52 protein-coding genes and 1 tRNA gene (1 of these 53 running past the window's edge) are annotated in these 56891 nt (G+C 63.5%); 23 read left to right on the forward strand and 30 right to left on the reverse strand.

Translation table 11 applies throughout. From position 1 onward, the window contains the following. The 10 genes from LB554_RS10260 to ssuD form a co-directional block, all read right to left on the reverse strand. Nucleotides 1-185, reverse strand: partial view of a hypothetical protein gene (locus tag LB554_RS10260; RefSeq protein ID WP_318013199.1) — the beginning only. The gene continues 301 nt to the left of window position 1, outside the view; 185 of the gene's 486 nt are visible here — the first part of the coding sequence; the start codon lies at nt 183-185; the stop codon falls past the left edge of the window. Between the two features lie 167 nt (nt 186-352). After that, on the reverse strand, nt 353-1600 hold the full coding sequence (locus LB554_RS10265; RefSeq protein ID WP_224584356.1) for an SfnB family sulfur acquisition oxidoreductase: 1248 nt from the start codon (nt 1598-1600) through the stop codon (nt 353-355). 24 nt (nt 1601-1624) lie between these two features. Beyond that, on the reverse strand, nt 1625-2416 hold the full coding sequence (locus LB554_RS10270; RefSeq protein WP_140821618.1) for an ABC transporter ATP-binding protein: 792 nt from the start codon (nt 2414-2416) through the stop codon (nt 1625-1627). A gap of 67 nt (nt 2417-2483) precedes the next feature. Next, on the reverse strand, nt 2484-3821 hold the full coding sequence (locus tag LB554_RS10275) for an ABC transporter substrate-binding protein (RefSeq protein WP_140714313.1): 1338 nt from the start codon (nt 3819-3821) through the stop codon (nt 2484-2486). Nucleotides 3822-3899: 78 nt separating this feature from the next. Continuing rightward, a complete protein-coding gene (locus tag LB554_RS10280; protein WP_224584357.1) occupies nt 3900-4940 on the reverse strand; it encodes a branched-chain amino acid ABC transporter permease in 1041 nt (346 codons plus the stop codon). Nucleotides 4941-4943: 3 nt separating this feature from the next. Continuing rightward, nucleotides 4944-5843 carry a branched-chain amino acid ABC transporter permease gene (locus LB554_RS10285; RefSeq protein WP_224584358.1) on the reverse strand — a complete coding sequence of 300 codons (900 nt, stop codon included), beginning with the start codon at nt 5841-5843 and terminating at the stop codon, nt 4944-4946. Next, entirely contained in the window at nt 5840-6766 is a 927-nt protein-coding gene (locus LB554_RS10290; protein ID WP_224584359.1) for an ABC transporter ATP-binding protein, read from the reverse strand. The genes LB554_RS10285 and LB554_RS10290 overlap by 4 nt, the downstream gene beginning before the upstream one ends. 123 nt (nt 6767-6889) lie before the next feature. Further along, entirely contained in the window at nt 6890-7993 is a 1104-nt protein-coding gene (gene sfnG, locus LB554_RS10295) for a dimethylsulfone monooxygenase SfnG (protein ID WP_224584360.1), read from the reverse strand. A gap of 160 nt (nt 7994-8153) precedes the next feature. Next, complete coding sequence (locus LB554_RS10300) at nt 8154-9611, reverse strand: FAD/NAD(P)-binding protein (RefSeq protein ID WP_224584361.1); 1458 nt, start codon at nt 9609-9611, stop codon at nt 8154-8156. Then, complete coding sequence (gene ssuD, locus LB554_RS10305) at nt 9608-10780, reverse strand: FMNH2-dependent alkanesulfonate monooxygenase (protein ID WP_224584362.1); 1173 nt, start codon at nt 10778-10780, stop codon at nt 9608-9610. Before ssuD ends, LB554_RS10300 begins: the two co-directional genes overlap by 4 nt. Before the next feature lie 392 nt (nt 10781-11172). On the opposite strand from ssuD, the gene LB554_RS10310 reads away from it, so the two are divergent. From LB554_RS10310 to LB554_RS10325, 4 genes are all read left to right on the forward strand, one after another. Next, a complete protein-coding gene (locus LB554_RS10310) occupies nt 11173-11847 on the forward strand; it encodes a GntR family transcriptional regulator (protein ID WP_224584364.1) in 675 nt (224 codons plus the stop codon). Between the two features lie 190 nt (nt 11848-12037). Continuing rightward, nucleotides 12038-12739 (forward strand): Crp/Fnr family transcriptional regulator, encoded by a 702-nt coding sequence (locus LB554_RS10315; protein ID WP_224584368.1) that lies wholly within the window; start codon nt 12038-12040, stop codon nt 12737-12739. Between the two features lie 83 nt (nt 12740-12822). Then, entirely contained in the window at nt 12823-13068 is a 246-nt protein-coding gene (locus LB554_RS10320) for a hypothetical protein (RefSeq protein ID WP_015314254.1), read from the forward strand. A 9-nt stretch (nt 13069-13077) separates the two neighbouring features. Further along, nucleotides 13078-13305 (forward strand): hypothetical protein, encoded by a 228-nt coding sequence (locus LB554_RS10325; protein WP_224584370.1) that lies wholly within the window; start codon nt 13078-13080, stop codon nt 13303-13305. Nucleotides 13306-13388: 83 nt separating this feature from the next. Here LB554_RS10325 and LB554_RS10330 read toward each other — a convergent pair. Both LB554_RS10330 and LB554_RS10335 read right to left on the reverse strand, forming a co-directional pair. Then, nucleotides 13389-13464, reverse strand: a tRNA-Ala gene (locus LB554_RS10330). Between the two features lie 173 nt (nt 13465-13637). After that, nucleotides 13638-14027 carry a TIGR02300 family protein gene (locus LB554_RS10335; protein WP_015314256.1) on the reverse strand — a complete coding sequence of 130 codons (390 nt, stop codon included), beginning with the start codon at nt 14025-14027 and terminating at the stop codon, nt 13638-13640. Between the two features lie 206 nt (nt 14028-14233). Here LB554_RS10335 and aroA point away from each other — a divergent pair, with 206 nt between their 5' ends. The 4 genes from aroA to LB554_RS10355 all read left to right on the forward strand — a co-directional run bounded on the left by aroA (nt 14234) and on the right by LB554_RS10355 (nt 20418). After that, nucleotides 14234-15595: a 3-phosphoshikimate 1-carboxyvinyltransferase gene (gene aroA / locus LB554_RS10340; RefSeq protein WP_224584372.1), complete on the forward strand. Its 1362-nt coding sequence runs from the start codon at nt 14234-14236 to the stop codon at nt 15593-15595. A 268-nt stretch (nt 15596-15863) separates the two neighbouring features. Then, nucleotides 15864-16514: a (d)CMP kinase gene (cmk, locus tag LB554_RS10345; protein ID WP_140614979.1), complete on the forward strand. Its 651-nt coding sequence runs from the start codon at nt 15864-15866 to the stop codon at nt 16512-16514. A 206-nt stretch (nt 16515-16720) separates the two neighbouring features. Continuing rightward, on the forward strand, nt 16721-18418 hold the full coding sequence (rpsA, locus tag LB554_RS10350) for a 30S ribosomal protein S1 (protein WP_015314259.1): 1698 nt from the start codon (nt 16721-16723) through the stop codon (nt 18416-18418). A gap of 131 nt (nt 18419-18549) precedes the next feature. Continuing rightward, a complete protein-coding gene (locus LB554_RS10355) occupies nt 18550-20418 on the forward strand; it encodes a hypothetical protein (RefSeq protein ID WP_224584374.1) in 1869 nt (622 codons plus the stop codon). Here LB554_RS10355 and LB554_RS10360 read toward each other — a convergent pair. From LB554_RS10360 to LB554_RS10375, 4 genes are all read right to left on the reverse strand, one after another. Continuing rightward, complete coding sequence (locus LB554_RS10360; protein ID WP_140614983.1) at nt 20403-21110, reverse strand: SDR family NAD(P)-dependent oxidoreductase; 708 nt, start codon at nt 21108-21110, stop codon at nt 20403-20405. The genes LB554_RS10355 and LB554_RS10360 overlap by 16 nt on opposite strands. A gap of 232 nt (nt 21111-21342) precedes the next feature. Continuing rightward, complete coding sequence (locus LB554_RS10365; protein WP_224584376.1) at nt 21343-22923, reverse strand: 5-guanidino-2-oxopentanoate decarboxylase; 1581 nt, start codon at nt 22921-22923, stop codon at nt 21343-21345. A gap of 80 nt (nt 22924-23003) precedes the next feature. Then, nucleotides 23004-23675 carry a TetR family transcriptional regulator C-terminal domain-containing protein gene (locus LB554_RS10370; RefSeq protein WP_224584378.1) on the reverse strand — a complete coding sequence of 224 codons (672 nt, stop codon included), beginning with the start codon at nt 23673-23675 and terminating at the stop codon, nt 23004-23006. Continuing rightward, entirely contained in the window at nt 23645-24517 is an 873-nt protein-coding gene (locus LB554_RS10375) for a dimethylarginine dimethylaminohydrolase family protein (protein WP_224584380.1), read from the reverse strand. Before LB554_RS10375 ends, LB554_RS10370 begins: the two co-directional genes overlap by 31 nt. A gap of 213 nt (nt 24518-24730) precedes the next feature. Here LB554_RS10375 and LB554_RS10380 point away from each other — a divergent pair, with 213 nt between their 5' ends. From LB554_RS10380 to LB554_RS10400, 5 genes are all read left to right on the forward strand, one after another. Further along, the gene (locus tag LB554_RS10380; protein ID WP_318013200.1) at nt 24731-25546 is read left to right on the forward strand and encodes an ABC transporter ATP-binding protein; all 816 of its coding nucleotides are present in this window, start codon (nt 24731-24733) and stop codon (nt 25544-25546) included. Between the two features lie 55 nt (nt 25547-25601). Beyond that, on the forward strand, nt 25602-26399 hold the full coding sequence (locus tag LB554_RS10385; protein ID WP_135883722.1) for a transporter substrate-binding domain-containing protein: 798 nt from the start codon (nt 25602-25604) through the stop codon (nt 26397-26399). A 205-nt stretch (nt 26400-26604) separates the two neighbouring features. Continuing rightward, entirely contained in the window at nt 26605-27270 is a 666-nt protein-coding gene (locus tag LB554_RS10390) for an ABC transporter permease (RefSeq protein ID WP_041163582.1), read from the forward strand. Then, a complete protein-coding gene (locus tag LB554_RS10395) occupies nt 27270-28079 on the forward strand; it encodes an ABC transporter permease (RefSeq protein WP_015314268.1) in 810 nt (269 codons plus the stop codon). The genes LB554_RS10390 and LB554_RS10395 overlap by 1 nt, the downstream gene beginning before the upstream one ends. Nucleotides 28080-28186: 107 nt before the next feature. Next, nucleotides 28187-29188: an Ldh family oxidoreductase gene (locus LB554_RS10400; protein ID WP_224584382.1), complete on the forward strand. Its 1002-nt coding sequence runs from the start codon at nt 28187-28189 to the stop codon at nt 29186-29188. 25 nt (nt 29189-29213) lie between these two features. On the opposite strand, the gene LB554_RS10405 is transcribed toward LB554_RS10400, so the two are convergent. Further along, a complete protein-coding gene (locus LB554_RS10405) occupies nt 29214-29435 on the reverse strand; it encodes a hypothetical protein (protein ID WP_140821641.1) in 222 nt (73 codons plus the stop codon). Between LB554_RS10405 and LB554_RS10410 the strand changes: the two genes are divergently transcribed. Together LB554_RS10410 and LB554_RS10415 are read left to right on the forward strand one after the other, a co-directional pair. Further along, nucleotides 29434-29715, forward strand: a complete 282-nt coding sequence (locus LB554_RS10410; protein WP_015314270.1) for a hypothetical protein — start codon at nt 29434-29436, stop codon at nt 29713-29715. The two genes, LB554_RS10405 and LB554_RS10410, sit on opposite strands and share 2 nt — an antisense overlap. A 268-nt stretch (nt 29716-29983) precedes the next feature. Further along, nucleotides 29984-30961, forward strand: a complete 978-nt coding sequence (locus tag LB554_RS10415; RefSeq protein WP_224584383.1) for a complex I NDUFA9 subunit family protein — start codon at nt 29984-29986, stop codon at nt 30959-30961. Nucleotides 30962-30974: 13 nt separating this feature from the next. On the opposite strand, the gene LB554_RS10420 is transcribed toward LB554_RS10415, so the two are convergent. Further along, nucleotides 30975-32348, reverse strand: a complete 1374-nt coding sequence (locus tag LB554_RS10420; RefSeq protein ID WP_140660055.1) for a cytochrome P450 — start codon at nt 32346-32348, stop codon at nt 30975-30977. A gap of 211 nt (nt 32349-32559) precedes the next feature. On the opposite strand from LB554_RS10420, the gene LB554_RS10425 reads away from it, so the two are divergent. The 3 genes from LB554_RS10425 to LB554_RS10435 all read left to right on the forward strand — a co-directional run bounded on the left by LB554_RS10425 (nt 32560) and on the right by LB554_RS10435 (nt 37231). Beyond that, a complete protein-coding gene (locus tag LB554_RS10425; protein ID WP_224584386.1) occupies nt 32560-33129 on the forward strand; it encodes an NADPH-dependent FMN reductase in 570 nt (189 codons plus the stop codon). Between the two features lie 496 nt (nt 33130-33625). Beyond that, the gene (gyrB, locus tag LB554_RS10430) at nt 33626-36097 is read left to right on the forward strand and encodes a DNA topoisomerase (ATP-hydrolyzing) subunit B (RefSeq protein ID WP_015314274.1); all 2472 of its coding nucleotides are present in this window, start codon (nt 33626-33628) and stop codon (nt 36095-36097) included. 216 nt (nt 36098-36313) lie between these two features. Further along, on the forward strand, nt 36314-37231 hold the full coding sequence (locus LB554_RS10435) for a membrane protein (RefSeq protein ID WP_015314275.1): 918 nt from the start codon (nt 36314-36316) through the stop codon (nt 37229-37231). A 74-nt stretch (nt 37232-37305) separates the two neighbouring features. On the opposite strand, the gene LB554_RS10440 is transcribed toward LB554_RS10435, so the two are convergent. The 10 genes from LB554_RS10440 to LB554_RS10485 form a co-directional block, all read right to left on the reverse strand. After that, entirely contained in the window at nt 37306-38703 is a 1398-nt protein-coding gene (locus tag LB554_RS10440; protein WP_224584388.1) for an NAD(P)(+) transhydrogenase (Re/Si-specific) subunit beta, read from the reverse strand. Nucleotide 38704: 1 nt separating this feature from the next. Beyond that, complete coding sequence (locus LB554_RS10445; protein WP_015314277.1) at nt 38705-39130, reverse strand: NAD(P) transhydrogenase subunit alpha; 426 nt, start codon at nt 39128-39130, stop codon at nt 38705-38707. Further along, nucleotides 39130-40404, reverse strand: a complete 1275-nt coding sequence (locus LB554_RS10450; protein ID WP_140723378.1) for a Re/Si-specific NAD(P)(+) transhydrogenase subunit alpha — start codon at nt 40402-40404, stop codon at nt 39130-39132. The genes LB554_RS10445 and LB554_RS10450 overlap by 1 nt, the downstream gene beginning before the upstream one ends. Nucleotides 40405-40491: 87 nt before the next feature. Then, nucleotides 40492-40716: an aa3-type cytochrome c oxidase subunit IV gene (locus tag LB554_RS10455; protein WP_015314279.1), complete on the reverse strand. Its 225-nt coding sequence runs from the start codon at nt 40714-40716 to the stop codon at nt 40492-40494. 162 nt (nt 40717-40878) lie between these two features. Continuing rightward, entirely contained in the window at nt 40879-41028 is a 150-nt protein-coding gene (locus LB554_RS10460) for a DUF3096 domain-containing protein (RefSeq protein ID WP_015314280.1), read from the reverse strand. Between the two features lie 69 nt (nt 41029-41097). Next, nucleotides 41098-41787 carry an N-acyl amino acid synthase FeeM domain-containing protein gene (locus tag LB554_RS10465; protein ID WP_224584390.1) on the reverse strand — a complete coding sequence of 230 codons (690 nt, stop codon included), beginning with the start codon at nt 41785-41787 and terminating at the stop codon, nt 41098-41100. Nucleotides 41788-42252: 465 nt separating this feature from the next. Next, entirely contained in the window at nt 42253-44568 is a 2316-nt protein-coding gene (locus LB554_RS10470; protein WP_015314282.1) for a putative bifunctional diguanylate cyclase/phosphodiesterase, read from the reverse strand. Between the two features lie 138 nt (nt 44569-44706). Further along, on the reverse strand, nt 44707-48192 hold the full coding sequence (locus LB554_RS10475) for an indolepyruvate ferredoxin oxidoreductase family protein (protein ID WP_224584392.1): 3486 nt from the start codon (nt 48190-48192) through the stop codon (nt 44707-44709). Between the two features lie 216 nt (nt 48193-48408). After that, a complete protein-coding gene (locus LB554_RS10480) occupies nt 48409-48942 on the reverse strand; it encodes a hypothetical protein (protein WP_224584394.1) in 534 nt (177 codons plus the stop codon). Beyond that, entirely contained in the window at nt 48935-49543 is a 609-nt protein-coding gene (locus LB554_RS10485; protein WP_224584396.1) for a CGNR zinc finger domain-containing protein, read from the reverse strand. Before LB554_RS10485 ends, LB554_RS10480 begins: the two co-directional genes overlap by 8 nt. Nucleotides 49544-49685: 142 nt before the next feature. On the opposite strand from LB554_RS10485, the gene LB554_RS10490 reads away from it, so the two are divergent. The 4 genes from LB554_RS10490 (at nt 49686) to LB554_RS10505 (ending at nt 54185) form a co-directional block, all read left to right on the forward strand. Continuing rightward, the gene (locus LB554_RS10490) at nt 49686-50591 is read left to right on the forward strand and encodes a branched-chain amino acid ABC transporter permease (RefSeq protein WP_140660062.1); all 906 of its coding nucleotides are present in this window, start codon (nt 49686-49688) and stop codon (nt 50589-50591) included. Nucleotides 50592-50771: 180 nt separating this feature from the next. Next, a complete protein-coding gene (locus LB554_RS10495) occupies nt 50772-51356 on the forward strand; it encodes a TRAP transporter small permease subunit (protein WP_015314287.1) in 585 nt (194 codons plus the stop codon). After that, complete coding sequence (locus tag LB554_RS10500; RefSeq protein ID WP_224584446.1) at nt 51356-53143, forward strand: TRAP transporter large permease subunit; 1788 nt, start codon at nt 51356-51358, stop codon at nt 53141-53143. The genes LB554_RS10495 and LB554_RS10500 overlap by 1 nt, the downstream gene beginning before the upstream one ends. 13 nt (nt 53144-53156) lie before the next feature. Beyond that, entirely contained in the window at nt 53157-54185 is a 1029-nt protein-coding gene (locus LB554_RS10505) for a zinc-dependent alcohol dehydrogenase family protein (protein WP_224584398.1), read from the forward strand. Between the two features lie 104 nt (nt 54186-54289). On the opposite strand, the gene LB554_RS10510 is transcribed toward LB554_RS10505, so the two are convergent. Continuing rightward, nucleotides 54290-55399, reverse strand: a complete 1110-nt coding sequence (locus LB554_RS10510) for a TRAP transporter substrate-binding protein (RefSeq protein ID WP_224584399.1) — start codon at nt 55397-55399, stop codon at nt 54290-54292. A gap of 244 nt (nt 55400-55643) precedes the next feature. Between LB554_RS10510 and LB554_RS10515 the strand changes: the two genes are divergently transcribed. Beyond that, nucleotides 55644-56435, forward strand: a complete 792-nt coding sequence (locus tag LB554_RS10515; protein ID WP_224584400.1) for a gamma-glutamyl-gamma-aminobutyrate hydrolase family protein — start codon at nt 55644-55646, stop codon at nt 56433-56435. On the opposite strand, the gene LB554_RS10520 is transcribed toward LB554_RS10515, so the two are convergent. Then, entirely contained in the window at nt 56436-56840 is a 405-nt protein-coding gene (locus tag LB554_RS10520) for a hypothetical protein (protein WP_224584401.1), read from the reverse strand. Nucleotides 56841-56891: the final 51 nt, after the last annotated feature.

Genomic DNA, 56891 nt, shown 5'->3' on the forward strand with positions numbered 1-56891 from the left:
AACAGCGCGCTGAAGAAAAAAATAGCCGCAAGCGGAATGAACGTTCCGGCGTCGGCGATGCCGTCGAGACGCTTGACGCCGATCGCCCCATAGGGATAGCCGTGACGGGCCACCGCAAGGCTCAGCGCCATGAGCAAGGCGGTCAAGACGGAGACGAGTGCGAAGGTCGTGAGGGCTTTGCTCATGGGGTTCCTGTCCCGAACGAATCAGACAGGAACCGGTGTAACCGATGGTCGTAAATTGCGCGTAAGCTTTCACCCGCCGCCGGCATCCCGAAGGGGATAACCGTCAGGGCAAAGCCACTCGACGACGACCAGGTCGACCGCAGCGCGCGCCGTCCGCCTCCGGCAGATCAGCTCCAGGCGTGCAGCGGCGGATTCTCGCCGTTGAGGAAATATTTGCCAAGGATCGAGTATTTCCAGCGCACCGGATCGTGCAGCGTGTGCGTGCGGGCGTTGCGCCAATGGCGATCGAGATTGTGCTCGGCCAGCGTCGAGCGCGTGCCGGCCAGTTCGAACAGCTTGTTCGTTGCGGCGATGGCGATCTCGGTCGACAGGATTTTTGCTTCCGCGGTAACGATCTGGGCATGCGCGACGGTTTCGGCTGTCGGCTCGGCCACCGCCTTGTCGATGGCATGGCCGGCCTTTTCGAGCAGCGCCTGCGCCGCGTGCAGGCGCAGCGTGAGGTCGCCGACAGCCTGGATGGTATAGGGATCGTCCCAGGCATTGTCGAAGCCGCTGTCGATCCAGGCGCGGCTCCTGGTCCTGACAAAGTGAACCGTCTCGTCGATCGCCGCCTGGGCGATCCCGGTGTCCACCGCCACCTGGATGATCTGGAAGATGGCGCCGTCGGCGGTCGGCTTGTCGTAGCCCTTGTAGCCCGGCACCAGATACGTCTTCGGCACCTTGACGTTGTCGATGATGACGGTGCCGGAGAGCGTCGTGCGCTGGCCGAAGCTCGACCAGTCGTCGATAACGGTCAGGCCGGGCGCACCACGGTCGGCGATGGCATACCAGGCGCGACCTTCGTCATCGAGCGCCACGATCGACACCAGATGGGCAAGCAGCGCGCCGGACGAATAGAATTTGCGGCCGTTGACGACGACATGGTCGCCGGCGTCGGTGAAGCGGGTCTCGAAATCGGCGGCGCGCTTCGAACCGAACTCGGAAAAGGCGTTGCCGAACCGGGTGCCCTTCAGCGCCTCGGTGAACAGCAGCTTCTGCTGTCCCACATCCGACACGGTGCGGATGGCCGCGATGACGCCGAGATGGTTCTGCGCGACCTGGCCGATTGAGGAATCGGCCGCCGAGATGATCTCGATCACCTTGACCAGCGTCGCATAGGACAGTTCCGGCCCGCCGAATTCCTTCGGCACATTGATCGACCACAGGCCGCTTTGGGAGAAGGCGTCGAGCTCGGCAACCGGCCAGATACGCTCGCGGTCGCGCCTGGACGCCCCCTTGACGAATTCGGCGGCGAGCGCATGGGCGATGGCGATCGCCTCCGCATCGTCCCTGATGATGTGTGCTGGTGCCGAGGGCCTTGCGACCGGCGGTACGGCGGCGGAAGCATGGTCTGTCTTGACGGTCGAGACGGTCATTTCATTGCTCCTTCAAATTTCGGTTCAGGCAACGGCGTGGAGACGGGATGGCTTGGCGGCGGGCGACGGCTGCTGGCCGAGATAGAGCGCCCTGATATCCTCGCGCTGGCGAAGATCGGCGGCCGCGCCGGAAAGGACCGAGACGCCGTTTTCGAGCACGGTGGCGTGGTCGGCATAGCGAAGCGCGACCGCCGAGTTCTGCTCGGCGACCAGGATCGACAGACCGGTCTCGCGGTTGAGTTTTTTCAGCGTCTGAAAGATGTCTTGCACGATGAGCGGGGCAAGCCCCATCGAGGGCTCGTCGAGAACCAGCAGGCGCGGCCGCGACATCAGCGCGCGGCCGATGGCAGTCATCTGCTGTTCGCCACCGGAGGTGAGGCCGGACAATGTCCGGCGCTTTTCCCTGAGACGCGGAAAATAGGAATAAACCCGTTCGAGGTCCGCGTTGATTTCGGCTCGGCGGCCGCTGCGGCCGATGCCGCCGGCGACCAGGTTTTCCTCGACGGTGAGGCTCTTGAAACAGTGACGGCCTTCCAGCACCTGGACCAGCCCGGCGCGTACGAGATCGCCCGGCTTGCGGCGCGAGACATCCGAGCCATCATAGCGGATGGAGCCGGCGTTGACCTGGCCGCGCTCTGCCGGCAGCAGGTTGGAGACGGCCTTCAACGTCGTGGTCTTGCCGGCGCCGTTGGCACCGAGCAGCGCCAGAATCCCACCCCGCCTGATCTCGAAGCTGACGCCATGCAGCGCCGTGATGGCGTTGATATAGGTGGCGTGGACCGCGTCCACGGCCAGGATGATGTCGTCGTTCGGCATGGCTGTTTCCGTGCTTTGCGGATGGGCCGGGCGCCGCGGATGGTGTCCACGGCACCCGGCCCGGAGATCAGTTGGTGGTCACGGCGTTGGCATCGTCGGCGGTGCGCAGCTTGATGCCCTTCTCGGCGGCATAGGCCTCGGCCGACTTCTCGATGATCGGCCGCAGCAGCGCCCAATCCGGCGCGATCCAGTCGGAAACGACGTTCCACTTCTTGCCGTCCCACTGCTGGAAGGTCACGTAGCCCTCGCCCTCGTGGTTGTCCCAGCTGACATTGATCGAGTGGAACAGGTCCTTGGCCCCGAGCGCCTCGACCTTGGACGGGTCGAGCTTGAGGTGTTCGAAGCCCCAGCGGACTTCGTCGCCGGTCAGCGTGCGATGGCCGAACTTCTCCTGCGCGACGCGGATCGCCTCGACATTCAGGATGCCGTTGACGATGCCGAGATTGTGGTAGACAGAGCCGATGCGCGACTTGTCTTCGAGATTGCCCTTGCCGGCGCCGTAGACGGTCTTCACGATCTCCTGCACCACCGGATAGGTGTTGCCCGAGGCCTGGGTGGTGATGGCGGTGTAGCCCTTGGCGGCATCGCCGGCGGGGATGACGTCCTCTTCCGAATTCGACCAGACATTGCCGACGATGTGGTCGACGGGATAGCCGACCTTGACCGCCGTCTTCAGCGCCACCGGGTTCATTACGCCCCAGCCGCGCAGGACGACGAAAGCAGGCTTGGCGCGGCGGATGGTCAGCCATTGCGACTGTTGTTCGTTGCCGGGATGCGGCACCTCGATCTGCTGCACGGTGAAGCCATATTTCTGCGCCAGCAAATCATATATCGGGATGGTCTCCTTGCCGTAGGGCGAGCCGTGATAGAGCACGACGATCTTCTTGCCCTTGAGCTTGTCGATGCCGCCTTCCTTGGCGGCGATATAGTTCACGATGCCTGACGTCTCGCTGTAGGGGTTGAGCAGCAGCGGGAAGACGTAAGGGAAGACGCGCCCGTCGGTCGAGTCGGTGCGGCCATGGTTGACCGTAATCAGCGGCACCTTGTCGGCGGTGATACGGTCGATCATCGCATAGGCGATGCCCACTGAGAGCGGGTTCCAGGCAGCGGCACCCGCATGGCTCTTCTGCCGCTCGTAGCATTCGACGCCGCGCTCGACCTCATACTGGGTCTCACACTCGTCCCAGGTCAGCTTGACGCCGTTGACGCCGCCGTCGCGGATGTTGATGAGGTTGAGATAATCGATGAAGCCGCCGAAGAAGCCGGTGCCGCCGGCCGCGTAGGGTCCGACGCGATAGCTCTGCAGCGGGAAATATTGTTCGTCGGCATGAGCTGATGGCAAGGCCACCGACACGATCATCGCCGCGGACAAAGCCGCCGCCTTGATGGTGCTGAGGAAGGTCATGGCTAGGTACTCCCGGTATGGGCCGTCTTTGGTCCGGCCTCTGGTTCATCTTCGAATAGGATTCTGGAGTGCGAGGGCTCAGGTCGGTTGCCAAGCGAACAGGAGCCGTCTTCGGATCCTGTCCCACAGGGCCACCAGCCCGTCGGGTTCGAGGATCAGAAACAGGATGATGAGGACGCCGAGCACGATGCGCTGGCTCATGTCGAGCACGCCCGAATCGAAGACATCGCCAAGCAGGAAGCCGCCGAGGCGCGACAGTGCGAGCGGAAAGACCACGATCAGGGCGGCGCCGAAGAATGCGCCGCGGATCGAGGCGAGGCCGCCGATGATGATGATGAACATTATCTGGAACGAGCGGTCGAGATCGAAGCCATCCGGCTCGACGGTCCTGAGATAAGCGAACGCCCAGATGACACCGGCGACGCCGATGACGAAGGACGAGATGGCAAAGGCCAGAAGCTTGGTCTTCAAGACCGGGATGCCAATGATGCGGGCGGCGGTCTCGTTGTCGCGGATGGCGATGAAGTTTCGTCCCGTCTGCGACGATACCAGCCGATAGGCGAAGAAGGTCAGGATGACGACGATGGTCAGCGCAAAGAAATAGCGGCCGACGGGGCCATCGAGTGTGAAGCCTGAAAACGACAGCCTGGGCGCGTCGATGACGCCGGATGCAGAGTTGTTGGAAAACCAGCTGAACTTGGTCAGCGCCCATTGCACGAAGAACTGCGCGGCAAGCGTCGAAACCGCCAGATAAAAACCTTTCAGCCGCAGGCTCGGCAAGCCGAAGACGATGCCGATCGCGGCGGCCACGATGCCGGCGAGGAAAATGCTGCCGATCAGTGGCAGGCCTTCGACGCGCAGGTTGAAATTATAGGCGGCAAAGACGCCTGCCGCCATGAAAGCGGCGCTACCCAGCGAAACCTGGCCGGCATAGCCGGTCAGGATGTTGAGGCCGACACCGGCGAGGCTGAGTGCCAGGAACGGCAGCAGGATGGCCTCGAACAGGTAGCTCGAGCCGATCAGCGGCACGACGCCATAGGCGAAGGCGAGCAGGAGTACGGGGGCCACCCATTTCGGCAGCACAGTCACGGCGGAAAAGTCGCTTGCAATCGCGGCCATGGCTCAGACCCTTTCGACGAGCTTCTGGCCGAACAGGCCGGAAGGACGGATCAGGAGGAAGACAAGCGCGAGGACATAGGCGAACCAGCTCTCGATGCCGCCGCCGAAATAATCGCCGATATAGACCTCGGCGAGCTTCTCGCTGGCGCCGATCAGGAGCCCGCCGACAATGGCGCCAAGAATGGAATCGAAGCCGCCAAGCACCAGCACCGGCAGCGCCTTGAGCACCACCAGCGACAGCGAGAACTGCACCCCTAGGCGGGCGCCCCAGAGCAGCCCGGCGACCAGCGCGACCAGGCCGGCCGCCGCCCAGACGGTGGCCCAGATCAGTGGCAGACGCAGGCCAACCGCGAGTGCGGCGAACTGGTCGTCCGCGACGGCGCGGAAGGCGAGGCCGATGCGGGTGTAGCGGAAGAACAGCGACAGCAGGAGAACCATGCCGGCCGCGACCACCGCCGCAAAAATATCGAACTGACTGATCAGCACGCCGCCGACTTCCAGCGGCACATCCTCGATGCCGAGGTCAAGACCATGGACCTGCGTGCCCCAGATCAGTTGGGCGGCGCCCTCGATGATGTAGGACAGGCCAAGCGTCGCCATGAACAGGGTGATCGGCGGCTTGTTGGTTAGCGGCCTCAGCACCGTGCGCTCGATGGCGATGCCGATCGCCACCATGATGGCGAACGTTGCCACCAAGGCCAGTGCAAGCGGAACACCGCGTTCGACAAGGCTGACGAAGGTAAGGGCGGCGAACAGCAGCATCGCGCCTTGGGCGAAGTTGAGCACGCCCGAGGTCTTGTAGATCAGCACGAAGCCGATCGCGACCAGCGAATACATGACGCCGGAGAGCAGCCCGCCGACGAGCACCTCGATGAAGAACTGATAGTCGAAGTCGGCGATCATATGCCCGCCCCGTCCTCATTGTCTGAGGCGACGCCCAGATAGGCATCGATGACGCGTTGGTCGTTGCGGACCTCGTCGGGTGTGCCGTCGGCGATCTTGCGGCCATGGTCGAGAACGGCGACACGGTCGGACAGGCCCATGACGACGCCGACATCGTGTTCGATCAGGACGACGGTGGTGGCAAAGCGGTCACGCGCTGCGCGCACGAAAGCAGCCATTTCGCTTTTCTCACCTGATGTCATGCCGGCCATCGGTTCGTCGAGCAGCAGCAGGCGCGGCTCCGCGACCAGCGCCCGGGCGAGTTCGACCCGCTTCCGCAGCCCGTAGGGCAGCGTGCCGGCAAGACGATCGCGCACGGCGGTGAGGTCGAGAAATTCGAGAATCTGATCGGCGCGGCTGCGTATCTCACCTCGCTCGCCGCGCGATCGTCCGATGCCGAGCACCTGGCCGGCGAAGTTGGAACGGACCTTGTAGGCAAGGCCGGTGGCGACATTGTCGAGGACGCTCAGTCCCTTGAACAAAGCAAGGTTCTGGAAAGTCCGGGCGACGCCGAGATGCGCCAGCCGCTGCGTCGGCACCTGCGCATAGTCGATTCCGGCAAGCTGGACCTGGCCGCGATCCGGCCAGTAGACACCGCTGATGACATTGATCAGCGAGCTCTTGCCGGCGCCGTTCGGGCCGATAATGGCGCGGATTTCACCTGATCGAACAGACAGATCGATGTCGGCCAGCGCGACGACGCCGCCGAACGACAGGCCGATGGCCTGGAGTGAAAGCATCGGAGATGTGGCCACCGCAGTGCCTGTTACCGGTGCGGTATGACCTTCGGACGGCTGCAGCGCCGAGGGCAGGCCGCGCGCGAAAACTTCCGGCGCATAGACCGAGGCTTCCATCACGCCTATGGCATAGCTGGGCAACGGCATTCCAATCGTCCTCGATTTCGCCCGCAGGCGCACGAATTCTCGATGCCGCCCGAAAAGATCGAGCGCGCTTGAAAACCTTCATTCGGGTGCTGGCCGGATTACCCGGCAGCCTTGGAGAGATGACTATTCCGCTGCCAGCGAAGCCGCCTGCCCGGCATCCTCCAGCTCGCGAACGAGCGGGATGACATGCTTGCCGAAATACTCGACCTCTTCCTGGAAATGCAGGAAGCCGAGCAGGATGAGATCGGCGCCGGCGCTCTTCAAATCGACGATGCGCTCGGCAACCTGTCTCGGTGTGCCGATCAGGTTGGAGCGAAAACCGTCATTGTACTGGACGAGGTCGTCGAAGGAGGACTTCGCCCAATTGCCCTCGCCTTCCGGCGAGGCCTTGCCGGCGTTCTTGACCTCGTGGCCGAAGGCGTTGACCGCTTCCGGATTGGCCTTGGCGATGATCTCGGCAAGCACCGCCTTGGCCTCGTCCTCGGTCTCGCGGACAATGGCGAAGGCGTTGACGCCGACCTTGACGGAATGATTGCTGGCCTTTGCCTTGGTCTTGAGATCATCGACCTGTTTGGCGATTTCGGCCGGCGTGTTGCCGTTGGTGAAATACCAGTCGGAGACGCGTGATGCCATGTCGCGTGCCGCGCGCGACGAGCCGCCCTGGAAGATCTCGGGCAGCGGCCGCGGCGGCTTCGGTTTCAGCGAGTATTCGTTGAAGCGGTAGAAGTCGCCTCGGAAGGTGAAGCTGTCTTCAGTCCATATACCGCGCAGCGCACGGATGAATTCCTCGGAGCGACGGTAGCGCTCATCATGGTCGAGCCAATGCTCACCGATGGCGTGGAATTCGCCACGGAACCAGCCGGAGACGAGATTGATGGCGACACGGCCATTGGTCAGGTAGCTGATGGTGGCAATCTGCTTGGCCGCCAGTGCGGGATTCCAAGGGCCGGGCAGGATCGCGGCGATCACCTTCAGCGTCGTGGTGGCGGCCAGCAGGTCATGGCTGAATGCCACCGATTCATGCTGCTCGTCGGCGCCGTAGCCGGCGGTGAAACGGATCTGGCTCAGCGCGTAGTCGAAACCGGCCTTTTCGGCGATCTGTGCCAGCTTGCGGTTGTACTCGGCTGAATGGCTGGTGCGCTGCTCGATGTCGGAGATCACCAGGCCGCCCGAAACATTGGGCACCCAGTAGGCGAATTTGACCGCGTCGGTTCCTGCATGTGCCATGAATTGTCTCCCAGTCAGGCTGTTGATCGGTCCAGCCGCAGCCGGACGTCGCTATATTTATTATGTTTATGGAATTTATATACAAAGGAGGATTTTCCGTTTTTGGCGCACTTGCGGGACGGAAATACCAATTTTGCCCGGCCATGCCGGCTTGCGGTTGTCAGCCCGCGACCGCAACGCCCCCGGCATTGGGGCCAACCGCTCCGCCTGAAGAAGATGTGTCGAGCAGCCCCGCGATCTCGACCGCGACCCTTTGGGCATGGCGAGCAACCTCCGGCAGGCCCATGAGTTCGCCAAAGGTGCCTCGCGCCAGCGGACCGGCGACGAAAAGCCCGACAACCGCCTTGTCATCGCCACCGACGGCGCGACTATCGAAGCCGGTCTCGATACCGAGCCCGTATGCGTCCGCCCTGATCAGACTGGCCTCAGTCAGGGAACGCAGCGCCGGATTTGACTGGAGCGCCTGCCCATGGGCCGGCCCTGTCGTGTTGATGACCGCATCGAAGCTTGCCGTCTCGATGTGCGTCTGTCCGCGCCGTTGGAAGCTGACCGCGAGGCTGTCGCCCTCGTCGTTCGACGCGACAAGCCGGGCTGCAATGGTGTCGAATGTGCCGGCGGTCTGACGGCGGTCGAGCACGGAAGCCACCTGCGGTGCGATCCTGAAGCGATGCACGTCCCAAAACACGCGCAGCTGGCGGACCAGCCTTGCCCGCTCTGGCGGAGCGAGGGCGGACCACAGCACCGGCCCTTGCATGCGCAATTGGTCAAAAACCGACTGCCAGTTGAGGTTGGCGGCTCGCGCCGCGGCCAGCGTGGCGCGAATGTTCTTCAGCAGGCCAAGTGCGGATGTGGCCGGCGCCGACGCAAAGTCGCCGAAGGGCTCATGTCTGATATCCGGGTGGCCGCGCGAACGCAGTCCGCGGCGCGACAGCGCCAGGATGCGGCCGCGATGACCCCGGCGGTCAAGCTCGGCCACCATGTCGGCCGAGGTCAGTCCGGAGCCGACGATCAGGACCGACGCCTCCGGCCCGATCCCGGCGAGTGCCGACGGCGCGTAGGGATCGGCGATGAAGCCAGGTGCTTCAGCCAACAGGGCAAGTGCTGCCGGGATGGCCGGCAGAGGATGAGTCGCGGCGAGCACGACGATGTCGGCCGCGACAGGTCCGGCGCAGGTCTGTACGGTCCAGCCCGCGCCGTTGGCTCGAATTACCCGGGTGGCCTGTGCTTCGACATGACGAATAGCGCCCGAGTCGAGCCAAGGTGCGAGCTGCTCGGCGACATAGCGACCGAACACCCGCCGGCGCGGAAATACGTCGCCGTTCTTCCACAGCGCATCCGGGTCCCGCTCGATTTCGCCACTGCCCGCCAGCCAGCGCGCAAAATGCTGCTGGTCTTCGGGAACCATGCTCATCCGGACGGCCGGGACGTTGACGCGGTGCGACGGCTCATCGCTGGAATAGGCAAGACCGCCGCCGAGCGCGGAACGCGGTTCGATCACCGAGATCGACAGGCGCTCCGGCCCATGCGCCCGCGCAAGGTGCCAAGCGACCGCCGCGCCGGAAAAACCACCGCCGATTATGGCGACGCGCGATCGGCGGACCGGAGGCAGCGCGTTCACGAGGCGCTGGCGAGCGACTTCGGCCGATGGTCACCGGCAATGGTCTCGCCGAACGGCCCGGTATTGACCGACGACCCGGCCGACTTGACCGGATGATCGGTCGGCAGTTTCGGCAGCACCAGTTCGCCGAAGCGATAGGCTTCCTCCAGATGCGGATAGCCGGACAGGATGAAGGTGTCGATGCCGAGGCGACGGTATTCATCGATGCGCTCGGCAATCGTATCCGGGTCGCCGACCAGTGCCGTTCCCGCACCGCCGCGCACCAGGCCGACGCCGGCCCATAGATTGGGCGCGATCTCGAGCTTGTCACGGTTGCCGCCATGCAGCGCGCTCATGCGCGCTTGGCCGACCGAATCCATGCGGCCGAACACTTTCTGCGCCGAAGCGATCGTCGCGTCGTCGAGCCGACTGATCAGGCTGGCGGCGGCGGCCCAGGCCCGTTCAGTGGTTTCACGGGCGATGACATGCAGACGAATGCCGAAGGAGAGTTTGCGGCCGGCCTTGTCGGCCAGTTCGCGCACGGCATCGAGCTTGCGTCCGACGTCGGCCGGGGGTTCGCCCCAGGTCAGATATTTGTCGATTTCCTGCGCCGCGACTGCCGATCCAGCATCCGATGAGCCACCGAAATAGAGCGGCGGATAGGGCGCCTGCACCGGCGGGAACAGCAACCTTCCGTCCTCGATGCGGAAATGCTTGCCCTGGTGCTCGACCGTCTCACCGCTCAGCACCCGTTTGTAGATCCGGAGGAATTCCTGCGTCACCTCATAGCGCTCGGCATGCGAGAGAAAGATCCCATCGCCCTTGTTTTCCAGCGGATCGCCGCCGGTGACGACATTGATCAGCAGGCGGCCGTTGGAGATGCGGTCGAGCGTGGCTGTCATGCGCGCGGCAAGCGTCGGCGACTGCAAGCCGGGCCGCACGGCGACGAGGAAACGCAGCCGCTCTGTCAGGGGCGCCAGCGCCGAGGCAATCACCCAGGAATCCTCGCAGGCCCGGCCGGTCGGCAACAGCACGCCGTAATAGCCAAGTGTGTCGGCCGCTTTCGCCACTTGCGACAGATAGGGCAGATCGACGGCCCTGCCGCCCTCGGTCGTGCCGAGATAACGGCTGTCGCCATGCGTCGGCAGGAACCAGAGAACCTTGATGCGGTCGGGGACATCTTGGGTCATGCCTTGCCTCCTGTGGTTCGGTGGTAGCGGCCCGGCTCCGGCACGGTTGAGAGTAAACGCGGAAATGCTGGCATGGCGTGGTCCTGTGCAGGAAACAGATCGCCCATGCAGATTGCTTATTCTACAAAATCTGTAGAGTTAGTTTATTCTAAATCCGTGCACGCAATTGGAAATTCTTCCTCATGCCCGCCGCCTGCGAGCGGAGAGGGCCGGCTCGACCGCGTTGACGTTGTCCTTGCGCCGCCTTGGAAGGGTTGGCGGCCTCCTTCCAGGCGTCGAGTGACTTGGCCACCCCCTCCATTGTCGACAGGGACGCCTCCGCATTGGTGCATTCCAATTTACGTTCCAATATACTCCGATCATTTCTGGTGAACGAACGCTACGGATTTGCCATGGACCTTGACCCTTCCACCCTCAATCGGGCTTTGCCGTTGCGCGATCAGATCTATCAGAAGATCCGCAACCTGATTGTCGTCGGACAGATGAAGCCAGGGGAAGTGATCAACGAGGTGGCCATCGCCGAAGCGCTCGGCGTTTCGCGCACTCCGGTGCGGGAAGCGGTAAAGCGCATCAGCGACGAAGGCCTGGTCCATATCCTGGCGCAGACCGGCACCTATGTCGCGCCGATCAGCCGCGCCGACCTCGAGGAGGCCTACGTCATCCGACGGGCGCTGGAGATGGAGAGCGCCAGGCGCGCGGCCGTCAAGCTCACGCCGGCATCCGCCGAATTGCTGGAGGACAATATGGCGGCGCACAAGCTCGCCATCGCGCGCGGCCGATATGCCACCGCGATCCAACTCGACGATGTCTTTCATCGCACCATCGCCGAAATCTGCGGCCTGCCGATGATCTGGCGAGCGGTCGACATCTCCAAGGCGCAGATGGACCGCGGCCGCTATCTCGCCATTCCAAAGCCCGGCTATGGCGAACAGACGATCGAGCAGCACGAAACCATTCTCGATGCCTTGAAGCGGCACGATGCCGAAGGCGCCGCACAAGCGATGGAACACCACCTCGAAACCTCGTTCCGCAACACGCTCGAAGTCGCCGCGGACCTTCTCGGCTGAAGCCTTCTCGGCGTCTAGCAGCGCTGCGGCCCCCGGGACGCTTGACGTCAACGCTTAATTAGCTTTCCAAGCGGGCGCAGTCGTTTGCCAAGCCCGCGCATGAAGCGTAAGATCAGCCATCGGCCGCCGTTTGTCCGGATGCAGCCGACAGTAAGAGGGTACATGCTCTTGCCCGATAGGGAGAAGAGCCATGCCTCAATCCACCTTTCGCAACCATGTTCTGAAAACCCTCACGCCTGAGGATTTCGGGCTTTTACGGCCGTCGATGCATCACGTCGAACTGGCCATCAAAGCCCGGCTGGAGATCGCGCATCAGCCGATCGAGCATGTCTATTTTCCCGAAACCGGTATCGCGTCGGTGGTCGCCGCCATGACCGGAGGGCGGCAAAGCGAAGTCGGCATCATCGGCCGCGACGGCATGACCGGGGTAGCGGTCGTTCTCGGCCAGGACCGATCTCCCAATGAAACCTATATCCAGGTCGCCAGCAACGGCTGGTGCCTGCCGGTTGAACGTCTGCGCATTGCGATTGCCGAGAGCCAGACCCTTCGCCCGTCGCTGCTTCGCTACGCCCACGCATTCCTGATCCAGTCGTCGCGGACGGCGTTGGTCAACGGCCATTCCAAAATCGAGGAACGGCTCGCCCGCTGGTTGCTGATGGTCAACGATCGCGCTGAAGGAGATATCATCTACCTGACGCATGAATTTCTGGCGACCATGCTTGGCTCCAGGCGCCCGGGCGTTACCACCGCCCTCCAAATGCTCGAATATCGGGGGCTGGTTCATGCCAAGCGCGGCGAGATCACGATCGTCGACCGTACCGGAATGATAAAACTCACGGATGGTGCCTATGGCGAGGAGGAGCAACATCACTTCAGCGCAGGGGCTGGCTGATTGTCTGGAACCGGACATAGGCTTGAAGACCACCGAAGTCCTGCCGTAAACCATGTTGGTCAGGGTTCAGGGAGGAATTCTCGATGACCAACTCTTTTCACTCCATCACGGTTGAAAGAGCCGCCGAAGCCTACGTTCTTTCCAGGGGCAAGGCACGCTTTCTCTCCATTGCGCAGGCAATACGCGCCATCCGAACACTCATACCCGCATGCAGGGCTACCGACGGCGAGTTGGAGGAGTTGCTGGCGACCGCATCCCTCGTTCACGGCGTACCCGTGGCGTTCGACACAAACTCGGCCGATGGCGTAGCGCCGCAACTCCATTCGTAGGGGGCGGAGATGCCTGCGCTCGCGCAGACGCCTACCCTGTCGGACGTTCGCCAAGCGATTGTCCGCTGCTTGATCGACACCGTCGACAGGCCGTGCATTTCGATATCCGAGGTGAGCCAGGAGGTGAGGAGAATGTTCCCGCTTTGCGAACTCACGGATTGGGAACTTGGCGATCTCATTGCGCGAAGCGCGATCGACGCGGGATTTGCCGTCGAGTTCGGCGCTGACGCTCCGTGATCGCGCAAATCAGGCGTCGCAACGGTTGAACAGGTCGGAGATGTCCCGCCGAAACAAAGCGTTTCCTTGCCCTGGAAGGTAACTGGTGGAGCCAATCGGGATCGAACCGACGACCTCTTGAATGCCATTCAAGCGCTCTCCCAACTGAGCTATGGCCCCACTCCCGGCAGTCAGCCGGCGCCGTTTCCGGCGAGAGATCGGCGCGGGTTGGAAGACCGCGCCGTTAGTGCAGGCGGCTTCTAACCCCGCCATTCCCAGATATCAAGCCTTCATCGGCGGCTTTTTCTTCACAGGGCGTTAAAGCTGGCAAACGCTTACGTTCGAAGCCTTTGTCAGACTTCGTCGTCGTCGTCGCCGACGCCGATCATGTCGGAAACGTCGTCGTCTTCTTCCTCTTCGTCGGCAAGGAAGGTGTCATCCTCGTCGTCGCCGAGGTCGACGTCATCCTCGTCGTCACCGAGATCGGGAAGATCGTCGCTCTTGGCGTCGTCTTCCGCCTCTTCGAGCGAGACGACCTCGACGCCCTCTTCCTCCTCGGCGTCCACTTCCTTCTCGGCCACTTCCTCTTCCTCCTCGACGGCGGCGATCTTGCCTTCCTCGAAATAGGAGCGCGGATAGGTCTTGCCCGTATAGGGCGAGACGATCGGGTCTTTGTTCAGGTCGTAGAATTTCCGGCCCGTTTCCGGGTCGATGCGTTTTGTGCCAAGTTCGGTTTTTGCCACGGCAAGCCTCGTCGATAAAAGAGTGGTCCCCTTAACCACAGTTTGCAGCGCTGTCAAAGCGAAAAGCCGGCGTCACAAAACCAAGCACTGAAAGGCCTCGCGCCGAGTGACGAGCATGGGGATGACCATTTCGTCCCGCCGTGATACGAGACCGCCGCAACAAATGAAAAGCGCCGGCACGCCGGCAATCCGTCCAGGGAAATTCCATGTCTCACGCCGCCGCTGCCAAGCCGGCCACTGCCCGCAAGTCACCAGCCCTTTCCGGCACGGCCCGCGGGCCGGGCGACAAGTCGATCTCGCACCGCTCGTTCATGTTCGGCGGGCTCGCCTCCGGCGAAACCCGCATCACCGGCCTGCTCGAGGGCGAGGATGTGATGCGCACGGGCGCGGCCATGAAGGCGATGGGCGCGCATATCGAGAAACGCGGCGCCGAGTGGGTGATCCGCGGCACCGGCAACGGCGCGCTGCTGCAGCCGGAAGGTCCGCTCGATTTCGGCAATGCCGGCACCGGCTCACGGCTGACCATGGGGCTCGTCGGCACCTACGACATGGAGACGACCTTCATCGGTGATGCCTCGCTGTCGGGCCGGCCGATGGGTCGCGTGCTCGAACCGCTGCGCCAGATGGGCGTGCAGGTGCTCAAAGCCACGCCCGGCGACCGCATGCCGATCACGTTGCATGGGCCGAAGCACGCGGCCCCGATCACCTACCGCGTGCCGATGGCCTCGGCGCAGGTGAAGTCGGCGGTGCTGCTGGCCGGGTTGAACACGCCCGGCATCACCACCGTCATCGAACCTGTCATGACGCGCGACCACACGGAAAAGATGCTCAAGGGCTTTGGCGCCAACCTGTCGGTCGAGACCGACGAACGCGGCGTGCGCCACATCTTCATCGAAGGCCAGGGCAAGCTGACCGGCCAGACCATCGCCGTGCCGGGTGACCCGTCCTCGGCCGGCTTCCCGCTGGTGGCGGCGCTGATCGTGCCGGGTTCGGACATCACGATCGAAAACGTGCTGATGAACCCGACCCGCACCGGGTTGCTGCTGACGCTGCAGGAAATGGGCGGCCAGATCGACATCTTGAACCCGCGCAATGCCGGCGGCGAGGATGTCGCGGACCTGCGCGTTCGTTACTCCGAGCTGAAAGGCGTCGCCGTGCCGCCCGAGCGGGCGCCGTCGATGATCGACGAATACCCGGTGCTGGCCGTTGCCGCCAGCTTCGCCGAGGGCGAGACGCTGATGCAGGGGCTGGAGGAACTTCGGGTGAAGGAATCCGACCGGCTGTCGGCGGTCGCCAACGGGCTGAAGCTCAACGGCGTCGACTGCACCGAGGGCGAAGCTTCGCTTGCCGTGCGCGGCAAACCAGGCGGCAGGGGATTGGGCGGCCACCCCAACGGCCGGGATACGACGGTGCAGACCCATCTCGACCACCGCATCGCCATGAGCTTTCTGGTGATGGGCCTGGCGACGGAAAAGCCTGTCACCATCGATGACGCCGCCATGATCGCGACGAGCTTCCCCGAGTTCATGGATTTGATGACGGGGCTGGGCGCGGAGATCGAGCGATAGTGGCAATCGCAAACCTTGGGGATTGGCTGGCGACATCCCGTGCTTCGTCATCCTGGGGCGAAGCAAGGAGCGCAGCGACGCGGCGCAGACCCCAGGATCCATGCCATGACCTCAACGCCCCGCAACGTTGCAAAATTCTGATCCGCAGCGTTCTTTGGCTGACGTCACGGCATGGATCCCAGGGTCTTCGCTCCGCTTCGCGTTCGCTACGCCCTAGGATGACGAAGTCGCGGGGGCCTATTTCCATGCGTAAGGCGTCTGCCCGCCAATGACCCACCCCTTCACCATCGCCATCGACGGACCGGCCGGCGCGGGCAAAGGCACGCTCGCCCGCCGTCTCGCCGATCACTACCGCCTCAACCTGCTCGACACCGGCCTGACCTATCGCGCCGTCGCCCATGCGCTGCTGCGGCTGGGCCTACCGCTCGACAATGTCTCGGCGGCAGAAACCGCCGCCCGCCAGGTCGACCTGGCAAAGCTCGACCGCGCGGTGCTGTCGGCGCATGCGGTTGGCGAGGCCGCCTCGAAGGTCGCGGTTTTCCCTACCGTGCGGCGCATCCTGGTCGAAAAGCAGCGCGACTTCGCAAGGACGCCGCCGGGCGCGGTGCTGGACGGGCGCGACATCGGCACGGTCGTGTGCCCCGACGCCGACATAAAACTCTATGTGACGGCAAGTGCCGAGGTGCGCGCCAAGCGCCGGCTGGCTGAGATCGAAAGCATCGGCGGCACCGCCGATTTCGCCGAAATCCTTGCCGATATCCAGCGTCGCGACGAGCGCGACATGGGCCGGGCGGACTCGCCGCTGAAGCCGGCGGCCGACGCGCACTTGCTTGATACCAGCGAAATGGCTATAGAAGCCGCGTTTCTCGCGGCCATGTCCGTCATCGACGACGTGCTGGCCAAGAGAAACAAGGCCTGATCCGGGTTTCATGCTGCTTCCGGTTGCCGGAGGCGAAGAAAATACCCATATCGGGCACGAACCAGCCTGCCAGCATTCTTCATGCGCCGGAATTGCCGCTTGAAAAGCGGCCCAGGGCTTTTGCAGCCCGGAACGCCGGCAGGCCAACGCAACGCTAACCCACGGCGCCCGCCCCGCGAAAAATGCGGGGTACTCCAGGAGAAACAATGTCTGCTGCAAATCCCACTCGCGATGATTTCGCGAGCCTGCTCGAAGAATCATTTACCACCGGTCATTCCGGCGAAGGCCAAGTCGTCAAGGGCACGATTCTGGCGATCGAAAAAGACATGGCCATCATCGATGTCGGCCTCAAGGTCGAAGGCCGTGTGCCGCTGAAGGAATTCGGCGTAAAGGGCAAGGACTCGACGCTCAAGGTCGGCGACACCGTCGAAGTCATGGTCGAGCGCATCGAAAATGCGCTGGGCGAGGCCGTGCTGTCGCGCGACAAGGCACGCCGCGAGGAGAGCTGGGTCAAGCTCGAAGAGAAGTTCACCAAGGGTGAGCGCGTCGAAGGCGTCATATTCAACCAGGTCAAGGGCGGCTTCACCGTCGACCTCGACGGCGCCGTGGCCTTCCTGCCGCGCAGCCAGGTCGATATTCGCCCGATCCGCGACGTCTCCCCGTTGATGCACAACCCGCAGCCCTTCGAGATCCTCAAGATGGATCGCCGCCGCGGCAACATCGTCGTGTCGCGCCGTACCGTGCTTGAGGAGAGCCGCGCCGAACAGCGTTCGGAAATCGTGCAGAACCTCGAGGAAGGCCAGGTTGTCGAAGGCGTCGTCAAGAACATCACCGATTACGGTGCGTTCGTCGACCTCGGCGGCATCGACGGCCTGCTGCATGTCACCGACATGGCATGGCGCCGCGTCAACCATCCGACCGAAATCCTCAACATCGGTCAGACGGTCAAGGTGCAGATCATCCGCATCAACCAGGAAACCCACCGCATCTCGCTCGGCATGAAGCAGCTCGAGAGCGATCCGTGGTCCGAGATCGGCACCAAGTTCCCGATCGGCAAGAAGATCAAGGGCACCGTCACCAATATCACCGACTACGGCGCGTTCGTCGAGCTGGAGCCGGGCATCGAGGGCCTTATCCACGTTTCGGAAATGTCGTGGACCAAGAAGAACGTGCATCCCGGCAAGATCCTGTCGACAACGCAGGAAGTCGACGTGGTGGTGCTCGAAGTCGATCCGGCCAAGCGCCGCATCTCGCTCGGCCTCAAGCAGACGCTCGAGAACCCGTGGCAGGCTTTCGCCTCGAGCCATCCGGTCGGCAGCCAGGTCGAGGGCGAGGTCAAGAACAAGACCGAGTTCGGCCTGTTCATCGGCCTCGAAGGCGACGTGGACGGCATGGTGCACCTGTCCGACCTCGACTGGACCCGTCCGGGCGAGCAGGTCATCGAAGAGTACAATCGCGGCGACATGGTCAAGGCGCAGGTGCTCGACGTCGACATCGACAAGGAGCGCATCTCGCTCGGCATCAAGCAGCTGGCCAAGGACACGGTCGGCGAAGCCGCGACGTCAGGCGAACTGCGCAAGAACGCCGTCGTTACCTGCGAAGTCATCGGCGTCAAGGATGGCGGTCTGGAAGTGCGGCTGGTCGACAGCGGCATCGAGACCTTCATCAAGCGCTCCGACCTCAGCCGCGATCGCGACGAGCAGCGCCCCGAGCGCTTCACCGTCGGCCAGAAGGTCGACGCCCGCGTCATCGCCTTCGACAAGAAGACCCGCAAGCTGCAGGTCTCGATCAAGGCGCTGGAAATCGCCGAAGAGAAGGAAGCCGTCGCACAGTACGGCTCGACCGACTCCGGCGCTTCGCTGGGCGACATCCTGGGTGCCGCGCTGAAGAAGCAGGGCAACTAAGGATTCACCGCTTGCCGCACGATTTTCGTGCGGCTTGAACAAAGACCCCGCCGGAGCGATCCGGCGGGGTCTTTCTTTACGGCAAGATAAACTTCCTCGCGTATTTGGCAGTCGTCCCGGGGAAGCCTTCCATGAGCAATGACCACGACAGGGCCGCAGCGCAATCTTCGTGGCTGCCGCGTCTTTATATGAGCGCACCGGCCCTTTTCTGCTTCTGCGGCATGGTGACGGTGATGATCGTCCTCTGGTCCCTGGGCTTCCGGCTCAATGCCGATGCGGACGACCTTCTCAAAATACACGAGATCCGCACCTTGCTTGAGACCGGGAATACCTTCGACCGGACAATGCCCGGCATTGCCCAGCCCGAGCCCTACATCTCGCACTGGCCATGGATCGTGGACCTGCCCTATGCCGCTTTTGCGTGGCTGCTCGCGCCGTTCGCCGGCTTCGAGCCGGCGCTGATGGCAGCAAGCTTTGTCGTGCCGCTGCTCCTGTTTGTACCCGCGCTCTACTTCTACAACCGGCTGATTGTCGCGATGGGCTTTGCCTATCCGGCCATTGCATTGCCGTTGGCCTTGATCTTCGCCGCGCGCACCTTCTTCGAATACGCGCCGGGGCGGATCGACTATCACAATCTGCAGATATTGCTTCTGCTTGCCGCCCTGGTCCTGTTGCTGTCGCGGAATCGCCTTTCGCCCTTCGTCAACGGCTTGCTGACAGCCCTGGCAATCGCGATCAGCGCCGAGTTCGCACCGTTCTTCGCCCTGGTGATGGCCGTCTACGCCTTCGACTGGATCGCCGACCGCGACGAGAGTGCGACAGGGATCACCGGCTTTGGAGTGGCCCTGGCGATCGGCGCGATCGGCCTGTTCGCCGCTACCGTCGCGCCCTCGGCCTATGCCGCGGTCAAATGCGATACCTATTCCGCGCCGCATGTGCTGGCGCTGACCGCCGCCGGGCTCTCATTCGCCGTCGTACCTCGGCTTGTCGGCACGCGTGGCGGCTGGGCAATTCGGGCCTCGCTTCTGCTGGTGTTCGCCGCCATCAGCGTGGTGGCGCTGGTGAAACTGTTTCCGCAATGCCTGGACGGCCCTTACGCCTCGATGGACGCCTATGTCCGCGACAACATGCTCAACAGAATTCTTCAGGAATTGAGCCTGTTTCGGCGCCCCGATTTCGTTCTGTCGTCAGGCTTTCCCAGCATGTTGCTGCTGTTCGTCGGCGCGCTCGCGCCGGTCGTCATCTGCACCGGGTCGCATGGCCGCAGCCGGCCTCTGGTCATACTGGCTCTGTTTTCGCTGCTCGGATTGGTGCTGGCGATCGACTATCTCCGCTACTTCCGCTATCTCCCGATTTTCTCCGGCATCGGCCTGATCTTCGTGCTGGAGAGCCTGCTGCCGCAAGGTTCGGGGCTGCGGCGCTACTTGAAATCTCCCGTGCCGGCGCCATCGCGCAAATACGCATTGATCCTGCCCGGTCTGGTTTTGTCCGGGGCCATGGCGCTGTACCATATGGCGGTCAGACCCTCCCAAGCGGCGATACCCGCCGCCGAATTCGCCGACAGTTGCGACCTCGATCATTTCGGAGCGCAACGGGGTTGGCCGTCGGGCGCCATCGTCTTTTCGCCACCGCTCATCGGATCGCATTTCGTCGCGCTGGCCGACGGCCCCAAGGTGGTGACGATCCCAAACCACCCTTCGGCCAAGGGCATCGAACGGAGCTACCGCTTTCTCGACCCCATGACCGCCGACCCGCGTGCGATTCTCGACGCGTCGAAGGCGACACATGTCGCGATCTGTGCCTGGCGAGGCGCGCCGTCGCCAGGTCTCGAAGCCGCCTACCCTTTCGCGGCGGCCCTGATGGAAGGCAAGCCGCCGGCTTGGTTGAGGGAGTGTCCCACGGACGCTTCATCGCCGCTGCGTATCTACAGCTACCGCAACGCCGATGGATCCGACGCCGGCTGCCCGGCTTCGACGCTCTCCGCTCAGGCCCTGCCGTAGAGCGGCACCAGCGTTCCGCTCATTGCCTGATTGGCCGGCGAGGCGAGATAGGCGATTGCCTCGGCCGCTGCTTCGAGGCTGACCCATTTGGTGAAATCGGCATCCGGCATGTCGGCGCGGTTGGCCGGCGTGTCGAGCGTCGATGGGGCCACCGCGTTGACCAGGATGCCCTGGGCCTTCAATTCTTCCGCCATCGCCACCGTCATGGCCGCGACCGCCGCCTTGCTGGCCGTATAGGCGACCATGCCCGCGCCGCGGCGCGGGTCGAGCCCGGCGCGTGCCGTGACATTGACGATGCGGCCGGCAGTATCCGACGCCAGCATCGACCGGATGGCGGCGCGGCTGCACAGGAAGGCGGTGCGGGCGTTGGTGTCCATCATCTCGGCAAACGACGCCGATTCGATCTTCTCCACCGGCGCCATGGCAAAGCCGCCGGCCAGATGGATCGATCCCCACAACGCAGGGACCTGGCTGTAGAACGCCTCGACCTTGGCGGGGTCCGAGAGATCGACATTGTGCGCCAGTTTGACATTGTCGTGCGTGGTGAAGGGGAAGTGCTGAGGTGCCGCGGCATGCGCGTTCGGCACGTGGCAGATCGCGCCCTGCTCCAGCAGTCTGCCGACCACCGCCCCACCGAGCGCGCCGGTTCCGCCGGTCACAACGATGTGCCTGCCTTCAAGTGTTTCCGTCATCCTGGACCGCTCCTGTCATTTTTATGACTTTTGTCGTTGGTTTGCCGCGCCGACGCGAAGCGTCGCCCCTTTCAGTCGCTCACTCAACCGATATCTCGACATGGCAGCCGTCACGTCTTTGCATGCGTCAGGACATCGTCGAATAACGAAGCCGCCCGGAAGCGGCTCAAGTCTTGCAAAAACCAAGCCGGCGAATGGTTTGCTTCCAGTCGGAAAGGACAGCCCGGATGTTTCAGACGACCGTGACTTCGATGACGCGCGGCAGCCCCGTTGCCCGGGCGTGCTTGAGCGCCTGTGGCAAGGCGTCGATGTCGGCCAGCCTTTCGGCACCAATGCCATAGGCTTCGGCAAGCTTGCAGAAATCCGGCGGCGCCGGCGACACGCCGACAGGTTCCACGCCGACATCGAGCATCGAGGTCTCGATCTCGCGATAGCCTCTGTTGTTCCAGACCACGAAGATGACGGGCGCTTCAGAATCGAGCGCCACCGCTATCTCCGGCAAGGTGAACTGGAAGCCCCCGTCGCCGGTGAGGCAGACAACCGGCGCACCGGGCACGGCAAGTGCCGCACCGATCGCCGCCGGCGGACCGTAGCCAAGCGCACCGAAGCCGGTCGCGGCATTGAACCAGCCGCCGGCCCTGTCGTGGTCGTAATAGAGGTTGGCGGCGTAAATCGGCTGGGTCGAGTCGCCGACGATGATGGCACCGGGCAAAGCGTCACGGATCATTTCCACGGCACGCACCTGCGCCGCATAGGCCGGACTCAACTCGGCAAAAGCGGCCTTTCGCGCCGCCGCGGCGCGGCCATGGCCATCTCCGCCAGCGCTGTGGGCGGGATCGATCGCTGCAAGCAGCGCCTCGATCGCCTCGGCGCAATCGGCCTGGATGGCGACCGTCACCGGACGCCGCGCAAGCTGGTCGGCGCCGATGTCGATGCGGATCAGGTTCGAAGGCAGTATGAAGCCGCCGTCGCCATAGCCGTCATAGTCGGTCGGGCCGAATTCGGTACCGGCGGCGATTACCAGATCGGCCCCGGCTATCAACGCGCGAACCGCCTTGAGGCTTGGGCTCGCCGGCACGCAAAGCGGATGGCCATGCATGAGACCGCGCGCGTTGGTGGTCTCGACAACCGGCGCGTCCAGCCTTTCGGCAAGGCGCCGCAGCGCCGCATCGGCTTTCTTGGCGCCACCGCCTGCAAGGATGAGCGGGCGGCGCGCGGCGGCGATGAGTTCGGCAGCCCTGGCAATGGCGGCACGCTCTGGCGCCGGCGGCGCGGCATTGCTCAAGGCGGCCGACAATCCGTCCGCCGGCTTGACCATGATGTCGGTCGGGATCTCGATATGCACAGGGCCGGGCCGAGATGAGGAAAACTGGGCGAAAGCCCGCGCCAGCGCACCGGGCAATTCGCTGGCCCCGGTCACGCGTAACGACAACAGCGCTACCTTCTCCATCATGCCGCGCTGATCGGGCAATTCATGCAGGAAGCCGAGCCCCTTGCCGAGCGTGTCGGTGGCGTTGACGCCGGAGATCACCAGCATCGGCACAGAATCGGCGCGCGCCTGGCCCATGGCGGTGATGGTGTTGGTCAGCCCCGGCCCGGTGATGACGAAGGCGACGCCCGGCCTGCCGCCGGCGCGCGCATAGCCGTCGGCCATGAAGCCGGCGCCCTGTTCGTGGCGCGGCGTGATGTGGCGAATCTTCGAGCGCGCAAGACCGCGGTAGAGTTCGACCGTGTGGACGCCGGGAATGCCGAACACGGTGTCGACGCCATGCGCCTCGAGCAGCGAAATGAGCGCTTCGCCCACAGTGGTCATTGATTTTCTCCCCTATCTCTTTGTTTCTACGCAATTCCCATGGGGAGAGCGCTGCGCGCTTTTCCCGGGAAAACCGCTTCTCACTTTTCCAGGAATTGCTCCAGCGGCGCGAGGCCGAGCTCGGACTCGACAGCCTTGATGCCAATCGCCGCCAATTCGCCGGGCGAGAACATCTCGCCGGCCAGGCAGCCTTCGATCCAGAGCCCGTCGATGATCGCATTGACCGCGATGGCATGGTGGCGCAACTGGGTCGCGTCCGGCTTATGCTGTTCGGCGGCGAGCACGTCGGCCACGACTGCTTCCACCTCGTCGCGAAAGCCAAGGTAGCCTTCGCGGTGGGCACGGGCCAAGGCAGGATCCGCACTGGCGCGGCCGATGAAGGTTGCCCAGAGCGAAAATACCCGCGCGTCGATGATCGGCGCATTGAGATTGGCGGTGATGAAAGCCGCAAGACGCTGGCGCGGCGAGGCATCATCCATGACCAATGCCGCCTTCGCCTGCTCGGTCATGCGGTCGACCAGCGCCGTGTAGGCTTCCTGCAGCAATTCTTCCTTGCCCGGGAAATAATGCCGGATCAGCCCGGCGGTGACGCCGGCACGCAATGCGATGGTGCGCAGGCTAGCGCCTTGCAGGCCATATTCCGCCACGCTGTTCAGAGTCGCTTCGATCAGGTCCTGCCGCCGCCGCTCCTCGCCCTCGCGACGGAACTTACGGCGCTCATTCATTGGCGCAGGATCGGTCGCGTCAGGCATGTCGGCCCGCCTTCGCAGGCGATGCAGAGCGCGTCCGCCTCGAAGATTTCAACCGTGCATCCGGCGGCTTCCATGGCGGCCTTGGTCCTGGGAAAGCCCGCGACGGCAATGACGTTGAGCGGGCTGGTCGGCAGTACGTTAAGGCTGAGGCCGTTGGAGGCCGCGAACTCCTCGGCGTCGCCTTCGACCAGCCGGACGCCGCGCGCCTTCAGCGTCTGATAGAAAGGGGCCGGTAGAAGCGGTGAATAGACCAGCGCCAGGTCGTCGGCCAACGGGCTGATCACCGACATCAGATGCAGGCACGCCTCTTCGCCCTGCCACAGCGGCAGATCAAAGCCGTAGACGGAAATCCCCAGCGGCGACAGCAGGTTGGAAACCTGCTGGATGCCTTCCTGGTTGGAACGGACACCGCGCCCGATCGCCAGCGTGCGGGCATCCACCCATACACAGTCGCCACCTTCGACCTGGCCAGGAGCCTCGACGCGACCAAGGATCGGAATGCCCAGCCTTCTGTAGGTTTCTTCATGCAGCGAAGGCTCCCTGGCGCGCAGCGGCTTGCCCATGGACAGGATCAGCGCACCGCGGTCGGTCATCAGCGAAGGGTCGTGCGTGAACACCGAATCCGAAAGTCCGTCGGCCTTGTCCTCGATCCATTCGATCTCGGCGCCGGACGCCGCCACCAGTTCAGCCAGGGCTGCGTGCTGCGAGGCAGCTTTCGCCGGGTTGAATCCCGGACCATAGTGCCAGGCAGCTCGGTCGGCGTCGCGCATGGCGTTGGCGGCCGACCGCATCAGCACGCGCCGTAGCGGCGCCGCCATGGACTGAGATCCGAAAGCGCTCATCGATGCCCTTTTTAAGCTGAAAAAAACCGAGAAAATTTCATGAGAGGTTATTTATACACTTGCACAACAAGGCCGCAAGTGCCGTAATGAGCGGGATTGACGGGCTCGCTCTGTTGGGTCCATGCTTGAGGTCTGGAGCGAGGCAGTACAGCGTATGTTGATTAGCCGGATAGACGTTCGACGAACCGCCGGCGGCGATATGGAGGTCATTTGGTGAGCGCTGTGGCAGCTGCCAAAGTCCCATCCGGCGAGGCGCAGGACGGCGCCGCAGAAGCCATCCATGTCGAGAACCTGCACAAGAAATTCGGTCAACTGCATGTGCTGAAGGGCGTATCGCTGTCGGCGCGCGACGGCGAGGTCATCGCCATCATCGGCGGCTCGGGCTCAGGCAAATCGACGCTGCTGCGCTGCATCAACTGCCTGGAAAACCCGACCAGCGGCATCATCCGAGTCAATGGCGAGGAGATCAAGCTCAAGGCGGACAGCCATGGCCATACGATTCCGGCCGACCGCAGGCAGATCGAACGCATCCGCTCCAAGCTCGGCATGGTGTTCCAGAACTTCAACCTGTGGAGCCATATGACGCTGATCGAAAACGTCATCGAGGTTCCCGTTCATGTGCTGGGCGTCAAGCGCGACCAGGCTGTCGCCCAGGCCGAAAAGCTGCTGGCGCGCGTCGGTCTGGCCGAGAAGCGCGACGTCTATCCGGCCTATCTCTCCGGCGGCCAGCAGCAGCGCGCCGCGATCGCTCGCGCCTTGGCCATCAATCCGCGCGTCATGCTGTTCGACGAACCGACTTCGGCGCTCGATCCCGAACTGGTCGGCGAAGTGCTGAAGGTGATTGGCGATCTGGCGCGTGAAGGCCGCACCATGGTGCTGGTTACCCACGAAATGAAATTCGCCCGCGAGGTCGCGACCCACGTCGTCTACCTCTACAACGGGTTGGTCGAGGAGGAAGGCCCGCCGGAGCAGATCTTCGGCGCGCCCAAGTCCGAAAGGCTAAAGCAGTTCATCCGCAACATCGGCTAGGGACAGGCCGGGACGGAAGAAAACCGGGAACCAACAACAAACTGGGAGTTCTGAAATGAAGACTGTTCTGAAGACATTCGCCGCGGCGCTGCTGCTCGGCGTCGCCGCCATGGGCGTGGCCAAGGCCGATCCGGTCAAGATCGGCGTCGCCGCCGAACCCTACGCGCCCTTCACCTCGCCCGATGCTTCGGGCAAATGGGTCGGCTGGGAGATCGACTTCATCGACGCCGTCTGCGCCGAGGAGAAGCTCGACTGCGTCATCACCCCTGTCGCCTGGGACGGCATCATCCCGGCACTGACCACCAAGAAGATCGACCTCATCGTCTCGTCGATGTCGATCACCGACGAACGCAAGAAGACCATCGACTTCTCCGACAAATACTACAACACCCCGACCGCCATCATCGGCCCCAAGGACCAGAAGTTCGGCGCCACGCCCGACGATCTCAAGGGCAAGGTCCTCGGCGTCCAGGTGTCGACGGTGCATGCCGTCTACGCCAAGAAGCATTTCGGACCCACCGCATCCGAGATCAAGGAATATCAGACGCAGGACGAAGCCAACAACGACCTTGCCGCGGGCCGCCTCGACGCGGTGCAGGCCGATTCCATCGCGCTCAAGGAGTTCCTCAAGACCGACCAGGGCAAGGCCTGCTGCGATCTCAAGGGCATGGTGGCCCCTGACGACGAAGTGCTCGGACCGGGCGTCGGCGCCGGCGTGCGCAAGGAAGACACCGATCTGAAAGAGAAGATCAACGCCGGCATCAAGGCGATCCGCGCTAACGGCAAATATGACGAGATCTCGAAGAAATACTTCGATTTCGACATTTACGGCGGTGCCACGCAGTCGAACTGACGACCCTCGCATCGGCTGGAGGACAGGGTGCTGACGCCCTCGTCCTCCAGCCGGCCTGTCCACGCATGCTTGCCGCCGGCTGCTGGTGCCGGCGGACAGAGCCAGCAATCCGGGGGCGAAGCTGATCGAATCCTTTCTTCCGGCCTCCGCGGCCGGCATCGTCGAACTGCTCTCGCCGGCTCCCGTCGGCTGGGGCGGGACGCTCTTGCTCGGGCTCCTGCATTCGCTTGAGATCGCCGTCGGCGCCACCATCGTCGGCCTGCTGATTGGAACCTGCGGTGCCTATGGCAAGCTTTACGGCGGGCCCGTGGTGCGCGACCTGTTCGCGGTCTACACCACCGTGGTGCGCGCCGTGCCGGAACTGGTGCTGATCCTGCTGCTCTACTATGCCGGCACCGACCTGATAAACCAGGTGCTGACGGCGATGGGTTACCAGCGTGTCGACATCAGCGGGCTGGTGGCCGGCATCGCCGTGCTCGGCTTCGTCCAGGGCGCCTATTCGACGGAAGTCATCCGCGGCGCGATCCTCGCCATCCCGCAGGGCCAGATCGAAGCCGCCCGCGCCTTCGGCATGTCTCCCGGCCTTCTGTTGCGGCGCATCACGCTGCCGGCGATGCTGCCTTTCGCCATTCCGGGCCTCGCCAATCTGTGGTTGATCGCCACCAAGGACACCGCGCTGCTGGCCGTCGTCGGCTTCTTCGAACTGACGCTGGCGACACGACAGGCGGCGGGTGTCACCAAGGCATATCTGGTTTTCTTCCTCGCCGCCGGCGTGCTCTATCTCTGCGTGACGCTGGTTTCGAACCTCCTGCTTGGCCGCGCCGAGAAATGGGCGCGGCGCGGAATGCCTTCGATCAAGGAGGCACGCTGATGACCAGCGAAACGGTCATCATCGACACGGCGGCGCGCGCTTCGCTCTGGCTGCAGCCGCATCGCATCGTGCTGATCCTGATCGCGCTGGGACTGGTGGCGTCAGCCGCCTTCTTCATGCGCTGGGACTGGCTGCCGCAATATTGGGAAATGGGCCTGATGGGGATCTGGCGTGCCCTGTGGATCCTGGCCGTCACCTGTACGCTCGGCTTCATGATCGCCGTGCCCGTCGGGCTGGCGCAGGCGGCCGGCTCGATCTGGGTCGCGGCACCTGCGAAAGTCTTCTGCACCATCATCCGCGGCACGCCGCTGCTTCTGCAGCTATGGCTGCTCTATTACGGGCTGGGCTCGCTTTTCCCGCAATATCCATGGATCCGCGAATCCTGGATGTGGCCCTATCTCAGGCAGGCCTGGCCGTACGGCGTGCTGGCGCTGACCTTGTCCTTCGCCGGCTACGAGGGCGAAGTGATGCGCGGCGCCTTTGCCGGCGTGCCCAAGGGGCAGCTGGAAGCCGCCCGCGCCTTCGGCATGAGCCGATGGAAGATCTTCCGCCGCATCTGGCTGCCGCAAGCCTTCTACCGGGCGCTGCCGACGCTGACCGGCGAGACCGTGCTGCAGCTGAAATCGACGCCGCTGGTGGCAACCATCAGCGTGATCGACATCTTCGCCGTCTCGTCCAAGGTGCGGCAGGACACCTATCTCACCTACGAGCCCTTGCTGCTCCTGGCGTTGATCTATATGGCGATCACCGGCATTCTGGTCTTCGCCTTCAGCCGGATCGAGGCAAGAATCCCGGTCAAGATCGGTTAGGTTCAAGTGAGTGGTGGGTAGGGATTGGTAAGTAGGAAGTGGCTGCCGCGCACTCCACAACTCACCACTCACCAACCCCTACTCACTACTCACTAAGGGCAATCGCCATGCAACTCAGTCTCGACCAGGCAAAAGGGCTGTGCCGGATGGCGGCACTTGGCGCCGGCGCCAACGAGGAAGCAGCGCAATCGCTCACCGCCTCGATCATCGCGGCCGAGGCAGAGGGACTTGCAGCCGTCGGGCTCACACATTTCATCGACTATCTCGAAGCGCTCGAGGCCGGGCGCATCGACGGCAATGCCGATCCGGTGATCACCCGGCCGGCGTTGGCCATCTATCTCTCGGACGCGCGCGGCGGGCTGGCGCATACAGGCTTCGACCGCACCATCGACGACCTCGCCAAGGCGGCAAGACTGTTCGGCGTCGCCATCTTCTCGCAGAAGAACGCCTACACCTGCGGAGCGCTCGGCTACTTCACCGGCCGGCTGGCCGCGCAGGGGCTGGTGTCCTTCGCGGCAACCAACGGTCCGGCCGTCCTGGCCGGCTCAGGCTCGGTCAAGCCGGTCTATTGCACCAACCCGATGTCTTTCGCCGCCCCCGCCGCCGACGGCGCGCCGCTGGTCATCGACCAGTCGTCGAGCGCCACCGCCTTCGTCAACATCCGCAAGGCCGCCGAGGAAGGCAAGAAGATCCCCGAAGGCTGGGCGCTGGACGCCAGCGGCAACCCGACCACCGATCCGGCGGCGGCCATGAAGGGCGCCATGCTCGCCTTCGGCGGCCAGCGCGGCGCCAACATCGCGCTGATGGTCGAAGTGCTGGCGGCCGGCCTGTCGGGCGCCAACTGGTCACTCGACGCGCCATGGTTCAGCGGCGGCCCGGACAGCCCCGGGACCGGCCTGTTCGTGCTTGCCGTCGAGCCCAAGCTGCTCGACCCGGGCTTCGAGCAGCGCATGAAAGACCAGCTTGACCGGCTGCGGCGGCGCTTCGGCGTTCACGTGCCAGGCCGCGCCCGCGCCGAAGCGGCCGAAAAGGCGCAGGCGCGCGGCATCACCGCGCCCAAGGCAGTGATCCAGCGCATCTCCGAATTCGCCGAACGCTACTCGGCCTGATTTCTTCTCCTTTCTTTGCAGACGATTACTTGGCCGCCCCCGCCTGACGCGCGGTTGTGCGCGTTTTTTTTCGCGCGCGTCCTGAACCTTTTTGAGCGCCCGGGCGACCAACGTTTGTCCAGGGCAAGGTGAGCTTGCCCGATCCAGACCGGGGAACAGCAAAATCAAAATCGAAAGTCTGCTTCGCGTGAAAGGCATCGCCCTTCGCGTCCCGGAAACCCAACCTCAAATCAAAGGAAATCATCATGACCAACACCAAGACCACCATGCTGACCGCCGTCCTCCTGCTCGGTTCCTTCATGGGCGCCACGCAGGCTGCCAATTTGAAGGCCGCACCGGTCAAGCCGGCCAACCCGGGCGTCATTACCGCGCCGGGTGGCGGCGCCACCGAGGACCACTACTGCAAGAACGGCCATGCGAAATTCGCCAACTGCAGCGCCGATTTCGTCGCCGCCTGCAAGAAGGTTGGTGGCACCATGTCGGATGTTCAGGGCTGGGGTGGGCGTACTTGCTTCACGCCCTCCTGATACCGTCTCAGGTCAGGCCGCTCGTCGGCCCCTGACACCTCATGGATGTCATCCGGGAAACCCCGCTTCGGCGGGGTTTCCTGCTTCTGTCGCTCGCAGGGCCAAGACATGATCGATGCGCTTGTCGCAGGAATACCGGGCCTTGCTTTTTCTTGGAATCGCGCAAAAAACAAGGATGACGCGACGAGGCGTCACCCTTTGCCTTTGGCGCAAAACGGACTATGAAACGGCTCAGCCAAGCCATCTGGAACGCGCGCCGGAGCCCGCCATGACCGAAATCCTGCAGACCCCAAAGCTCGTCGTCGTCTTTGGCGGGTCAGGCTTTGTCGGCCGTCATGTCGTGCGGGCGCTAGCCAAGCGCGGCTATCGCATCAGGGTCGCCTGCCGACGGCCCGACCTTGCCGGCCATTTGCAGCCGCTCGGCAATGTCGGCCAGATCCAGCCGGTGCAGGCCAATGTGCGCGTGCGCTGGTCGGTCGACCGCGCCGTGCAAGGTGCCGACCATGTCGTCAATCTCGTCGCCATCCTGCATGAGAGCGGCCGGCAGAAATTCTCCGCCGTGCACGAATTCGGTGCTCGCGCCATCGCCGAGGCGGCGCGCTCCGTCGGCGCCGGGCTCACCCATATTTCGGCGCTCGGCGCCGATCCGGATTCCGAATCGGATTATGCGCGCACCAAGGCGCTCGGTGAAAAGGCCGTGCTGGACACGATCGCCGATGCCGTGATCTTGCGGCCGTCGATCAATTTCGGGCCGGAGGACAGCTTCTTCAACCGGTTCGCGAATATGGCGCGTTATTCGCCGATGCTGCCGCTGATCGGCGGCGGCCAGACCAAGTTCCAGCCGGTCTATGTCGGTGACGTGGCGGAGGCTGTCGCGCGTTCGGTCGACGGCAAGATCGATGGCGGCCAGGTTTACGAGCTCGGCGGCCCCAACGTGCTCACCTTCAAGGAGTGCATGCAGGAACTGCTCACGGTTATCGAGCGCAAGCGCCTGCTGGTGCCGGTGCCTTGGTGGATGGCAAACATCCAGGCCTCGATCCTCGGCCTGTTGCCCAATCCGCTGCTGACCAAGGACCAGGTGATGCAGTTGCGCGAGCACAACATCGTTTCGGACGAAGCCGCCAAGGCCAACCGGACACTGGCGGGACTCGGCATCCAGCCGCAATCGATCGCGACGATCCTGCCGAGCTACCTCTGGCGCTTCCGCGCCGCCGGCCAGTTCCAGCAGCGTAAGCCCGCGGTATAAGAAGCGTCGGCCCTCAGCGAGGGCGAGGCGTGACCCGCATCGGCAGACCGCCTTGCGGCTGCGTGGTCAATTTCTGCACCGGCCAGGGTTTTGTTTCAGCGGTCGCGTCGAAGCGGAAGCGTGACAAGAGGATGGCGAGCGCGATGATCGCCTCCTGCATGGCGAAGCTGGCGCCGATGCAGACGCGCGGGCCGGCGCCGAAGGGCAGATATTGGAAGCGGTCGATCTTTTCACGGTTTCCCGGATGGAAGCGTTCGGGCAGGAAGGCGTCTGGCCGGTCCCACAGCTTCCTGTGGCGGTGAACGACCCATGGCATCACCAGCACGGCGGCGTGCTTGGGGATATAAAGATCCTTCCACATTTCCGGAACGATCGGCTCGCGATTGATCGATGGCGCCGGCGGGTAGAGCCGAAGCGCCTCGTCGAAAGCGGCGCGTGTCAGCGGCATGGCGTCGAGCCACTTCGCCGGATCGGGCTCGCGCGCCAGCACCCGGTCGATCTCCTGTTCGACCCGGTCGCGCTCCCAGGGCGATTCGGCCAGGCAATAGAGCGTCCAGCCGAGCGCGCGCGCCGTGGTCTCGTGGCCGGCGCCGATGAAGGTGATGATGTTGTCCTCGACTTCCGGGCGCGTCAGTCCGTCGGGGCCTTCGGCCTTGAGCAGCAGCGTCAGGAAATCCTGCGGCACGGCATCGGGGTCGCGCCTGAACTTCTCTTCGCGCATCTTGACCGTGTCGGTCACGATCTTGCGGAAATAGGCCATGGTCTTGCGGCCGCGGATACGGGTCAGCCGCGGCAGCCAGTCGGGCGCGCGCAGCAGGTCGAGCGGATCCACGCGGCCCATGGTTTCGAACAGGCGGTCGATCTCGTTGGCGAAACTGCCGGGCTCGCCCGCGATCTCGCCGGAAAACAGCGTCTCGGCCAGGATGTCATAGGTGAGCAGCGTCATGTCATGGGCGATATCGGACGTGCCGCCGGCCTCGTAACGGGTGACGAACTCCAGCGTCCGTTTCAGCATCGGCTGGGCGAAGCCGAAAATGTGGCGTGGCGTGAACACCGGCGCCATTGCCTTGCGCGACCGCTTCCACACCTCGCCCTCGGCCGTCAGCAGGCCGTCGCGCAGGATCGGCCTCAGTATCTTCTGGCGCACCGTCGCCATCTTGTAGTTCTTGGCGTTGTCGACCAGCACATGGCGGATCAGGCCCGGATCATTGGCGATGACCAGCGGCCCACCAGCGCCCTTGGCAGAAATCCAGGGTTCGTTGTAGGTCGGCTCGCCCCAGAGTTCGAGCGGGTTGCGATAGACGATGCGGATCATTTCCAGCGTCGAAGGCGGCGACGTGCGCGGCTTCGGGGCGGGAGGAACGAATGGGGCGGGCTGCGTGTCCATGAAGTGCTCCGCTGTCCCCATCAATGTAGTGGCTGCCACCACCGGCGTCCATGTCACCGAACGGCAACCGGACCGATGACGGCGGGAACGCCAGGGCGGACGGTCTGTTCATCCGATCGTGACCGTTCCTTCAGGGATCCAACCTTGCCTGCTGGAACGCTCTGCCGTAGTGGCAGTCACCAACAGATACTGCCTGACAAAGGAGCCTGCCTTGAAGCACCAGTTGAACATCATCATCGGCAGCACGCGGCCCGGCCGCGCTGGCCCGGTTTTCGCCGAATGGCTGGAGACGTTCGTACGCGAACACGGAAAATTCGAGCCAGTGCTGACCGACATAGCCGCGTTCAACCTGCCGGTCCTGGATGAACCGCATCATCCAAGGCTCGGCAATTATCAGAACGACCACACCAAGGCCTGGTCGAAGGCGATGGATGCCGCTGACGCCTTCGTGTTCGTAGCGCCGGAATACAATTACTTCGCCGCACCCGCGATCATCAACGCGATCGACTATCTCGCCCGCGAATGGAAATACAAGCCCGCTGCGATCTTCAGCTATGGCGGTGTCTCCGGCGGCCTGCGCGCGGCGCAGGCGCTGAAGCCGCTGCTGACCTCGGTCGGGATCATGCCTATCCCGGAAGGTGTCGCGCTGGCGCTGTACCAGAAACTGCTCGACGAGAACGGCGCCTTCGATGCCAGCGAGCAAGTGCGGAGCGGGACCAAGACCATGCTGGACGAACTGTTGCGCTGGAGCGAGGCGTTGAAACCGATGCGCGCCGCCTGAGAGAGCCGCCTCAGCGCGGCTTGCTTGCGCCATAAAGAGGTGGAATGGTCGGCAAACGACTGAGCCGGGGGCGGTTCGACTGCGTTTGCTGTTTGCCATGCTGCTGATGCTTGCGACCACCGCTATCGCGGCGGCCGAGCGGCACGTGGCCATTGGTCATGGCCAATGACGACTACCGGCTGGTCCGGCCGCTTGCCAACCCCGCCCAAGGCGGCGAAGCGATGGAAGCGGCGCTGAGGAAACTTGGTTTCGCTGGAGCTCGACCAGACGGGCCGGCTGGCGCCCAGGGACAAATCCACGGTCAAATATTTGCGCGGCCTCCTGGCTAAATTCAACGCCCGAAAAAAATAGCCGGCTGCCGGCTCGGCATTCGCGCCGGAAATGCCTGCAAACCTTGGAAAAACCGCCTTTAGCGCCTATATCTACCCCATATCAGAAGCGCGATTCGGGGCCGATTTTTCGCGCTGTAAAAGCGGCATCTAGACAACAGGTTTTCATGAGCGACCAGACCGAGAACACAAACGGCGCTGAAGCCGAATACGGCGCCGATTCCATCAAGGTTTTGAAGGGGTTGGACGCCGTCCGCAAGCGGCCGGGCATGTATATCGGCGATACCGATGACGGCTCGGGCCTGCATCACATGGTCTACGAAGTGGTCGACAACGCCATCGACGAGGCGCTGGCCGGCCATGCCGACCTGGTTTCGGTGACGCTCAATCCCGACGGTTCGGTGACGGTTATCGACAATGGCCGTGGCATTCCAACCGACATTCACCCCAGCGAAGGCATTTCGGCGGCCGAAGTGATCATGACGCAGCTGCATGCCGGCGGAAAGTTCGACCAGAACTCCTACAAGGTGTCTGGCGGTCTGCATGGCGTCGGCGTCTCGGTGGTCAACGCGCTGTCGGCCTGGCTGAAGCTCAAGATCCGCCGCAACGGCCAGGTCTTCGAGATGAGCTTTACCCACGGCAATGCCGATGCGCCGCTGAAGGCGATCGGCAGCTACGAGCAGGACAAGCGCCCAGGCACCAATGAGGGCCGCAGCGGCACCGAGGTCACCTTCTTTCCGTCGTCCGAGACCTTTACCATGGTCGAATTCGATTTCGGCACGCTGGAGCACCGGCTGCGCGAACTCGCCTTCCTGAACTCCGGCGTGCGCATCGTTCTGACAGACGCCCGTCATGCCGACGTCGTGAAGCATGAACTGCACTATGATGGCGGCCTGGAAGAGTTCGTCAAATATCTCGACCGGGTCAAGAAACCGCTGATCGGGAAACCCATCTCCATCAGGGCCGAGCGTGACGGCATCACCGTGGAAGTGGCGATGTGGTGGAACGACAGTTACCACGAGAATGTGCTGGCCTTCACCAACAACATCCCGCAGCGCGATGGCGGCACCCATCTGGCCGGTTTTCGCGGCGCACTGACCCGCCAGATCACCGGCTATGGCGAATCTTCGGGGCTGACCAAGAAGGAAAAGGTCTCGCTGATCGGCGACGATTGCCGCGAGGGCCTGACGGCGGTGCTGTCGGTTAAGGTTCCCGATCCGAAATTCTCGTCGCAGACCAAGGACAAGCTGGTCTCGTCGGAGGTTCGTCCCGTGGTCGAGGGACTGGTCAACGAAGCGCTCGGCACGTGGCTCGAAGAGCATCCGACCGAGGGCAAGGTGGTCGTCGACAAGGTGATCCAGGCCGCGGCGGCGCGTGAAGCGGCGCGCAAGGCTCGTGACATCACCCGCAAGACCTCGCTCGGCGTCACCTCGCTGCCCGGCAAGCTGGCCGATTGCCAGGAACGCGATCCGGCGAAGTCCGAAATCTTCATCGTCGAGGGTGACTCGGCCGGCGGCTCCGCGAAGGGCGGCCGTTCGCGCCAAAACCAGGCAATCCTTCCCCTGCGCGGCAAGATCCTCAATGTCGAGCGGGCCCGCTTCGACCGCATGCTCTCGTCCGACATGATCGGCACGCTGATCACCGCGCTCGGCACCTCGATCGGCAAGGACGAATTCAACGCCGACAAGCTGCGCTACCACAAGATCATCCTGATGACCGACGCGGACGTCGACGGCGCCCATATTAGGACCTTGCTGCTCACTTTCTTCTTCCGGCAGATGCCGGAGCTGATCGAGCGCGGCCACCTCTACATCGCCCAGCCGCCGCTCTACAAGGTGACGCGCGGCAAGAGCTCGCAATACATCAAGAATGAGAGCGCCTTCGAAGAATTCCTGATCGATTCGGGGTTGGAGGAAGCGTCCCTTACGCTCGGCTCAGGGGAAGTGCGGACCGGACAGGATCTGCACGGCGCCGTCGCCGATGCGCTTGCCGTGCGCCAGCTCATCAACGGCTTGCACACGCGCTATAACCGCGACGTCGTCGAGCAGGCTGCGATTGCCGGCGGGCTCAATCCCGAAATCTTCGCCGATCTTGGCCGCGCCAACGCGATGGCGGAGCGGATCGCGCAACGCCTCGACATCATCGCCGAGGACACCGAGCGCGGCTGGACCGGCCGCATGTCGACCTCGAACGAGGGCATCGGCGGCTATGTCTTCGAACGCACCGTGCGCAGCGTCAAGGAATATGCCCATCTCGACATGGCGTTGATCAATTCCGCCGACGCACGCCAGCTCGATCGCTACGCGCAGCGCCTCAGCGAAGTCTACGGGACGCCGCCGGTGCTGCGCCGCAAGGAGGTGTCCGAGACAGTCTCGGGACCGCTGGCGCTGCTCAACGCGGTCTTTGCGACTGGCCGCAAGGGGCTGACCATGCAGCGCTACAAGGGTCTCGGCGAAATGAATGCCGAGCAGCTCTGGGAAACCACGCTCGACCCGAACGTGCGTTCGCTGCTGCAGGTCAAGGTCAACGATGCGACCGATGCCGACAGCCTGTTCTCGCGGCTGATGGGTGACGAGGTGGAGCCGCGGCGCGAGTTCATCCAGGACAACGCACTGTCGGTCGCCAACCTGGATATTTGAGGTTTCGCAAAGCCTTTTTGACAGATTGGCATAGCTCGTGCCCGCGCCAATAATGAGGATGCGCCGGAACAGAAGGCCTTCGAAGACATTGTGACAGTGTCCATCACAATTTCTTTCAGGAGGCTTTTCATGGGACGCGGCATTCTACTCTGGTTGCTCGGCATTCCGATTCCGATCATCATCCTCATCATGCTGTTCGTACGGTAGGGGGCGTCGATGCAGTCCACCCTATCGGCTGTCGACGTATCCGCTTCCACGGAATCGTCCTCCACCGCCGTCAGCTGGGGACCGATCATCGCCGGCGCTTTCGCGGCCTCGACGTTGACCTTCATCCTCATGTTGCTCGGCTCAGGCCTTGGGCTCAGCATGGTTTCACCATGGTCGGGCTCTGGCGCGTCGATCACCACCTTCGCGGTTTCCACCGCCGTCTGGCTGGTGATCGTACAGTGGCTGTCCGCCGGTGTAGGCGGCTACCTTGCGGGCCGGTTGCGGACCAAATGGGTCGGCATCCACACCGACGAAGTGTATTTCCGTGACACCGCGCACGGCTTTCTCGCCTGGGCGCTGGCCACCTTGCTGGTCGCCGGCGTGCTTGGCTCGGCACTTTCCGCCGCGATTGGTTCAGGTGTACAGGCCGCGTCCACCGTGGCCTCGGGAGCCGCCATGGGTGCGTCGGCCGGGGCCTCGGCGAATGCCAGCGGTGCATCGACCGACAATGCGACCTCCTATCTGGTGGATTCCCTGTTCCGCCCGGCCGATCCGGCCAAGCTGGCCACCGCCAATCCTGCCGACGAAGCCGCCGCGGCCGGGCAGGCCTCGCGGATCCTGATCGCCGGCGCCGTCGCCGGCGAGGTTTCGGCGGAAGACAAGACCTATCTTGCGCAATTGGTCGCCGCGCGCACCGGCCTTTCCGAGGCTGATGCCAAGACGCGTGTCGACACGGTGCTGGCGAAGGCGCAGGACGCAAAGGTCAAAGCGAAGCAGGCGGCCGACACCGCAAGGAAAGCAAGCGCCACCTTTGCGCTTCTCGGCGCCTTGTCGCTGGTCATCGGCGCCTTCATCGCCAGTGCGGCCGCAGCGCTCGGCGGCAGGCAGCGCGATGAAGAGGAAGCGGTGTTCCTGACCAACGGCTGAAGGCAGCATCACGCCAAAATTACAGAGCCCGGCATCGACCGGGCTCTTTCTATTCGACCCTCAAGACCGACCGGTCAGTGATCCATGGCCTTGACGATTTCCTCGGTCATCTTCTTGGCGTCGCCGAGCAGCATCATGGTGCCGTCCTTGTAGAACAGCGTGTTGTCGATGCCGGCATAGCCGGACCCGAGCGAGCGCTTGACGAACAGGCAGGTGCGGGCCCTGTCGACGTCGAGGATCGGCATGCCGTAGATGGGCGACGACTTGTCGTCGCGCGCGGACGGGTTGGTGACGTCGTTGGCGCCGATGACGTAGGCGACGTCGGCCTGGGCAAACTCCGAGTTGATGTCCTCGAGCTCGAACACTTCGTCGTACGGCACGTTGGCTTCGGCGAGCAGCACATTCATGTGGCCGGGCATGCGGCCCGCGACGGGGTGGATGGCATATTTGACGTCGACGCCGTTGGCCTTGAGCTTGTCGGCCATTTCACGCAGCGCATGCTGCGCCTGGGCGACCGCCATGCCGTAACCCGGCACGATGATGACCTTCTGCGCGTTCATCATGAGGTAGGCGGCATCGTCGGCCGAACCCTGCTTGACGGTGCGCTCGATGCCGTCATCGGCCGCAGCGGCGGTCTCGCCGCCGAAGCCGCCGAGGATGACCGAGATGAAGCTTCGGTTCATGCCCTTGCACATGATGTAGGACAGGATCGCGCCCGACGAGCCGACCAGCGCGCCGGTGATGATCAGCGCCAGATTGCCGAGCGTGAAGCCAAGGGCGGCGGCCGCCCAGCCGGAATAGGAATTCAGCATCGATACGACCACCGGCATGTCGGCGCCACCGATCGGGATGATCAGGAGCACGCCGAGCACTAGCGAGGCGGCAACGATCAGCCAGAACACCAGTTTCGATTCCGTGGTGACCAGCAGCACGATCAGCACGATCAGGGCCACGCCAAGGGCAGCGTTGATGACGTGACGGCCGCCGATCATGATCGGCTTGCCCGACATGCGGCCGTCGAGCTTCAGGAAGGCAATGACTGAGCCGGTGAAGGTGATGGCGCCGATGGCGACGCCAAGGCTCATCTCGACCAGCGCCTGGGCATGGATGTCGCCATCCGTGCCGATGCCGAAGCTTTCCGGCGCATAGATGGCCGCGGCCGCCACCATGACGGCGGCAAGGCCGACGAGCGAGTGGAAGGCGGCGACCAGTTGCGGCATCGAGGTCATGGCGATGCGGCGCGCGGTGACGGCGCCGACGCCACCGCCAATGGCGAGGCCAAGCACGATCAGGCCGAAGCGACCGGCGGACGGGGTTGCCAGCGCCAGCGTGGTGGCAATGGCGATGCCCATGCCGATCATGCCGTAGAGATTGCCCTGCCGGCTGGTGGTCGGATGCGAGAGGCCGCGCAACGCCATGATGAACAGGACGCCGGATACCAGATAGAGGAAGGAGGCGAGATTGACGGTCACGTCACTTGTCCTTCTTCTTGTACATGGCCAGCATGCGCTGGGTGACGAGAAAGCCGCCGAAGATGTTGACCGAGACCAGCATCAGCGCGACGAAACCGAAGCCGGCGGCGACGCCGGAGGCCGCGATGCCGACGGCGAGCAGCGCACCGACGACAATGACCGACGAGATGGCGTTGGTGACGGCCATCAGCGGCGTGTGCAGTGCCGGGGTCACCGACCAGACGACGTAATAGCCGACGAAGATCGCCAGGATGAAGATGGCGAAACGGAAGACGAAGGGATCGATGGCCCCGCCCGAGAGCGCATGCGCGGCATCACCGGCCGCCTCTGCACCGCCTGGGGCATTGGCCAGGTTCTGCACCGCGAGCCGAACGGCAGCGCTTGCCTGGTCGAGCTGATCCAAGGCTTTCTGCAAGGTCTGGTCCATCACGCGGTCCCTTTCGGCTTCGGCGAGGGTGACTTGGATGCGGCGGTCTTCCCGGGCGCGGCCTTCCTGGGCGCGGCCGTGGCATCGGCGACCATGGTCGTGGCCGGGATCGCGGCCGGCTCGACATAAGGCTGCTGGTCGGCCTTGGCGAAGGCCGGATGAACGACCTTGCCGCCGTCGGTCAGCATGGTTGCCTTGACCAGATCGTCGTCGCGATTAATGGCAAGCGTCTTGGTCGTCTTGTCGACGAGCGTCTCGACGAAGGCGAACAGGTTCCTAGCATAAAGCAGCGAGGCGGATGCCGCGATGCGACCTGGCACGTTGAGATGACCGACGATCTTCACATTGTTGACCGTGGTGACGATCTTGCCGGCCTCGGCGCCCTCGACATTGCCGCCACGCTCGACGGCGAGGTCGATGATCACCGAGCCCGGCTTCATCGAGGCGACCATCGCCGCCGACACCAGCTTCGGCGCCGGCCGGCCGGGGATCAGCGCCGTCGTGATGACGATGTCCTGCTTGGCGATGTGTTCGGCGGTCAGCGCCGCCTGCTTGGCCTGGTACTCCTTCGACATTTCCTTGGCGTAGCCGCCGGCCGTCTCGGCGGCCTTGAACTCCTCGTCCTCGACTGCGAGGAACTTCGCGCCGAGCGAGGCGACTTGTTCCTTGGCGGCGGGCCGAACGTCGGTGGCGGTGACGACGGCGCCGAGACGGCGCGCGGTGGCGATCGCCTGCAGGCCGGCAACGCCGACGCCCATGATGAAGACCTTGGCCGCCGGCACCGTGCCAGCCGCCGTCATCATCATCGGCAGCGCCCGGTCGTATTCGGCGGCTCCGTCGATCACCGCCTGGTAGCCGGCAAGATTGGCCTGGCTGGACAGGACGTCCATCGATTGCGCGCGGGTGATGCGCGGCATGAACTCCATCGAGAAGGCGGTGACGCCGGCTTTGGCCAAGGCCGCGACAGCCGCATCGTTGCCGTAGGGATCCATGATGGCGATCACCGCGGCGCCGGATTTGTAACTCTTCAGCTCGGCATCCGTTGGCCGGCGAACCTTCAGCACGACATCGGCATTGGCGACATCCGAGGCCTTGCCGATGACAGCACCCGTCTTGGCAAACTCTTCGTCGGGGATACGCGAGCGGGTGCCGGCTCCGGCTTCGACGATCACGTCGAAACCCAGGGCCGTCAGCCGCTTCACCGTATCGGGCGAAGCCGCGACACGCGGCTCGTTCGCGTCGAGCTCACGAGGGATGAAAACCGTCTGTCCCACCGCATGATCCTTTCGGCCGGAACCTGTCTGCGCGAAGTGTCGACCGGGATATCCGGCGACGTCAACCGCAAGAGCGTTTTGGAAGGTCTATCGCAGAATGAAGGCGCCGACTGCCAGAATAAGCACGAACAGGATCAGCGCAGAGAAGAAGCCGCCCGCGAAGAAGCCGAAAGCCATCGCCAGGAGAAGCGCGCCGCAGAAGAGCGAGCCATATTTGGCCAGCGCCAGGAAGCCCGCATAGGTGCGGTCATGCTCGGCATAGTCCATCTTCGCGCCCAGTTCTACAGGACCGCTCGGCGTGTGCTCAGCCATAGGAATACCCCTTCGAAGACATCTTTCAGGCACATACCGAAAAGCTGGGCGCAGGGCAATGGCGCTATTGCCGCATCGCAGCCGACAACTCCCTCAAGGGAAAATTGAAACTGGCGGCCGATGCCCGCGGGGATGGCTTTTGCGCGAGCCCTGCCCAGCGTCTCAGCCAGCAAGGTGAGGAAAAAGCCCGAGCAGCCCAACGACAATCAGATAGAGCGCGACGATGTAGTTCAGGAGCCGCGGCATGATCAGGATCAGCACGCCGGCGATCAGCGAGATAAGCGGTGTGAGCGCGAGCGAGTGGATGGTCATGACCGTATTCCTTCCGCTACCTATAACGGCGAAGCCGCGGGAAGGTTCAGATGCAAGGACGACGCCCGTTCAGGCAGCATCGCGGTAGTATTTCGCCGTCGGCACTATGGACAGCGGCGTCAGCCGGTTGATGGCCGGATTGGCGAACATCATCCGCTGTTCCACGGCTGTCGACTTAAAGAACGGGAACCGTTCGAGTGTCTGGCGCAAGTTTTCGCCGCACGGGATTTCGAACAGAGCGATCGGCGCAAGGACCCCCGGGAACACCTTGCCCTCTGTCCTCTGAACGGCATGAAAGATACGAGCATAGTAAGCGGAGTGCTCGATCTTGACCGGCGTTAGCACTGCGGTAAGCCCAAAGTAAGAAGCGGCCACCATGCCAAGCCTGAGCGTCAGAAAAGGCAGAACTCCGGGCGCGGGCGCACTGTCGGGATCGGTTGCGAAACGAGTCCCGTCGATGAACGTCTCTCCGCGGGCAAGCCGCTCGGCCAATATTTCCGGATAGGCATCGACGGACGGCGAATGAGGGTGCTTTCTGGAAATGTAGTGAAGCCGTAACGTGCTGACCAGGTGTCCATCGAAATAGACGCCGAACCGATAGGAATTCGGCAGATTGTCCCAGCGATCCTCGAACATCCCGCTGGCGATCGGGCCGCACATGCCCGATTGCAGGTAGGATTGATAGCGAAGGCGGTAGATCGCCTCCAGATCCTCGCCTCCAGTGATGAGACGGTAGTCGACATGCTCCAGCAATTGCATGATCGACTGGTTCAGCGCCGACCCAGCATTGGAGCTGGCGCCAGCCCGCGCATCGTTTCTCGCAGCATCCATTCTCAAGTCCTCGTATCCGCCGTGAACAGGCTATTCGAGTTGAAATGAGACACAAGCCGAAAATTGGATCCCACTGGTTTACCACTTGTTAACCTTAACAGCTGGAGATCTATGGCTGCGGAGTGGTTGCTGAAGGGGCAGCCTGGACGTTCTAATCCAAGCCTTCATTCCTATGAAAGGCGCTGCAAACTCGGGCGTGAAAAGCACTGGAGCGTTCCGCTTTGACAGATGCGCCGATCCGGTCAAACCTTTTCGCTTCTTCAAAATCGGCCAAAACTACTGCGCGTCTTGGTTGGATTTGTTCGCCGCCGATAAAAGTATTCTGGTTCGCACCAACCGCACGACCCAAGCACGCGCTTTATCAACTTCGATTGGCAGAATTTGCGACGAAAGCTAGCCGACTGTGCGCTTGGCGGCGAGACGCAGATCCGCGGCAAACGGCCAGGTGACGTTCGACATCGTCTCGATGCCCGACGCGCTGAGCGCCGCGCCGAACAGGAAGCCTTGGACAAGATCCGGCTTCACCGAATGCATGAGGACCTTAAGCTGCTCGAATGTTTCCACGCCTTCGATGGTGACGGTGAGCCCCAGGACACGGGTCAGGTCGACGACGCCCTTCAACAGCTCGAGCGAGCGCGGATTGTGGGTGACGTCCATCACGAACGACCGGTCGATCTTGATCTTGTCGAGCGGAAGCTTGTGGAGATAGCTCAGGCTTGAATAGCCGGTGCCGAAATCGTCGAGGGCGATGCGGACGCCAAGCTGCTTCAGTTCCTCGATATACTGGCGGGTCAGGGATTTGTCGTCGAGCAGCGCGGTTTCCGTGACTTCGATCTCCAGGCGGCTAGCATCGAGGCCGGAGTTAGCCAACGCATCGCGCACCTTTTGGATGACGTCGCGGCTGCGGAAATCCCTGGCCGAGAGATTGACCGAGACGCTGGTCTGGTCAGGCCATTTGGCGCATTCGGTGCAAGCTGCATGCAGCACAAAGGTGCTGATCTCGGAAATGATGCCCATCTCCTCGGCCAGGGGAATGAAGATGCCGGGAGAAATCGGTCCGAGATCGGGATGGTCCCAACGGCAGAGCGCCTCGCAGCTGGCGATGCGCATGGTGTTCATCGCCACGATGGGCTGGTAGACGACCCGCAGTTCCCTGCCTTCCACGGCGCTGCGCAGATCCGCCTTCATCAGCTGGCGATTGCGGAATGCGGCATCCATTGCCGCCTCGAACAGCCGCCACCCGTTCTTGCCGAGTTCCTTGGCCTTGTAGAGCGCCAGGTCCGCCTTGACGATCATGGCGTCGACATCGGTTCCGCCGACCTTGGACAGTACCGCGCCGGCGCTGGCCTGGATCCGCAACCCGTGGCCCGCCACGTCGACCTCTCCCTGCAGCTCGGCGAAAATCTGGTCGAGCAGGCTCTCCAGATGGCTTTCGTCATCGATGCGGTCGAAGAACAGCATGAACTCGTCGCCACCGAAGCGGCTGACGGTAAGGCCTTGCCCGGCGATGGCCGCCAGCCGGTCGGCCACGGCGTAGATCAGCCCGTCGCCGACGGGATGGCCGAGCGTGTCATTGACGCTCTTGAAATCGTCGAGGTCGATCACGGCGAGGCCGCACAGGCGATCCCGGTCGCCGGAGGCCATCAGCTCGCCGACCAGTTCGTGGAAATAGGCGCGGTTGGGAAGGCCGGTGAGATTGTCGTAGCGCGCCATGAAGCGGATCTTTTCCTCCGCTTCGACGCGCGCCGTGACATCCTCGAAGGTGATCACGCCGAGTTCCTGGCTGCCTTCACGCGCGGAGAATTCGTAATGCTGGCCGTTGGCGAGCGAAACAAGCACCTTGCGGTCCCTGCCCTCGCGCAGCGCGCGCGTCAGCTGCGCCTCGACGTAGCGGCAGTCCTTCGGCGCCAGCATGCCGCCGGCGACGCCGCGCATCAGAAGCCCGTGGATGGAGCGCCCGAGCAGCGCGTCGGCCGATTTCAGCGACATCAGGTGGGCGGCCTCGGCATTGGCGACCGCGACGCGCCCATCAGGGCCGAGCATGACCAGGCCGTGCGACATGGTGTTGAGCGCGCGGTCGAACTTGCGCGTTATGCTTTTCGCCTGCTTGTGGCCGATGACCGCCGAAAACAGCACATTGCGAACATGGTCGGCGCTGTTGATGGTAATGAACGTCATCGGGAAGATCATCAGACCAAGGACGACGGACGGGGCATCCAGACGCAGCAGGAGCGCTAGCGCCGCCGGACCGATGAAGGTTACAGAAAAAATCCGCACCATGCGCGGAGACCCGTAATTACGGGCGACAACCGTGACCAGGGTCGCCAGGGTCAGCGACATTGCCGCCAGTTCGGCGAATGGGTCGGGATACACATAGATCGACACGAAGCACAGCGCACCCAATCCGAGGCCCTGCAAGCAGCCCTTGAGGATGTAACTGCGCTCCAATCGGTGTGCGTGTTCGACGTCGGCAATCACGCCCCCCGTCTTCAGGAAGCTGCGAATACCGAAATAACGCAGAAGGCTGATCGGCAGTAGAATAAAAGAAAAGGCCAGAAACAACGGATTTTGCGTGCGCAGATAAATCATGAATCCGAGGATCCAGTAGCACGCGCCACCGATCACCAACATGTGCGCGTTGTCGAACAACGACCGCACAAATTGGATATAGACATCCGCGGGGATGCTTTCGGTCTTTGTTTTGCCCATATGATCGGCCCAACGCTAAGCCTTGTCATGCCACAACCGCCTTAAGAAAGGCTTAGACAGAGGGGCTTAAGCTACGGCTTCGGTCGGCCCGCCTCGGCAAGAGGAGCCTTGCAGCAGGCTTCGGGCATGGGTGAGAAATCACTCAGCGGCACTGAGAACCGGTACCGGCATGATTTGGGTCAGTCGCTGGAGCAGTCTGGAGCGCTCGCCCGCCGCCTTTTCGGCGCTTGCCTGCCGGACATGGCCATAGCCGCGGATCAGCGCCGGGACCGAGACCAGGGCTACCGCGGCCTCGATCTTGCCCGGCGCCAGCGAACTGGCCACGAGCTGTAGATCGGCCTCGTACTGCGCCAGCAATTGCCGCTCCATGCGCCGCTCGGCGGTGTAGCCGAACAGGTCGAAGGCCGTGCCGCGCAGGCCCTTCATCGCGGCCAGCAGGCGAAAGCCTTTCATCATCCAAGGGCCGAAGCTCGATTTCCTGGGTTTGCCGTCATTGCCGCGACGTCCCATGATCGGCGGGGCGAGATGGAATTCAAGTTTCTCGTAGCTCTGGAACTGCTTGCCAAGCGCGGCGGCGAAGGAGCCGTCGGTATAAAGCCGCGCAACCTCGTATTCGTCCTTGATCGCCATCAGCTTGAACAGGCTTTTGGCGGCGGCCTCGGTCACGGCGGTCGAACCCGGCACGGCCTTCGTTTCTGACCCTCGCAGCGTCGATATCCTGTCGGCGTAGCGCTTAGCGTAAGCAGCGTTCTGATAGGCCGTGAGGAAGGCAACACGGCGGGCGATGATATCGTCCAGTGTCTCGGCGGCCGGAGCAGCCTTCCCGGCGATCGTCGGGCCGGGCTGGGCGATGAGGCTGCGCACGAAATCCGGCTGATGCGCGGCGCGGCGGCCCCAGCGGAAAGCAGCGATGTTCATCGCCACCGCTTCGCCATTCAATTCAATGGCCTTTTCGACGGCTTCGGCCGAGAGCGGCAGACCGCCGTACTGGAAGGCAAAGCCGAGCATGAACATGTTGGCGCCCAGCGAATTGCCGAACAGGGCTGTGGCGGTGCGGGTGGCGTCGAAGAAATGCGCCTTGTCGTCACCGGCCGCTGAGCGGATCGCCTTCTTCAGGCGCTCGATCGGCAGCGAGAAATCGGCCGATCGGGCAAATTCGCCCGGCATGATCTCGGCGGTGTTGGCGAGGAATATCGTATGCCCCTCGCGCACCGCCGTCAGCACCTTCTTGGCGCCCGACACGACCAGATCGCAGCCGAGCACGAGGTCGGCCTTCCCCGCCGAAACGCGGATGGCATTGATGTCCTCCGGTGTGCGGGCGATGCGGACATGGGTGAACACCGAGCCACCCTTCTGGGCCAGGCCGGCCATGTCGATCATGCCGCAGCCCTTGTCCTCCAGATGCGCCGCCATGCCGAGCACGGCACCGACGGTGACGACGCCGGTGCCGCCGACGCCGTCGATGATCGCCGCCCAGCCCTCGACGCCGAGCGGGAATTCGGCTGGCATCGGCACGCCTTCAAGCGGGTCGGCCCTACCGGCCAGGCCCTCGGCCTTGCGGATCTTGGCACCGTGCACGGTGACGAAGGACGGGCAGAAGCCGTTGACGCAGGAGAAATCCTTGTTGCAGCTCGACTGGTCGATCTTGCGCTTGCGGCCGAATTCGGTCTCGACCGGCTGGATCGAGACGCAGTTCGATTGCACGCCGCAATCGCCGCAGCCTTCGCAGACCAGTTCGTTGATGAAGACGCGCTTGTCGGGATCGGGAAAGGTGCCGCGCTTGCGACGACGGCGCTTTTCGGCGGCGCAGGTCTGGTCGTAGAGCAGGATCGATACGCCCTTGACGTCGCGCAGCTCGCGCTGGACGAGGTCAAGGTCGTCGCGGTGGTGGATAGTGGCGCCGGCCGGGAATTCGGCCTTCCCGGCATATTTGTCGGGTTCGTCGGTGACGATGGCGATGCGGTCGACGCCCTCTGCCCGCACCTGCCTGGCGATCATGTCCACCGTCAGCCCGCCCTCATGCGGCTGGCCCCCAGTCATGGCGACGGCGTCGTTGTAGAGGATCTTGTAGGTGATGTTGGCCCCGCTCGACAGGGCGAAGCGGATCGCCAGCGTGCCGGAATGGTTGTAGGTGCCGTCGCCGAGATTCTGGAAGATGTGGTCGCGCCTGGAGAACGGCGCCTGGCCGACCCATTGCGCCCCCTCGCCGCCCATGGCGGTAAAGCCAACTGTGTTGCGATCCATCCAAAGCGCCATGAAGTGACAGCCGATGCCGGCGGCGGCGATCGAGCCGTCCGGCACCTTGGTCGAGGAATTGTGCGGACAGCCCGAACAGAAGAAAGGTGTGCGCGAGCCGATGTCGGTGGCATCGGCCAGCATCGCCTGGAACTGGCGTAGCTTGGCTACCCTTGCCGAAATCTCTTCGGACGGGCCGATGGTCCTCAGGATTCTCTCGCCGAGCGCAATGGCGATCTCGTTGGGGTCGAGCGCCCCCTTGGCCGGAAATAGCCAGTCGCCGCGCTCGTCCTTCTTGCCGACGATGACCGGCTGCGAGGCCGTGCCATAAAGGCTTTCGCGCAGTTGCACCTCGATCAGCGAGCGTTTCTCCTCGACGACGACGATGGTGTCGAGACCGCGCGCGAAGTCGGCGATGTGCTGCAGGTCGAGCGGCCAGGGGCAGCCGACCTTGAACAGCCGCACGCCGATGCGGTTGGCGGCCTGCTCGTCGATGCCGATATCCTCCAGCGCCTGGCGGACATCGAGATAGCTCTTGCCCAGCGTGACGATGCCGAGTTTCGGATTGCGGCCGCCCGAATAGACGATCCTGTTCAGCCCATTGGCATGAATGAAGGCGGAGGCGGCGGCACGCTTGTGCTCATGCAGCCGTTCTTCCTGGCCGAGCATGTCGATCTCGTGGCGGATGTTGAGGCCGCCCGGCGGCATGTCGAAATCCGGGACGACGATGTTCAACCGTTCGAGCGAGGCATCGACCGAAGCCGTCGATTCGATGTTGTCCTTGACGCATTTGATCGCCGCCCAGGTGCCGGCGAAGCGCGACATGGCAAAGCCGTACAGGCCATAGTCGATGATCTCCTGGACACCGGCCGGGTTGAGGATCGGCACCATGGTGTCGACGAAGAGGAATTCCGTGGCGTGCGCATTGGTCGAGGATTCGGCCATGTGGTCGTCGCCCATGAGCGCAAGGACGCCGCCATGTCTGGACGAGCCGGCGAGATTGGCGTGGCGGAACACGTCGCCCGAACGATCGACGCCCGGCCCCTTGCCGTACCAGACCGAAAACACGCCATCATGGGTGCCCTCGCCCAGCAGTTCCGTCTGCTGCGAGCCCCAGCAGGCGGTGGCGGCCAGTTCTTCGTTGAGGCCGGGCTGGAAAACGATGTCGGCCCCGGCGAGCTGCTTTTTCGCCTTCCACAGCTGCATGTCGAGGCCACCGAGCGGCGACCCGCGATAGCCGGAGACGAAGCCTGCCGTGTTCAGGCCGGCGCGGCGGTCGCGCTCGCGCTGCATCAGGAGCATGCGGATGACCGCCTGCGCGCCGGACAGGAAGATGCGCTCCTTTCCAAGATCGAACTTGTCGTCGAGCGCGACATCGTGCAGCGTCATCAGGCATTTCCTCTGCGAAGGCCGCGCGGGGCAGCAGCCAACGTCGGGATCGGATGACGCATCCTTTCTTCCCTTGCAAGGCAGGTCAAACAAAATCGAAAGGACCGGCCAACGCGCGACAAGCAGCTCGGCGGGCGCTGGACCACGCATGAAACGGTGCGCCGACAGCGCGATGGCACACGAAAATTCAGCCGAAATCAAGGCCGTCGGAAGGTGTCAGCCGGCTTTCGAGCAGTCCGGCTTCGGCTCGCCCGGCAGCTTGCCGTCGGGATGGCCGACGAGGTCGGGATTGGCCGTGTAGAGTTGGTCGATGACCAGCGGCCGATCGGGCAGGATGGACTGGTCTTCCGTAGACATCAGCGTGGTGTCGATCTCCTGCAGGACCGCGCCATCGGCGCCCTTGATGCTGATGGCGATGGCATAGGGCTTGTTCTTGACGACGCAAGTCAGCGCCGGGCTTTCCAGGCTCACCTTGTCGAGCTTCGGCCAGATCTTCTGCTCGACCACGAAGGGATCACCACCGGCGGGGTTCTGGAAGCTGGCAACCGCCACCTGACCCTCGCCCATCGGCCGCAAGGGCCTCAGCGTCACGACATAGGTCGCCCTGGCGAGGCGGTAATTGAAGACGAATATCTTGCCGGAAACTTCGAACAGCTTGCCTTCACCGCCGGTATCCCGGCAAGCGCCAAGCGTCATCGCCGCAATCAGCGCCGCGCCAACAAGCGTCGAGCGGGAAAGAATTCTAGGCATTCCTGACCTCATTGGCGGCCATGCGGCGGCGATAGTGACGGCTTGCCTTCTGCCTGTTGCCGCACACCGCCATGTCGCACCAAAGGCGGCTGGAATTGCGGCTTCTGTCGACGAACAGCCAGGTGCAATTGGGACAGATCCTGAGCCTCGCGACGGTGTCGTCACGCAGCAGGGAAAGCGCCGAAACCGCCAGTGCCGCCTCGAAGGCGATCGGCGTCGCCGGATCGCCGAACGGCCGTCCCTGCGCCCCGATCTCGGTTCCGCTGGCGGCCAGGCCGTCGGCGCAGGACCGCAGGAATTCGGGCAGATCGGCGGTGGCGACCGCGCCTTTCGACACCGCGCCTCGAAACAGCCTATCGGTCGTCTCGCGGATCGCCAGCACGACGGGCGCGATTGCCGCCGGCGAGGACACCGCCAGCCGCCTGTCGCCAAGCTCGGCGGCGCGAAAGCCGCTGGCCGCGTCGGCGAAGCGGGCGATTTCGGCCGGATCGTCGAAGCGGTCGAATGTGCGCTCCGGATCGCCGCGCAGCACGACGGTGTTCGCCGTGTCGAGCGCGAGCAGGCCGCCGGTGAAGCGGTGAGGAGTCCAGGCAACTGTCATTTCCGGAAATCTAACCGATAAATCGCGTTTGACAAGTTAGATTCGGCGATGCAAACCTCGGATGCGCAGGGTATCGTCGCCTTTGTCCGCTCCGCGCTTGTCCTATTCCCTCTTGGGCGGGATGCTTCTGGTGTTGTCGAGCATGCTTTACTTCTTCCAGCAGGTGCTGAACGGGCTGCATTCGGGTGCGCTCTATGCGTTGCTCGCCTTCGGCTATGTGCTGACCAACGGCATTCTGCACCGCACCAACCTCGCCTATGGGGCGCTGTTTGCCTTTTGCGGCCAGGCAATGATCCTGAGCGTCGCCTTCGGCTACCAAGTGCTGTGGCTGACGCTGCTGGCTTCGGTGCTGTTCGGCGTCCTCGCGGCGTTCCTCTATGCGGCGCTCATCAGCCATGTCCTGTCGCGCAGCGTCTTCGAGCCGTTGGCCGACCGCTCGCCCAACGCCATCGTGGTGACGACGCTCGGCATCCTGCTCGTCCTGTCGGAAGCAAGCCGCATCGCCGCCGACACACATGATCTGTGGCTGCCGCCGATGCTGGCCGAGCCCGTCGTTTTCGCCGAAGCCTCCGGATTCAAGGCGACGCTGACGCTGATCCAGGTGCTCGACTGCGCCGTGGTCGTGGCGGCGGTCGCCCTCGCCACCTGGGCATTTGCCCGCTCAAACTTCGGCCGGTGCTGGCGCGCCGTCTCCGACGACCCCAGGGCCGCCGCCCTATGCGGCGTCGACGTGCGCGGCGTGTTCCGGCGTGCCGTGCTGTTCGGCGGCTTCTGCGCCGCGCTAGCCGGGGTCATGGCCAGCCTCTACTACGGCAATGTCAGCTTCGGTTCCGGCCTTGTCTACGGCCTGAAGATCCTGTTCGTGACGGCGGTCGGCGGTTATCTCTCACCGCCAAGGGCAGCGCTGGGCGCGGCCGCTTTCGGCATGGCCGAATCACTGTGGGCCGGCTATTTCCCGGCCGAATGGCGCGATGCCTGGATGTATCTGTTCCTGGTTGCCATGCTGATCCTGATCGGCGCCGGCCGCGACACCGGCAAGGTCGTCTGATCCCGCCAGACTTTGGTTGCATGACGTTTCGTCAGGGCGCGGTTTTCCACCGTGCCGGGAGCGCCGATGGCCTGCATCCGTCCTCCCCTTGTTGACCAACCGGACCACGCACTGCATACGGTTGGGCCAGGCGGCGCGACGAAAGGGGCGATCGCGCGTCACCGCATCAGGGAGGAATGCATGGCAGGGCTTCTCGCTCTATCCAGAACGATCGATCGTATGAACGAGTTCATCGGCAAATCGGTATCCTGGCTGATCCTGCTGGCGATCCTGGTGAGTGCGGCCAACGCGGTCATCCGCAAGGTGTTCGACACCTCGTCCAACGCCTGGCTGGAGCTGCAATGGTACCTGTTCGGAGCCGCCTTCATGCTGGCCGCCGCCTACACGCTGAAACAGAACGAGCATATCCGCATCGATATCGTCTACGGCCTGTTTTCACGCCGCGTGCAGCACTGGATCGACCTCTTCGGCCACGTCTTTTTCCTGATGCCGTTCGTGACGCTGATGGTGTTCTATTTCGTGCCCTACGTGTCGCTGTCGTTTCACAGCGGCGAGATGTCGACCAACGCCGGCGGCCTGATCGTGTGGCCGGCCAAGGCGATCCTGCTGGTCGGCTTTTTCCTGCTCGCGCTGCAGGGCATTTCCGAGATCATCAAGAAGATCGCCATCATGCGCGGCGTCATTGAGGATCCCAACCCATTCATTTCCGTGCACGAACAGGCTGAACTCGAAGCCAAGGCGCTCGCCGAAGAGGTGCGTTCGTGATGGAGTTCATCGCCCAGAACATGGCGCCGATCATGTTCGCCTCGCTGATCCTGTTCATGCTGATCGGCTATCCCGTCGCCTTTTCGCTCGCCGCCAACGGCTTGATGTTCTTCTTCATCGGCGTGCTTCTGACGCCCTATTCGGGCGGCGCGATCAATCTCGCATGGCCGCTGCTCTATGCGCTGCCGGACAATTTCTACGGCAGCCGGGTGATGTCGAACGACACGCTGCTGGCGATCCCGTTCTTCACCTTCATGGGCATCGTGCTCGAACGATCGGGCATGGCCGAAGACCTGCTCGACACGATCGGCCAGTTGTTCGGACCCGTCCGAGGCGGCCTCGCCTACGCGGTGATCTTCGTCGGCGCACTGCTGGCGGCGACCACAGGCGTGGTGGCGGCGTCCGTTATCGCCATGGGACTGATCTCGCTGCCGATCATGCTGCGCTATGGTTATGACCGCCGGGTGGCATCCGGCGTCATCGCGGCGTCGGGCACGCTCGCCCAGATCATTCCGCCATCGCTGGTGCTGATCGTTCTCGCCGACCAGCTCGGCCGCTCTGTCGGCGACATGTATGCCGGCGCCCTGATCCCCGGCCTGGTGCTGACAGGCCTATACACGCTCTACATCGTGATCATGTCGATCGTCCGACCAAAGTCGATGCCGGCCCTGCCGCTCGAGGCGCGGACGCTCGGCCATGGCGTGGTGTCGTTGCTGATCGCGTTGATAGCGGCCATTGCGGTCGCCTATGCCGCCTACCCTTACCTGGTGCCCGCTCATGGCGACAATGCCGATATTCTCGGCGCGACGGTCGGCGTCATCTTCATCTACATCGTCGCGATCCTCGACCGCAGCCTGAACATCAACATGATGTCGCGGCTGGCGCAGCAGGTCGTGATCGTGCTGATCCCGCCGCTGGCGCTGATCTTCCTGGTGCTGGGCACCATCTTTCTCGGCATCGCCACCCCAACCGAGGGCGGCGCGATGGGCGCGGTCGGTGCGCTGGCGATGGCGGCAATGAAGGGCCGGCTGTCGATGGACGTGATCAAGCAGGCGCTGGCCTCGACGACGCGGCTGTCGTCCTTCGTGCTGTTCATCCTGATAGGCGCGCGGGTGTTCTCGCTGACCTTCTACGGCGTCAACGGCCAGATCTGGGTCGAGCATCTCTTGACCTCGCTGCCGGGCGGCGAAGTCGGTTTCCTGATCGGCGTCAACATGCTCGTCTTCTTCCTCGCCTTCTTCCTCGATTTCTTCGAACTGGCCTTCATCATCGTGCCGCTGCTGGCGCCGGCGGCCGACAAGCTCGGCATCGACCTGATCTGGTTCGGCGTGCTCCTGGGCGTCAACATGCAGACCAGCTTCATGCATCCGCCATTCGGCTTCGCGCTGTTCTACCTGCGCTCGGTCGCTGCCCGCGTGCCCTATCTCGATCGCCTGACCGGCAAGCAGATCGCGCCGGTGACAACGGGCCAGATCTATTGGGGCGCGGTGCCATTCGTCTGTATCCAGGTGATCATGATCGGCCTGACCATCGCCTTCCCGCAAATGGTGATGCGCTACAAGGGCACGGCCGTCGATTCCGGCACGATCGACTACACGGTGCCCGGGGTGCCCAGCCTGTCGCCGCTCGGCGCGCCGGACGGTGGCGGCGCGCCTGCCAATGGCGGCGCCGCACCGACGGCGCCCGGCACGCCCGATCTGTCGCAGCCCCCGAATTTCGGCGATGCGCCGCCGGCCAAGCCGGCTGCACCCGCGCCGGACCTGTCGCAACCTCCGAGCTTCAATTGATGGAAACGATGCCATGAAAGCCGTGCGGTTGGAGGCAGTGGGCAGCATCTCGTTGCGCGAGATCGCCAAACCGGTCCCGGGCCCGGACGACCTCCTGGTGCGGATCGAAGCCTGCGGTGTCTGCGGCACCGACCGGCATCTTTTCCACGGCGAGTTCCCCTGCAGGCCGCCAGTGACACCCGGGCACGAATTCTCCGGCATCGTCGAGGCAATCGGCACCGCCGTCTCCGGCTTTGCCGTCGGCGACCGCGTCACCGGCGACCCCAACATCGCCTGCGGGCGCTGCGGCCATTGCCATGCCGGCCGCGTCAATTTGTGCGGCAATCTCACCGCCATCGGCATCCACCGCGACGGCGGCTTTGCCGACTATGTGGTGATTCCGCAGAAACAGGCCTTTGTCCTTCCCGCCGATCTGAAGCCAACTCATGGTGCTTTCTGCGAGCCGCTCGGCTGCTGCCTGCACGGCGTCGACCTTGCCGAGATCAAGCCAGGCAGCTCGGTGGTCGTGCTCGGCGGCGGCGTCATCGGCCTGCTTACCGTGCAACTGGCGCGGCTGGCCGGGGCGACCACCATCATCCTGTCGACACGGCAAGCCTCGCGGCGCGCGCTTGCCAGCGAACTCGGTGCGACGGCGACGGTCGATCCCGCCGCCACCGATGTGATCGAGGCCATCGCCGGTCCGGCCGGACTGATGCCTGGTGGCGCCGACGTGGTGTTCGAATGCGCCGGTGTGCGCGAGACCGTCGAGCAGTCGATGCGGCTGGCAAGGGCGGGCGGCACCGTCGTTATCGTCGGCGTGACGCCGCAAGGCATGAAGGTGGAATTCGAGCCCTTCGACCTGTTGTTCCGCGAACTCAAGGTAGTGGGCTCATTCCTCAATCCCTACACGCATCGCCGCGCCGCCGAGCTTATCGCGTCGGGCGTGATCGAGATCAATCGGCTGATCTCCAGGCAAGTCACGCTCGAAGAGGCGCCAGGGGTGATCGCCAATCCACCGGCTCCGGGTGAAGTGAAGGTGCTGGTGGTACCAGCTATGGGCTGAGGTTCAGGCTTCGCGGCATTTGGCGATTGCCGTCGCCGTCGAGCAAAGAAAAGCCCCGGGGAACAAAAATGCCCCGAGGCTTTCGAAAAGCAAAGTACGATCGCCTACAGCTTGCCGTTGCGCTGCTGGACCATCATGAAGGTGTCGTAATTGTATTCGGCCACCTGGGCCCAGAGATAGTGCTCCTTGCGGAAGCCCTTGATCGATTCCCAGATCTTCTTGAACGGCGCGTTCGAGGCTTCCATTTCGGCGTAGACCTCGTTGGCCTTCTCGAAGCAGGCGGCCATGATCTCCTGGCTGAATGGGCGCAGTTTGGCGCCGCCGGCCACCAGCCGCTTCACCGCCGGAGGGTTCACATAGTCATATTTCTGCAGCATGTTGGCGTCCGCGGCCTGGGCGCACGTGCGCAGCAGCGACTTGTAGGTCGGAGAAAGCTCGTCGTATTTCGTCTTGTTGAACATCAGGTGGACGGTCGGGCCGCCTTCCCACCAGCCGGGGTAGTAATAATAGGGCGCGACCTTGTAGAAGCCGAGCTTCTCGTCGTCATAGGGGCCGACCCATTCGGCGGCGTCGATGGTGCCCTTTTCCAGCGCCGGGTAGATGTCGCCGCCGGCGATCTGCTGCGGCACGACGCCGAGCTTCTGCACCACTTTGCCGGCAAAGCCGCCAATGCGCATCTTGAGGCCGGAGAGGTCGGCGACGGTGTTGATCTCCTTGCGGAACCAGCCGCCCATCTGCACGCCGGTGTTGCCGCCCGGCAGGCCGAACAGACCTTGCGTGGCGAGAAACTCATTGAACAGATCGATGCCGCCGCCATGGTAGTGCCATGCATTCATGCCGCGCGCGTTGAGCGAAAAGGGCACCGCCGCACCCAGCGCCCATGTCGGGTCCTTGCCCCAGTAATAATATGCCACCGTGTGGCAGGCCTCGACCGTGCCGGCCGTGGTGGCATCGGCGGCCTGCAGGCCGGGAACAAGCTCGCCCGCGGCAAAGACCTGGATCTGGAAATTGCCGTCGGTGGCTTCCGACAGCATCTTGGAGAACACTTCGGCCCCGCCATAGATGGTGTCGAGCGACTTCGGGAAGGACGACGCCAATCGCCATGTCACCTTGGGGTTGGACTGGGCGATTGCCGGTGCGGCGAGCGTGGCCGCCGCCGCGGCTGCGCCGACGCCGGTGACGCCGGCCTTGCGGATAAATGAACGACGATCCATGCAGTTCCTCCCTTTTGGACCAACAAACCGACGTTCGGGAAATCCTCGGCTCCCGCATCGGTTCGCTCGAAACAATACACGGGCAAGGAGTCGAGTCCAGCACGGCGGCCGGATTTGATTGCGAAGCCATGCGACCCTGCAACTATAGTCTAACAGGCGGTTTCGTGGCCCATGCGACACGCTGAGACTTGGCTGGAAAAATGCCGGGGGATCGCTTATTTAAAGGCAGGACATCCCTTGCCAGATGGAAGACAGACCCAAAATGCAGCAGCCGCTCGTCGCCATATCGACCGACGTCCGTCAGTTCGACAACTACACCTGGCATGCCGCCCCCCAACAATATCTGGAAGCAGCAATCGTAGGTGCCGGCGTTTTCCCACTGCTCGTGCCATCGTTCGGCGACCGGCTGGACTTCGACGAACTTCTGTCGTCGGTCGACGGCGTCATGTTGACGGGCTCGAAATCCAACGTCGACCCCTCGCTCTATGGCGGCGATGCCAGCGAAGCGAACGGCCCCTATGACACCGGGCGCGACTCCACGACGCTGCCGCTGATCCGCAAGGCTATCGAGCGTGGCGTGCCGCTGCTTGCCATCTGCCGCGGCATCCAGGAATTGAACGTGGCGCTCGGCGGCACACTGGGCACCGAGATCCAGGAACGCGAGGGGTCGCTGGACCACCGTGCGGCGGTGAGCGACAAACAGGATGAGCGCTTCGCCATTCACCAGACCATTTCGATCAAGGCAGGCAGTTGCCTGGCCGGCGTGTTCGGCGCCGGCGACATCAAGGTCAATTCCTTGCATCGCCAGGCGATTGACCGGCTGGGATCGAAGCTCGAGATCGAGGCTGTCGCCACCGACGGCACGGTCGAAGCGGTTTCGGTCAAGGGCGCCCGCGCCTTCGCCGTCGGCGTCCAGTGGCATCCCGAATACTGGGTCAAGTCGGACAGCAATTCCGCCAAGATTTTTCGCGCTTTCGGCGATGCGGTGCGCCTGCATGCCGCCGCGAAAGCCGGCGCGCGGGCGGCGGCGGAGTAGTCAGTTTCCAGGTTTCAGGCCACCGTCTGATGCCAGCGACAGCAACGGCTGGGCCGGCGCGTAGGATTCGTAGCCATCGCCATCAGCCACGGCAAAGGTGACGATCGGATCGATGCCGTTGGCGCTGAAGGCAACGGTTCCGTCGTTTTGCTCGCGCCAGAATTTAGCCCGCTCGAGGCCCGGCAGGAGCCGTCGGCAATTCGGCGCCACCGTCAGCAGCGACAGGCCATCCGAGACCGAGGCGCCGCGCGTGACCGCGCATGCGCCTTCGTCGCCATTGGCAATCAGTCTGTAGGCATTGGAAGGCGTGGCCTCATTGGCAGCGCTTTCCCCGCTGCCGTCATGAAACAGCTGAACGCCGCCAAACAGCGCGGCGGCACCGATCAATGCGAAAAGCGTTTTCATCATTCCTCATCCAGCACACAGGATGAAGACTGATTTCAAAGGGTTAAGCGG

It is taken from the genome of Mesorhizobium sp. CO1-1-11 (assembly GCF_020164995.1).
Classification (GTDB): domain Bacteria; phylum Pseudomonadota; class Alphaproteobacteria; order Rhizobiales; family Rhizobiaceae; genus Mesorhizobium; species Mesorhizobium australicum.

Excerpts from the sequence above, each read along its gene's own strand:
- LB554_RS10265 (WP_224584356.1), bottom strand. The coding sequence starts at position 1,600 with ATGACCGTCTCGACCGTCAAGACAGACCATGCTTCCGCCGCCGTACCG.
- LB554_RS10270 (WP_140821618.1), bottom strand. The coding sequence starts at position 2,416 with ATGCCGAACGACGACATCATCCTGGCCGTGGACGCGGTCCACGCCACC.
- LB554_RS10275 (WP_140714313.1), bottom strand. The coding sequence starts at position 3,821 with ATGACCTTCCTCAGCACCATCAAGGCGGCGGCTTTGTCCGCGGCGATG.
- LB554_RS10280 (WP_224584357.1), bottom strand. The coding sequence starts at position 4,940 with ATGGCCGCGATTGCAAGCGACTTTTCCGCCGTGACTGTGCTGCCGAAA.
- LB554_RS10285 (WP_224584358.1), bottom strand. The coding sequence starts at position 5,843 with ATGATCGCCGACTTCGACTATCAGTTCTTCATCGAGGTGCTCGTCGGC.
- LB554_RS10290 (WP_224584359.1), bottom strand. The coding sequence starts at position 6,766 with ATGCCGTTGCCCAGCTATGCCATAGGCGTGATGGAAGCCTCGGTCTAT.
- sfnG (WP_224584360.1), bottom strand. The coding sequence starts at position 7,993 with ATGGCACATGCAGGAACCGACGCGGTCAAATTCGCCTACTGGGTGCCC.
- ssuD (WP_224584362.1), bottom strand. The coding sequence starts at position 10,780 with ATGACCCAAGATGTCCCCGACCGCATCAAGGTTCTCTGGTTCCTGCCG.
- LB554_RS10310 (WP_224584364.1), top strand. The coding sequence starts at position 11,173 with ATGGACCTTGACCCTTCCACCCTCAATCGGGCTTTGCCGTTGCGCGAT.
- LB554_RS10315 (WP_224584368.1), top strand. The coding sequence starts at position 12,038 with ATGCCTCAATCCACCTTTCGCAACCATGTTCTGAAAACCCTCACGCCT.
- LB554_RS10320 (WP_015314254.1), top strand. The coding sequence starts at position 12,823 with ATGACCAACTCTTTTCACTCCATCACGGTTGAAAGAGCCGCCGAAGCC.
- LB554_RS10325 (WP_224584370.1), top strand. The coding sequence starts at position 13,078 with ATGCCTGCGCTCGCGCAGACGCCTACCCTGTCGGACGTTCGCCAAGCG.
- aroA (WP_224584372.1), top strand. The coding sequence starts at position 14,234 with ATGTCTCACGCCGCCGCTGCCAAGCCGGCCACTGCCCGCAAGTCACCA.
- cmk (WP_140614979.1), top strand. The coding sequence starts at position 15,864 with ATGACCCACCCCTTCACCATCGCCATCGACGGACCGGCCGGCGCGGGC.
- rpsA (WP_015314259.1), top strand. The coding sequence starts at position 16,721 with ATGTCTGCTGCAAATCCCACTCGCGATGATTTCGCGAGCCTGCTCGAA.
- LB554_RS10355 (WP_224584374.1), top strand. The coding sequence starts at position 18,550 with ATGAGCAATGACCACGACAGGGCCGCAGCGCAATCTTCGTGGCTGCCG.
- LB554_RS10360 (WP_140614983.1), bottom strand. The coding sequence starts at position 21,110 with ATGACGGAAACACTTGAAGGCAGGCACATCGTTGTGACCGGCGGAACC.
- LB554_RS10365 (WP_224584376.1), bottom strand. The coding sequence starts at position 22,923 with ATGACCACTGTGGGCGAAGCGCTCATTTCGCTGCTCGAGGCGCATGGC.
- LB554_RS10370 (WP_224584378.1), bottom strand. The coding sequence starts at position 23,675 with ATGCCTGACGCGACCGATCCTGCGCCAATGAATGAGCGCCGTAAGTTC.
- LB554_RS10375 (WP_224584380.1), bottom strand. The coding sequence starts at position 24,517 with ATGAGCGCTTTCGGATCTCAGTCCATGGCGGCGCCGCTACGGCGCGTG.
- LB554_RS10385 (WP_135883722.1), top strand. The coding sequence starts at position 25,602 with ATGAAGACTGTTCTGAAGACATTCGCCGCGGCGCTGCTGCTCGGCGTC.
- LB554_RS10395 (WP_015314268.1), top strand. The coding sequence starts at position 27,270 with ATGACCAGCGAAACGGTCATCATCGACACGGCGGCGCGCGCTTCGCTC.
- LB554_RS10400 (WP_224584382.1), top strand. The coding sequence starts at position 28,187 with ATGCAACTCAGTCTCGACCAGGCAAAAGGGCTGTGCCGGATGGCGGCA.
- LB554_RS10410 (WP_015314270.1), top strand. The coding sequence starts at position 29,434 with ATGACCAACACCAAGACCACCATGCTGACCGCCGTCCTCCTGCTCGGT.
- LB554_RS10405 (WP_140821641.1), bottom strand. The coding sequence starts at position 29,435 with ATGATGATTTCCTTTGATTTGAGGTTGGGTTTCCGGGACGCGAAGGGC.
- LB554_RS10415 (WP_224584383.1), top strand. The coding sequence starts at position 29,984 with ATGACCGAAATCCTGCAGACCCCAAAGCTCGTCGTCGTCTTTGGCGGG.
- LB554_RS10420 (WP_140660055.1), bottom strand. The coding sequence starts at position 32,348 with ATGGACACGCAGCCCGCCCCATTCGTTCCTCCCGCCCCGAAGCCGCGC.
- gyrB (WP_015314274.1), top strand. The coding sequence starts at position 33,626 with ATGAGCGACCAGACCGAGAACACAAACGGCGCTGAAGCCGAATACGGC.
- LB554_RS10435 (WP_015314275.1), top strand. The coding sequence starts at position 36,314 with ATGCAGTCCACCCTATCGGCTGTCGACGTATCCGCTTCCACGGAATCG.
- LB554_RS10445 (WP_015314277.1), bottom strand. The coding sequence starts at position 39,130 with ATGGACCAGACCTTGCAGAAAGCCTTGGATCAGCTCGACCAGGCAAGC.
- LB554_RS10455 (WP_015314279.1), bottom strand. The coding sequence starts at position 40,716 with ATGGCTGAGCACACGCCGAGCGGTCCTGTAGAACTGGGCGCGAAGATG.
- LB554_RS10460 (WP_015314280.1), bottom strand. The coding sequence starts at position 41,028 with ATGACCATCCACTCGCTCGCGCTCACACCGCTTATCTCGCTGATCGCC.
- LB554_RS10465 (WP_224584390.1), bottom strand. The coding sequence starts at position 41,787 with ATGCAATTGCTGGAGCATGTCGACTACCGTCTCATCACTGGAGGCGAG.
- LB554_RS10470 (WP_015314282.1), bottom strand. The coding sequence starts at position 44,568 with ATGGGCAAAACAAAGACCGAAAGCATCCCCGCGGATGTCTATATCCAA.
- LB554_RS10475 (WP_224584392.1), bottom strand. The coding sequence starts at position 48,192 with ATGACGCTGCACGATGTCGCGCTCGACGACAAGTTCGATCTTGGAAAG.
- LB554_RS10480 (WP_224584394.1), bottom strand. The coding sequence starts at position 48,942 with ATGCCTAGAATTCTTTCCCGCTCGACGCTTGTTGGCGCGGCGCTGATT.
- LB554_RS10485 (WP_224584396.1), bottom strand. The coding sequence starts at position 49,543 with ATGACAGTTGCCTGGACTCCTCACCGCTTCACCGGCGGCCTGCTCGCG.
- LB554_RS10490 (WP_140660062.1), top strand. The coding sequence starts at position 49,686 with ATGCTTTACTTCTTCCAGCAGGTGCTGAACGGGCTGCATTCGGGTGCG.
- LB554_RS10495 (WP_015314287.1), top strand. The coding sequence starts at position 50,772 with ATGGCAGGGCTTCTCGCTCTATCCAGAACGATCGATCGTATGAACGAG.
- LB554_RS10500 (WP_224584446.1), top strand. The coding sequence starts at position 51,356 with ATGGAGTTCATCGCCCAGAACATGGCGCCGATCATGTTCGCCTCGCTG.
- LB554_RS10505 (WP_224584398.1), top strand. The coding sequence starts at position 53,157 with ATGAAAGCCGTGCGGTTGGAGGCAGTGGGCAGCATCTCGTTGCGCGAG.
- LB554_RS10510 (WP_224584399.1), bottom strand. The coding sequence starts at position 55,399 with ATGGATCGTCGTTCATTTATCCGCAAGGCCGGCGTCACCGGCGTCGGC.
- LB554_RS10515 (WP_224584400.1), top strand. The coding sequence starts at position 55,644 with ATGGAAGACAGACCCAAAATGCAGCAGCCGCTCGTCGCCATATCGACC.
- LB554_RS10520 (WP_224584401.1), bottom strand. The coding sequence starts at position 56,840 with ATGAAAACGCTTTTCGCATTGATCGGTGCCGCCGCGCTGTTTGGCGGC.